This is a genomic window from Streptomyces arenae (assembly GCF_022343545.1).
GTDB classification, from domain to species: domain Bacteria; phylum Actinomycetota; class Actinomycetes; order Streptomycetales; family Streptomycetaceae; genus Streptomyces; species Streptomyces humi.
On record NZ_JAKQYH010000059.1, the window covers coordinates 57,272 to 113,124 of the forward strand.

69 protein-coding genes (2 of these 69 running past the window's edge) are annotated in these 55,853 nt (G+C 70.3%); 27 read left to right on the plus strand and 42 right to left on the minus strand.

All coding sequences use genetic code 11. From position 1 onward, the window contains the following. A protein-coding gene (locus tag MB828_RS26270; RefSeq protein WP_301650357.1) for a DUF5655 domain-containing protein crosses the window boundary here: on the plus strand, positions 1-695 show its 3' portion. It extends 202 nt beyond the left edge of the window; the window shows 695 of its 897 coding nt (coding positions 203-897); its start codon lies beyond the left edge, outside the window; the stop codon is at positions 693-695. 37 nt (positions 696-732) lie between these two features. Here the strand turns inward: MB828_RS26270 and MB828_RS26275 are convergent, their stop codons facing one another. The 41 genes from MB828_RS26275 to MB828_RS26475 all read right to left on the minus strand — a co-directional run bounded on the left by MB828_RS26275 (position 733) and on the right by MB828_RS26475 (position 34,862). Then, the gene (locus MB828_RS26275; RefSeq protein ID WP_343236207.1) at positions 733-1,326 is read right to left on the minus strand and encodes a DUF317 domain-containing protein; all 594 of its coding nucleotides are present in this window, start codon (positions 1,324-1,326) and stop codon (positions 733-735) included. Positions 1,327-1,497: 171 nt separating this feature from the next. Beyond that, entirely contained in the window at positions 1,498-1,899 is a 402-nt protein-coding gene (locus MB828_RS26280) for a hypothetical protein (RefSeq protein WP_301650358.1), read from the minus strand. A gap of 53 nt (positions 1,900-1,952) precedes the next feature. Then, a complete protein-coding gene (locus MB828_RS26285; RefSeq protein ID WP_301650359.1) occupies positions 1,953-3,068 on the minus strand; it encodes a DnaB-like helicase N-terminal domain-containing protein in 1,116 nt (371 codons plus the stop codon). Continuing rightward, complete coding sequence (locus MB828_RS26290) at positions 3,069-4,331, minus strand: DNA cytosine methyltransferase (RefSeq protein ID WP_430381433.1); 1,263 nt, start codon at positions 4,329-4,331, stop codon at positions 3,069-3,071. After that, positions 4,331-5,200, minus strand: coding sequence for a hypothetical protein (locus tag MB828_RS26295; RefSeq protein WP_301650361.1), 870 nt, complete (start codon positions 5,198-5,200; stop codon positions 4,331-4,333). Before MB828_RS26295 ends, MB828_RS26290 begins: the two co-directional genes overlap by 1 nt. Positions 5,201-5,527: 327 nt before the next feature. Beyond that, on the minus strand, positions 5,528-6,331 hold the full coding sequence (locus MB828_RS26300) for a hypothetical protein (protein ID WP_301650362.1): 804 nt from the start codon (positions 6,329-6,331) through the stop codon (positions 5,528-5,530). A 71-nt stretch (positions 6,332-6,402) separates the two neighbouring features. Then, the gene (locus MB828_RS26305; RefSeq protein WP_301650363.1) at positions 6,403-7,167 is read right to left on the minus strand and encodes a hypothetical protein; all 765 of its coding nucleotides are present in this window, start codon (positions 7,165-7,167) and stop codon (positions 6,403-6,405) included. Positions 7,168-7,248: 81 nt separating this feature from the next. After that, positions 7,249-9,039, minus strand: a complete 1,791-nt coding sequence (locus MB828_RS26310; protein WP_301650364.1) for a TraM recognition domain-containing protein — start codon at positions 9,037-9,039, stop codon at positions 7,249-7,251. A 254-nt stretch (positions 9,040-9,293) separates the two neighbouring features. Continuing rightward, on the minus strand, positions 9,294-9,641 hold the full coding sequence (locus MB828_RS26315; RefSeq protein ID WP_301650365.1) for a DUF317 domain-containing protein: 348 nt from the start codon (positions 9,639-9,641) through the stop codon (positions 9,294-9,296). After that, positions 9,638-10,444, minus strand: coding sequence for a DUF317 domain-containing protein (locus tag MB828_RS26320; RefSeq protein WP_301650366.1), 807 nt, complete (start codon positions 10,442-10,444; stop codon positions 9,638-9,640). Before MB828_RS26320 ends, MB828_RS26315 begins: the two co-directional genes overlap by 4 nt. Continuing rightward, positions 10,441-10,830: a hypothetical protein gene (locus MB828_RS26325; RefSeq protein WP_301650367.1), complete on the minus strand. Its 390-nt coding sequence runs from the start codon at positions 10,828-10,830 to the stop codon at positions 10,441-10,443. Before MB828_RS26325 ends, MB828_RS26320 begins: the two co-directional genes overlap by 4 nt. A gap of 29 nt (positions 10,831-10,859) precedes the next feature. Continuing rightward, positions 10,860-10,988 carry a hypothetical protein gene (locus MB828_RS26330; RefSeq protein ID WP_301650368.1) on the minus strand — a complete coding sequence of 43 codons (129 nt, stop codon included), beginning with the start codon at positions 10,986-10,988 and terminating at the stop codon, positions 10,860-10,862. A 155-nt stretch (positions 10,989-11,143) separates the two neighbouring features. Beyond that, complete coding sequence (locus MB828_RS26335; protein ID WP_301650369.1) at positions 11,144-11,506, minus strand: hypothetical protein; 363 nt, start codon at positions 11,504-11,506, stop codon at positions 11,144-11,146. Then, complete coding sequence (locus MB828_RS26340) at positions 11,503-11,898, minus strand: hypothetical protein (RefSeq protein ID WP_301650370.1); 396 nt, start codon at positions 11,896-11,898, stop codon at positions 11,503-11,505. The genes MB828_RS26335 and MB828_RS26340 overlap by 4 nt, the downstream gene beginning before the upstream one ends. A gap of 27 nt (positions 11,899-11,925) precedes the next feature. Continuing rightward, positions 11,926-12,681 (minus strand): hypothetical protein, encoded by a 756-nt coding sequence (locus MB828_RS26345; protein WP_301650371.1) that lies wholly within the window; start codon positions 12,679-12,681, stop codon positions 11,926-11,928. A 26-nt stretch (positions 12,682-12,707) separates the two neighbouring features. Then, entirely contained in the window at positions 12,708-13,412 is a 705-nt protein-coding gene (locus MB828_RS26350; RefSeq protein ID WP_301650372.1) for a hypothetical protein, read from the minus strand. 21 nt (positions 13,413-13,433) lie between these two features. Then, positions 13,434-14,342 (minus strand): hypothetical protein, encoded by a 909-nt coding sequence (locus MB828_RS26355; RefSeq protein ID WP_301650373.1) that lies wholly within the window; start codon positions 14,340-14,342, stop codon positions 13,434-13,436. Continuing rightward, on the minus strand, positions 14,339-15,112 hold the full coding sequence (locus MB828_RS26360; RefSeq protein WP_301650374.1) for a tetratricopeptide repeat protein: 774 nt from the start codon (positions 15,110-15,112) through the stop codon (positions 14,339-14,341). The genes MB828_RS26355 and MB828_RS26360 overlap by 4 nt, the downstream gene beginning before the upstream one ends. After that, positions 15,109-15,525 (minus strand): hypothetical protein, encoded by a 417-nt coding sequence (locus MB828_RS26365; protein ID WP_301650375.1) that lies wholly within the window; start codon positions 15,523-15,525, stop codon positions 15,109-15,111. Before MB828_RS26365 ends, MB828_RS26360 begins: the two co-directional genes overlap by 4 nt. Before the next feature lie 107 nt (positions 15,526-15,632). After that, a complete protein-coding gene (locus tag MB828_RS26370) occupies positions 15,633-16,082 on the minus strand; it encodes a hypothetical protein (protein ID WP_343236208.1) in 450 nt (149 codons plus the stop codon). 82 nt (positions 16,083-16,164) lie between these two features. Then, a complete protein-coding gene (locus tag MB828_RS26375; RefSeq protein ID WP_301650377.1) occupies positions 16,165-17,964 on the minus strand; it encodes a hypothetical protein in 1,800 nt (599 codons plus the stop codon). Beyond that, complete coding sequence (locus MB828_RS26380; RefSeq protein ID WP_301650378.1) at positions 17,961-19,166, minus strand: AAA family ATPase; 1,206 nt, start codon at positions 19,164-19,166, stop codon at positions 17,961-17,963. Before MB828_RS26380 ends, MB828_RS26375 begins: the two co-directional genes overlap by 4 nt. 183 nt (positions 19,167-19,349) lie before the next feature. Next, on the minus strand, positions 19,350-19,571 hold the full coding sequence (locus MB828_RS26385; RefSeq protein WP_107447392.1) for a hypothetical protein: 222 nt from the start codon (positions 19,569-19,571) through the stop codon (positions 19,350-19,352). A 92-nt stretch (positions 19,572-19,663) separates the two neighbouring features. After that, positions 19,664-20,017 (minus strand): hypothetical protein, encoded by a 354-nt coding sequence (locus tag MB828_RS26390; RefSeq protein WP_301650379.1) that lies wholly within the window; start codon positions 20,015-20,017, stop codon positions 19,664-19,666. Next, positions 20,014-20,415: a hypothetical protein gene (locus tag MB828_RS26395; RefSeq protein ID WP_301650380.1), complete on the minus strand. Its 402-nt coding sequence runs from the start codon at positions 20,413-20,415 to the stop codon at positions 20,014-20,016. The genes MB828_RS26390 and MB828_RS26395 overlap by 4 nt, the downstream gene beginning before the upstream one ends. A 524-nt stretch (positions 20,416-20,939) precedes the next feature. Then, complete coding sequence (locus tag MB828_RS26400; protein WP_301650381.1) at positions 20,940-21,746, minus strand: DUF317 domain-containing protein; 807 nt, start codon at positions 21,744-21,746, stop codon at positions 20,940-20,942. 47 nt (positions 21,747-21,793) lie between these two features. Then, complete coding sequence (locus MB828_RS26405) at positions 21,794-22,531, minus strand: glycosyltransferase family 2 protein (RefSeq protein WP_301650382.1); 738 nt, start codon at positions 22,529-22,531, stop codon at positions 21,794-21,796. Between the two features lie 81 nt (positions 22,532-22,612). After that, positions 22,613-23,134 carry a hypothetical protein gene (locus MB828_RS26410; RefSeq protein WP_301650383.1) on the minus strand — a complete coding sequence of 174 codons (522 nt, stop codon included), beginning with the start codon at positions 23,132-23,134 and terminating at the stop codon, positions 22,613-22,615. Between the two features lie 17 nt (positions 23,135-23,151). Then, positions 23,152-24,075, minus strand: a complete 924-nt coding sequence (locus tag MB828_RS26415; protein ID WP_301650384.1) for a hypothetical protein — start codon at positions 24,073-24,075, stop codon at positions 23,152-23,154. Between the two features lie 165 nt (positions 24,076-24,240). After that, positions 24,241-24,933: a hypothetical protein gene (locus tag MB828_RS26420; protein ID WP_301650385.1), complete on the minus strand. Its 693-nt coding sequence runs from the start codon at positions 24,931-24,933 to the stop codon at positions 24,241-24,243. After that, on the minus strand, positions 24,836-25,609 hold the full coding sequence (locus MB828_RS26425; protein ID WP_301650386.1) for a hypothetical protein: 774 nt from the start codon (positions 25,607-25,609) through the stop codon (positions 24,836-24,838). Before MB828_RS26425 ends, MB828_RS26420 begins: the two co-directional genes overlap by 98 nt. A gap of 92 nt (positions 25,610-25,701) precedes the next feature. Continuing rightward, on the minus strand, positions 25,702-26,469 hold the full coding sequence (locus MB828_RS26430; RefSeq protein ID WP_301650387.1) for a hypothetical protein: 768 nt from the start codon (positions 26,467-26,469) through the stop codon (positions 25,702-25,704). Positions 26,470-26,497: 28 nt separating this feature from the next. Beyond that, entirely contained in the window at positions 26,498-26,983 is a 486-nt protein-coding gene (locus tag MB828_RS26435) for a hypothetical protein (RefSeq protein WP_301650388.1), read from the minus strand. 12 nt (positions 26,984-26,995) lie between these two features. Continuing rightward, complete coding sequence (locus MB828_RS26440; RefSeq protein ID WP_301650389.1) at positions 26,996-28,510, minus strand: ATP-binding protein; 1,515 nt, start codon at positions 28,508-28,510, stop codon at positions 26,996-26,998. A 45-nt stretch (positions 28,511-28,555) separates the two neighbouring features. Continuing rightward, the gene (locus tag MB828_RS26445) at positions 28,556-29,095 is read right to left on the minus strand and encodes a hypothetical protein (protein ID WP_301650390.1); all 540 of its coding nucleotides are present in this window, start codon (positions 29,093-29,095) and stop codon (positions 28,556-28,558) included. Positions 29,096-29,118: 23 nt separating this feature from the next. Next, on the minus strand, positions 29,119-29,583 hold the full coding sequence (locus MB828_RS26450) for a DUF6238 family protein (RefSeq protein WP_301650391.1): 465 nt from the start codon (positions 29,581-29,583) through the stop codon (positions 29,119-29,121). A 61-nt stretch (positions 29,584-29,644) separates the two neighbouring features. Continuing rightward, complete coding sequence (locus MB828_RS26455; RefSeq protein ID WP_301650392.1) at positions 29,645-31,117, minus strand: SCO6880 family protein; 1,473 nt, start codon at positions 31,115-31,117, stop codon at positions 29,645-29,647. A gap of 89 nt (positions 31,118-31,206) precedes the next feature. Next, a complete protein-coding gene (locus tag MB828_RS26460) occupies positions 31,207-32,559 on the minus strand; it encodes an SCO6881 family protein (protein WP_301650393.1) in 1,353 nt (450 codons plus the stop codon). A gap of 35 nt (positions 32,560-32,594) precedes the next feature. Continuing rightward, positions 32,595-33,275 carry a hypothetical protein gene (locus tag MB828_RS26465; RefSeq protein WP_301650394.1) on the minus strand — a complete coding sequence of 227 codons (681 nt, stop codon included), beginning with the start codon at positions 33,273-33,275 and terminating at the stop codon, positions 32,595-32,597. Next, positions 33,275-33,592 (minus strand): DUF6112 family protein, encoded by a 318-nt coding sequence (locus MB828_RS26470; protein WP_301650395.1) that lies wholly within the window; start codon positions 33,590-33,592, stop codon positions 33,275-33,277. Before MB828_RS26470 ends, MB828_RS26465 begins: the two co-directional genes overlap by 1 nt. Positions 33,593-33,731: 139 nt before the next feature. Beyond that, positions 33,732-34,862 carry a C40 family peptidase gene (locus MB828_RS26475; protein WP_301650396.1) on the minus strand — a complete coding sequence of 377 codons (1,131 nt, stop codon included), beginning with the start codon at positions 34,860-34,862 and terminating at the stop codon, positions 33,732-33,734. A 523-nt stretch (positions 34,863-35,385) separates the two neighbouring features. Here MB828_RS26475 and MB828_RS26480 point away from each other — a divergent pair. From MB828_RS26480 to MB828_RS26585, 23 genes are all read left to right on the plus strand, one after another. Continuing rightward, positions 35,386-36,141, plus strand: a complete 756-nt coding sequence (locus tag MB828_RS26480) for a DNA-methyltransferase (protein ID WP_301650397.1) — start codon at positions 35,386-35,388, stop codon at positions 36,139-36,141. Positions 36,142-36,309: 168 nt separating this feature from the next. Then, a complete protein-coding gene (locus tag MB828_RS26485) occupies positions 36,310-37,020 on the plus strand; it encodes a DUF4913 domain-containing protein (RefSeq protein ID WP_301650398.1) in 711 nt (236 codons plus the stop codon). Further along, positions 37,017-37,505, plus strand: coding sequence for a hypothetical protein (locus MB828_RS26490; protein ID WP_301650399.1), 489 nt, complete (start codon positions 37,017-37,019; stop codon positions 37,503-37,505). The genes MB828_RS26485 and MB828_RS26490 overlap by 4 nt, the downstream gene beginning before the upstream one ends. Then, positions 37,502-38,221, plus strand: a complete 720-nt coding sequence (locus tag MB828_RS26495; protein ID WP_301650400.1) for a DUF3631 domain-containing protein — start codon at positions 37,502-37,504, stop codon at positions 38,219-38,221. The genes MB828_RS26490 and MB828_RS26495 overlap by 4 nt, the downstream gene beginning before the upstream one ends. A 29-nt stretch (positions 38,222-38,250) precedes the next feature. Further along, positions 38,251-38,712 carry a GNAT family N-acetyltransferase gene (locus tag MB828_RS26500; RefSeq protein ID WP_301650401.1) on the plus strand — a complete coding sequence of 154 codons (462 nt, stop codon included), beginning with the start codon at positions 38,251-38,253 and terminating at the stop codon, positions 38,710-38,712. Next, complete coding sequence (locus tag MB828_RS26505) at positions 38,709-39,389, plus strand: hypothetical protein (protein ID WP_301650402.1); 681 nt, start codon at positions 38,709-38,711, stop codon at positions 39,387-39,389. Before MB828_RS26500 ends, MB828_RS26505 begins: the two co-directional genes overlap by 4 nt. Before the next feature lie 54 nt (positions 39,390-39,443). After that, a complete protein-coding gene (locus MB828_RS26510) occupies positions 39,444-40,160 on the plus strand; it encodes a hypothetical protein (protein ID WP_301650403.1) in 717 nt (238 codons plus the stop codon). 201 nt (positions 40,161-40,361) lie between these two features. After that, positions 40,362-40,706, plus strand: a complete 345-nt coding sequence (locus MB828_RS26515; protein ID WP_301650404.1) for an SH3 domain-containing protein — start codon at positions 40,362-40,364, stop codon at positions 40,704-40,706. Between the two features lie 61 nt (positions 40,707-40,767). Continuing rightward, complete coding sequence (locus MB828_RS26520; RefSeq protein WP_301650405.1) at positions 40,768-41,226, plus strand: hypothetical protein; 459 nt, start codon at positions 40,768-40,770, stop codon at positions 41,224-41,226. Continuing rightward, positions 41,223-41,663: a hypothetical protein gene (locus MB828_RS26525; RefSeq protein WP_301650406.1), complete on the plus strand. Its 441-nt coding sequence runs from the start codon at positions 41,223-41,225 to the stop codon at positions 41,661-41,663. Before MB828_RS26520 ends, MB828_RS26525 begins: the two co-directional genes overlap by 4 nt. Before the next feature lie 11 nt (positions 41,664-41,674). Then, entirely contained in the window at positions 41,675-42,097 is a 423-nt protein-coding gene (locus tag MB828_RS26530; RefSeq protein ID WP_301650407.1) for a hypothetical protein, read from the plus strand. A gap of 30 nt (positions 42,098-42,127) precedes the next feature. Continuing rightward, positions 42,128-43,018 (plus strand): winged helix-turn-helix transcriptional regulator, encoded by an 891-nt coding sequence (locus MB828_RS26535; RefSeq protein ID WP_301650408.1) that lies wholly within the window; start codon positions 42,128-42,130, stop codon positions 43,016-43,018. After that, positions 43,015-43,530, plus strand: coding sequence for a hypothetical protein (locus tag MB828_RS26540; RefSeq protein ID WP_301650409.1), 516 nt, complete (start codon positions 43,015-43,017; stop codon positions 43,528-43,530). The genes MB828_RS26535 and MB828_RS26540 overlap by 4 nt, the downstream gene beginning before the upstream one ends. Then, complete coding sequence (locus MB828_RS26545; protein ID WP_301650410.1) at positions 43,527-44,768, plus strand: MFS transporter; 1,242 nt, start codon at positions 43,527-43,529, stop codon at positions 44,766-44,768. The genes MB828_RS26540 and MB828_RS26545 overlap by 4 nt, the downstream gene beginning before the upstream one ends. Positions 44,769-44,837: 69 nt before the next feature. Continuing rightward, complete coding sequence (locus MB828_RS26550; protein ID WP_301650411.1) at positions 44,838-45,119, plus strand: hypothetical protein; 282 nt, start codon at positions 44,838-44,840, stop codon at positions 45,117-45,119. Between the two features lie 94 nt (positions 45,120-45,213). Next, positions 45,214-46,434: an ATP-grasp domain-containing protein gene (locus MB828_RS26555; RefSeq protein ID WP_301650412.1), complete on the plus strand. Its 1,221-nt coding sequence runs from the start codon at positions 45,214-45,216 to the stop codon at positions 46,432-46,434. Continuing rightward, complete coding sequence (locus MB828_RS26560) at positions 46,431-47,594, plus strand: MFS transporter (protein ID WP_301650413.1); 1,164 nt, start codon at positions 46,431-46,433, stop codon at positions 47,592-47,594. Before MB828_RS26555 ends, MB828_RS26560 begins: the two co-directional genes overlap by 4 nt. Continuing rightward, positions 47,591-48,244 (plus strand): HAD family hydrolase, encoded by a 654-nt coding sequence (locus MB828_RS26565; RefSeq protein WP_301650414.1) that lies wholly within the window; start codon positions 47,591-47,593, stop codon positions 48,242-48,244. The genes MB828_RS26560 and MB828_RS26565 overlap by 4 nt, the downstream gene beginning before the upstream one ends. Positions 48,245-48,293: 49 nt before the next feature. Then, positions 48,294-48,620 carry a DUF317 domain-containing protein gene (locus MB828_RS46695; RefSeq protein ID WP_343236197.1) on the plus strand — a complete coding sequence of 109 codons (327 nt, stop codon included), beginning with the start codon at positions 48,294-48,296 and terminating at the stop codon, positions 48,618-48,620. A 144-nt stretch (positions 48,621-48,764) separates the two neighbouring features. Further along, on the plus strand, positions 48,765-49,166 hold the full coding sequence (locus MB828_RS46700; protein WP_343236198.1) for a DUF317 domain-containing protein: 402 nt from the start codon (positions 48,765-48,767) through the stop codon (positions 49,164-49,166). Positions 49,167-49,199: 33 nt separating this feature from the next. Continuing rightward, complete coding sequence (locus tag MB828_RS26575) at positions 49,200-49,673, plus strand: hypothetical protein (RefSeq protein WP_301650415.1); 474 nt, start codon at positions 49,200-49,202, stop codon at positions 49,671-49,673. A 257-nt stretch (positions 49,674-49,930) separates the two neighbouring features. After that, positions 49,931-50,194 carry a hypothetical protein gene (locus MB828_RS26580; RefSeq protein WP_301650416.1) on the plus strand — a complete coding sequence of 88 codons (264 nt, stop codon included), beginning with the start codon at positions 49,931-49,933 and terminating at the stop codon, positions 50,192-50,194. Between the two features lie 60 nt (positions 50,195-50,254). Continuing rightward, positions 50,255-51,277 (plus strand): SpaA isopeptide-forming pilin-related protein, encoded by a 1,023-nt coding sequence (locus MB828_RS26585; protein WP_301650417.1) that lies wholly within the window; start codon positions 50,255-50,257, stop codon positions 51,275-51,277. Positions 51,278-52,125: 848 nt separating this feature from the next. Here the strand turns inward: MB828_RS26585 and MB828_RS26590 are convergent. Next, positions 52,126-52,728, minus strand: a complete 603-nt coding sequence (locus MB828_RS26590) for a toll/interleukin-1 receptor domain-containing protein (RefSeq protein ID WP_301650418.1) — start codon at positions 52,726-52,728, stop codon at positions 52,126-52,128. A 253-nt stretch (positions 52,729-52,981) separates the two neighbouring features. Here MB828_RS26590 and MB828_RS26595 point away from each other — a divergent pair, with 253 nt between their 5' ends. The 3 genes from MB828_RS26595 to MB828_RS26605 all read left to right on the plus strand — a co-directional run. Continuing rightward, a complete protein-coding gene (locus MB828_RS26595) occupies positions 52,982-55,090 on the plus strand; it encodes a hypothetical protein (protein WP_301650419.1) in 2,109 nt (702 codons plus the stop codon). Between the two features lie 175 nt (positions 55,091-55,265). After that, a complete protein-coding gene (locus MB828_RS26600; protein WP_301650420.1) occupies positions 55,266-55,637 on the plus strand; it encodes a DUF317 domain-containing protein in 372 nt (123 codons plus the stop codon). A 107-nt stretch (positions 55,638-55,744) separates the two neighbouring features. Continuing rightward, positions 55,745-55,853, plus strand: the 5' end (the start) of a protein-coding gene (locus tag MB828_RS26605) for a hypothetical protein (RefSeq protein ID WP_301650421.1). 173 nt of this gene lie beyond the right edge of the window; the window shows 109 of its 282 coding nt (coding positions 1-109); it begins with the start codon at positions 55,745-55,747; the stop codon falls past the right edge of the window.

Consider the following 55,853-nt stretch of genomic DNA (forward strand, 5'->3'; position numbering starts at 1 on the left):
AGAACGGGTCGCCCGTCATCGTCGAGTACAAGCGTGGTGTCGACGCCGGTGTCATCAACCAAGGCCTGTTTTACCTGGCGTGGCTCATGGACCATCGTGCCGAGTTCGAGCAGCTGGTCCGCGACCGGCTCGGCGCGACGGCCGCCTCTCAGGTGATGTGGAGCGGACCACGCCTGATTTGTATCGCTGGCGATTTCACGCGCTACGACGTGCATGCTGTGCGGGAGCACCGGCGGTCGATCGACCTGGTTCGCTACCGACTCTTCGGCAGCGACCTGTTTGCGCTTGAGACCGTGGCGTCCGTGAGCGGCGGCATGCAGGCAGTTCGCCGGGTGCGCCGCCAGGCGGTTGCGCGGGCGACGGCCGACGTACAGGTCGCGTCGATGGCGAAGTTGGCGAGCGCGGCAGATGAGGCACTGCTCGGGCTCGGGGACGGTGTGAACCGTGTCGAGCGCAAGACCTATCGGGCCTATCAGCGGCTGCGGAATTTTGCGTGCCTCTGCCCGCCACAGCGCAGCAAGTTGCTGGTGTACCTCAAGGTGGACCCGCAGGATATCGACCTCGTTCCGGGATTCACCCGTGACGTGTCCGGGCTGGGTCACCATGGGACGGGTGATCTGGAGGTGCAGCTGCGTACGCCGAAGGACTTGAAGCGTGCGCTGGACCTGTTCCGGGCCAGCTATGCGGCGGCGTGATCGCGTGCGGGCTCTGGCTGGTCAGTGGTTGTGGTGTTCAGCGTGCACGGCTGGAGACGGAGTTGGCCGCGATCGGGCGAGGGGCTGGCGGGCTGGTGGTGAAGCTTGAGTCGCGTTCCGGGCCCGCGGGCTGTCGGCGGCGAACGCCGGTTTCGTAGGCGAGTGTCTCGGTGAGGTCGAAGAGCAGCGAGCTCGGAGTGTTCGGGGACGCGGTCACGGCCCAGGTGGGTTGGTCAATTTTGAGGCCCGCCCAGACGGTCCAGGTGGACAGGTTGTGGCTCGAGTGCTGTGCGGTGACGGCGTCAAACTGGACACCTGCCTCTCCATCGGGGGACGCCCAACGGATCCAACGCCCGTCCGTGGTGTGCTTCCATCCGACGTCGGAGAGGGGCCGCGCGGCTGCGGTGACCATCTTCTCGTCCACGGGCTTGCCGACGGCTGTGTCCCAGCCGTCGCCGTCGGCGAGGTGACGCAGAAGCTTTTCCAAGACCGGTGCGGGAGTTGCGCCGGTCGCGGTGAGGACCCACATGCGCTCGGAGACAGGTGTCTCGTACGCGGCCACTGTCCACGCTGTCTCGTGAGCGGGGGTTTCGTGAACGCGTTCGATGCGCAGTGTCTGGGACTCGTGGATGGCGTGGGTGGTGTCGTCCGACCAGGTCCGTTCCCTGTCAAATTACGCGTGTTGAGTTGAGGGAGGGGGAGGCCGACCACCGGTTCGTTCGCCTCACGCCCACGCCACGCCTACGGTTCGGCTGATGGAGCTCTGACGACAAGGTTCCACGTTGGGTCTCCTGGGGGCAGTTCAGGGACGTTGGCCCACCGTGACATGCTCGGGCGCGGGAGTAGCTCTCCAGGTGCCAGAGGCCGCTCCCTCCATCCAGCGGGCCAGAGACGGTTGCCCCCAGCTTGTATTGAAATCCGCGCGAGCGAGGGCTTCCTCAGACGAGGCTCCTTCACTGAATACGGCATCATCGGTGATGCCCTCGGCGCGCAAGGCGCGTGCGGCCTGTTCGGCGTAGTGTGCCTCCTCGCGGTCGATGCGTGCCATGACCATTGTCTTGTCGTCGAGGGGCTCGAAGCCGTGGAGGGCGAGCAGGGCTAGCACGATGTGGGTGGGGGTGCCCGTGATGGTGGCGGTGACGGCGCTGGGGCGGCCGTGGAGCAGGTCGAGGCGAAGGTGCAGGTCTGCTTCGGGGCGCGGCAAGTTGGTCTCGTTTCACGGCTCCGGCCGGCGTGGGACCGGCCGGAGCGGGTGGGTCATCGGAGTGCTCGTCCGCTGGCTGAGGTAGCTCGCGGGGGCGGACCGGCCCGAGAGACGGCAGGGCTGCGCGGTTGGCGAGGTGGCGGTGGCGTAGGGCTGGTGCTGCGCTGCCAGCGGGTTCGCAGGGTGGTGAGGTCGGCCAGGGCGCGGCGACTGCCGGTGATCAGCTGGTGCGGGGTGTTGGCCGGGTCCTCGGCGTACGAGGTGATGCGCGTGCCGACGTCGAATGCGCGGGCCAGCAGCGCGCGTTGAAGGACTCGCTCACCCCAGTACTCGGGTGAGCCGACGGGCGTGGAGACCAGGGCGATGAGGTCGCGGGGGTCGAGGCCGTCGGCGAGGAGTCCGCGGTGCTGGGCTTCCCAGAGCACGGTGACCGGGTCCACGGGCTCTCCGTTGTGGGCCAGGGTGGTCAGGCACTGCCACACCGTGGCGTGCAGGGGAAGCGTGAAGTCGTCGGGCTGCAGCCAGCGCATGTTCTTCAGCTCTGCCGGGTGCGCGGTGGCCGTGGCGAGGAGGAGCCGTTCCTCGTCGAGGGCTTCCTCGCAGCTGTTCCCCGCCGGGGCGCTCGGCACGGAGGTGCGCGGAAGGGAGCCGGGGTGCGGGGCGAACTGTCCGGCGAGCGTGTCCAGGAACTGTCCGAGCGCGTCGGCCTGGGCCAGGGTGGTGGCGGCCGGGTTGGGCAGGGTGGTGTCAGTGGCGATCTGGGCGAGGCGTTCGGCGTGCATGAGCAGCGTTCGCCGGGCGTGATCGGCTCGGATCATCCGTGCGTACGTCGGCGCGTGCCGGGGCCAAGGGCAGACCTGGATGAGGGTGTGGAGATACGAGGCGGACAGCCCGGGGGCATGGGGGCACGCCGCGTCGAGCACGGTGTTTAGCCATGCGGGATCGGAGCGGTGTAAATCCGGGGCGGGCGGGGGCACCGTGCGCATGGCCTGGAAGAGGGCGCCGTGAGCGTGGTTGCCGAACTGGCCCGCGTTCAGGTCGCCGATGTCGGCGAGCCGGTGCGGGTCCAGGAGGAGCGCGCCGAGCAGGGACTGCTCGGCGTAGTGCACCGGCCGGGCAAGGGGCAGGTCGTCCAGGTCGTCCTCGTACGGGTCGGTGGGCTGGGGCATCTAGGCGGCCAGGGTGAAGTCGTCGGGGCTCAGGGTCTTGCCGAGGTGCGGGGCCAGCAGGTGGGCGGCGAGGCGGGGCGGCACGGCGTTGCCGATCTGGGAGAACTGCTGCCCCTTGTTCCCGGCCCAGCGGTAGTCGGCGGGGAAGGTCTGCAGCAGGCCGGCCTCTTGGGCGGTGATCCTGATGGACTCCGATGCCGGGCGCTCCTCGTCGGTGTCGCTGGGAACGGGTTCGGCGACCCAGACGCATTCGTTCGCGCGGTGGCCGAAGAACAGCGTCCCGGCCGGCTCGTCGGATCGCCGCACGGTCGCGTTCGCCTGGTTGTTGCTGCGCAGCGACCACGACCAGCGATGTGCTTCGCCGGTGAACGTGGGGGCGGGAGCGTCGGCCGCCCGGTTCTCCCTGGCTCCGTGCCGAGCGCTCCACCCGGCGCCTTCGCGACGGGACTGCAGGACAAGGGTGCTCTGCGGCTTCCAGGTCCCGCGGTCGCGGGCGTCGGTGAGCGTCTTACGGGAGCCGGACGGGAAGGGCTCGGGGCCGCCTCCCGGCCCTCCGCCGGCGCACACGGTCGGCACGGGCCGGTCGGTGGCGCCCCAGCCGAGGGCCTCGGCCATGGACACCCACTTGGCGCGGCCCGGTCCGAACAGCGACTCGGGCTCGGCGACCTTGGCGTGCGTGGGCGGCGGCGGCTCGGCGGTGCGGGCGCGGGAGGCAAGCAGGATCGCCCGCCGCCTCGTCTGAGGCACTCCATAGTCCGCCGCGTTCAGGATCCCGGTCCATACCGAATACCCCCAGCTGCGCAGGATCGCGGCGTACTGGCGCCACAGGGGCAGGACGTCGGGCACCTCTTCCATCGCGACCCACTCGGGCTGCCCCTGCTGATGGAGGGCGTGCAGATAGCGCATGGGCTCGGCGGCCAGCAACGAGCGCTCGTCGCGGCAGGCAGCCAGCAGCTGTTCGCGGGTGTCGCGGCCGATGGCGAGGTCGGCGACGGCCTGGTGGACGAGCGGCTGGTCGAGGAGGCCGAGACGCTTGCCGGCCATCGACCAGGCCTGGCAGGGCGGGCTGGCGATGAGCCCGGTGGTCTTGCCGAGGAACGGCCAGACCGGGTACATCGCCACGTCGGTCCGAATCGTCAACTGTCCCTGCGCTGCACGGGTCTTGCAGGCCCACTCGTCCCATTCCAGGCCGATGTCCCTCATGCCGAGCACGGTCAGCGCATGGCTCCAGCCGCCCGGCCCCGCGAACAGGTCGAGCACAATCACGTGGCCAGCCCGAAGTCGTCCTGCGAGGCTGAGATTTCTCCCCTGCAGGTCCAGGGAGAGCACCCGTCGGCAACGCCCTCTTCCAGTTGCTCGACGTCTTCGTCGGTGCCGAGTTCCTGCTGTAGCGCGGCCCATTCGGCGGCGGTGACATGATCGATCGGGGCTTCGCTCAGCGGGATGCGTGAGCGGTGCAGGAATGCCTCACCCAGCAGGCGGTTGCCAGTGGCGTTCGCGCGGGCGTTTCCCTTTCGGATGGCGGCATCGAATTCCACCACGTCCGCCCACTCGGCTGGCGAGCTGTCCCGGATCTGTCGCCATTGGGCGTTACCGTGAAACGGACAGCCAAGGCAGCTCGATTTCGGGGTGTCCGCCAATCCGAGCGAGGACAGATAGTGGATGCAGTCGCTGCGCGACCAGCCCATGTCGATGAGTGGGTGCCGATTGTGCATGTACTTCACGTCCGCGTCTTTGGCGCGATGGAATTCATCGGTCGAGATACCCACCCACTGCTCCACGAACACGTCGCGCGGAATGCGTGCCGGATAGGGGTAGCCGAGGAGTTCGCGGACCTTCTTCTTGATCGGCTTTATCTTGTATTCGCCTGTGCATTGCCTTCTCGTCATTCCTGCCTTGCCGTCCTGATTCAGAATGTAGAGCGGCATGGAGGCAAATCTGTGGGAAGGGTCGAGCGCATCGCTGCGAATGTTTCCCGACGTGACGCGCAGAATCGGGATGCCCGCCGGTTTCGCTATCTCCCGCTCCAGACGGTTGAGATGGGAATAAACGGCCTTTGGCTCCCATCCTGTGTCGGCAAAGATGGCGTAGTCGACCTTGGGGAGAATCCCTTCGGCTGACAGGGCGAGCATGGCGCTGGATTGAATTCCGGCGCCGAGCGAGATGGATCGAAATACGGGGTTGGCGGAAATGGGGCGTCCTTGCGGTGGGTGGGGCGCGCTGTCCTTGGGTGGTTTGGTCAGCGGCGGGGGTGGGGTGCACGGTGCGCGGTGGGTACCGGCAGGCTCGGGGCTGCGGCGGGGGCGCCGGGGGAGGCGAAGGCGGGGCTTAGCTCGTCGATGCCGGTGGCGAGCTCGCGGGTGGCGTCCGTGGCGTCCGTGGCGTGTCGGCGAGCCGGTCCCCGGCGCCTGCCAGGTACTGACGGGTGACCATCACCTGGTCGTCGGGCGCGTACTCCGTCACCGGTGGACGCCCTGCGCGACCGCGGCCTTGGGCGGCGTGGCGACTGCGGTACTCAGTGCGGCGTGTGGGCGCGGCCGGGCCAGAGCCTGTTGCCCCTGCTCGGTGACGGTGATCTTCTGCCCGGTGGCCAGGGAGGTGCTGGTGTCGCGTGTGACGAGGCCGCGCTTGTCCAGGGCCTGGAAGGTGGCGATGGAGACGCGCGTTCCGTCGTCAGTGGCGACCCGGGTCACGCCCAGCCCGCGGGTTGCGCTCTCATACAGATGGCCTCCGCCGTTCAGGGCGGTGAGGGCGCCGTACTGGGCGGGAGTCAGCGCGGGGCCCGGGGTCTGCTGTGCGGGCGTCGGCTTGTGGTCCTGCGCGGTGGCCAGGTCCTCGGTGATGCCGTGGGCGAGGTAGTTGCAGCCGATGGCGCACAGGTCGAGCTGGTGGACGGCATCGTCGAGGTGGCCGTTCGTCTGCGGGATGGCCTCGGCATGCCGGACGGTGCGCACGGACTCGTCGTCGGCTGGGTAGCAGGCGAACTGCGCGCCCTCGTAGGGGTTGGTGAGCACGACGTGGGTCAGGTCGGTGCCGGCGAGTGACGACGAGGACACGACCGAGGCCAGCAGTTCCAGGCCGGCCCGGCTGCCGGCGATGTTCGTATACGTGCTGTTGTCGAGCGCGGTCAGGCGTCCCAGCGCGGTTGCTGTGAGGTCCTGTGCCTGGAGCAGCAGGGGGCTGATGTGGTGCAGCGCGTTCGTGCCGGGCGTGTAGGAGATGTCGTGTACGCGTGCCTTGATGGCTTCGAAGTCGTATGCCAACTGCCGCAGTTGGCGGACCTGGTCGTTCAGGTCGGATGGGGGCGTAGGGATGGGATGGCTCCTGTGCTGGTTCAGCGGCTTCGGGCAGTGGCCTGCGCGGTGGCAGGCAGGGGGCGGGGCGTGGTTCCGGGCGCGGTGCTCGGCCCGGCCGGAGGCACGTCGATGACCGAGGCGAGGGCGGTGATGCCGGCCGAGGTGAGGCGCACGCGGCCCAGGGGTGGGCCGCCGACGTACGCAGCGGGCGCCGAGCCTGCGGTTCTCTCGGCTAGGCCCCTCGTCTCCAGGGCGCGCAGGGTGCTCATCAGTACCTTGGGCTCGCGGGAGCGGGTGAACTCGCGACCCAGAGAGCTGCTGGCCACGACGTGTCCGCAGGCGATCTCGGCCAGGGCCGTGCGGTGCACGGCGGTCAGCCGGTCGTCGGGGGCCGGCGCGGTGGCCCAGCGGCGCCGCCGGGTCTCGCTGACCAGCGTCACGGCGCAGCCGACAGCGGCTTCTGGGGCCAGCGCGGTCAGCTCGCGAGCGGCCCCGGCGCTGAGGTCCGCCGAGGCGCTGGTGAGGAAGGCGAGCTGCCTCAGGCGCATGACCGTCTCGGTCAACTCGACGCTCTCATAGAGCCGTTCGTCCTGGATCGCCTTGATGGCGGACTGGGTGTCGGTGGCCAGACGCTGCGCGGAGCCGACGTGGGCATCCGGCGCGGGAGGATTGGTAGCGCCAAGGAAGAGGTCGAGCGCGTCGTTGTGCTGGGTGTACTGGTCGGCCAGGTGGAGCAGCCGTTCGACGGGCGTGGGCGGTGGCGCCACGTCGAAGAGCAGGGATTCGGCGGGCGGCTCGGTCATGAGCGCCGCCGCGCGGTCGGGCAGGGGTGAATGGGACTTGCCTCCCGTCGGGTTGGGTAAGGCCGCCGACCTTGGGGGTGCTTAGGCGGCAGGGCCGAAGTCGCTCTGCTTCGGGGCGGCCTTGGCGATGGCGCGGGCGGTGATGCCCTTGGAGGCGCGGGCGGAGGCGGCGGAGAGCTCGTCGGCGCCGGGCTCGAGATACCAGGGGCGCAGGTCGAGCATGGCCGCGCGCATGCCGGTGGCGAACGCGAGCGCGGTGCCCTTGGGCAGCGCGCGGATGGCGTCGGCGGCCAGGATGCGTTCCTGTCGCATGGACACGGAGGTGGACTTGGCGGACTCCGAGGTCGAGGTGGAGGTCGTCTCGACGTCGTGGTCGCCGATCAGCCGGGACAGCTTGTCGGCGAAGTCCGGGTCATCGATACCCGAGCCGATGACCTTGATGGTGGAGGCGGACCACATGGCGTCCATGCCCGCGTCCCCCCACACTTTCTGGCCCTGCCGGTACGACTGCAGGATGGTGATCGGGATGATGCCGCGCGAGCCCAAGTGGGAGTACAGGTCGGGCAGGTCGCTGATTTTGCAGACGTTCGCGGCCTCGTCGAGGATCGCGAGCATCGGCGGGTCGAGGCGCCCGCCGGCACGTTCGGCCTGGGCGGTCGCGGCCCGCATCACGGAGTCCGCGCACGCCGCGATCAGCGCCGAGGCGCCGCCACCGCCGTCCTTCGACAGCAGATAGAGCGTGTCCTTCGAGGTGACGAACGTCCTCGGCGTGAACTCCGGCACGTCCTTCTGCGGGGTCACCCAGGCGGCGATCTCGCTGTTGAGCAGGGCGGCGGCGTATTGGCGAGCCGTTTCGTAGATCCCGTCCCTTGTTTCGGGCGGGCCCTCGACGGTGCCCTTGAGCTGGGCGGCGACCGCGGCGAACTTGTGGTCGCGCAGTATGTCGAGCGGGGTGCGGTCGGCGGGGAAGGCGAGCCAGGCCATCACGTCGGTGATCGGCCGTTCGTCGAGCGCGGCGGCCAGGTAGAGCTGGGACAGGATGTTGCTGCCGGCCTTGGACCAGAAGTCGCCCTGCTGGGACGCGTCCACGCTCGCGGCCAGGAAGTGACCGGCTAGCCTGCCTGCCCCGTCGAGGGTCTTGGCGTCGGCCAGCGGGTTCCACCACATGGCCCGTTCGGCGTGGGCGATCTGCTGAGGGTCCATCGACCAGGTCCGGCCGACGGCCGCTCGCGCGTCGAGGGTCGCGGTGTAGGCATCGCCCGCAGCCTTGTTTGAGGTGAGCAGGACCGGGCCGGGCGCGTTGAGGATGGAGGGGATCGCCAGCGAGGTGGTCTTGCCGGACCGGGGTGCCATGATCGCGACGGCGACGTCCTCGTACCCCATGCGCACCTCATGCTTCGTGCCCTGGAGATTGCCGAGGAGGATGCCTGTGTCGGCCGCGGCTATGTGCTTGGTGTCCTTCAAACTCGGGCGTAGTGAACGCGCTTTGTCGGTGATGGCCTTGGACAGCAGGGGCTCGATGTCCCGCTGCTTGGCCATGCCGGCGACACGCTTGTTGCGTCCGCTGCCGCCGTCTCGGTACCGCTTGTAGAGCACCGCGGCGGTGATGCCGAGCGCGACGAGTACGACGCCGGGCAGGATGCGCGTGCCGATCAAGAGGGACGTTTCGCTCAGGTCCGGCCACAGCTGGTCGGGATGCAGGAGAGCTTGAACCGGCTGGTAGGGGGCGGTGCCGGAGGTGGTGGCCCAAGCGGTGAGATTGCCGCCGAGCCAGACGAGGTTGGACAGAGGCACGGCGACGGCGATGGCGCCGAGGAGGATCTTGAAGGCTATGTCGTAGCCGTCGGTGGACTGGGAGGAGGAGATCGGCAAGAGGGCGGTTCCTGGGGGTGAGGGTGGTGCACGCGCTCAGCAGCAGGGGCAGGCGGCGGCCGTTCGGGTGTCAAGGCGTGCGGCAGGGCGGCGGACCGGACGGAAACTGCGCGGGCGGTGTCGTCGTGCGCTGCGGATGGCGGCTGGTCAGATGCTTGACACGGTCTTCCAGTGCGAAGGCGATCGTCTCCACGGGCACGTGCTGCCTGACGTCGTGCCGGTGACGCACGCCAAGTCCGGGCAGGCGGTACGGATCACGGATCAGCGTCGGTGAAGCCTGCGATGATCTCCACCGGGGTGTGAATGCCGAACTGGGCCGACCAGGTGTGGCCCTGGGCCGGGTGGATGCGCCAGGAGGACATGAACTCGTCCTCTTCGGGCTCCAGCGTGAGGCGCCGCACGTGATCGGGCTCTCCAGCAGGACATGCGGATAGCCCGGCACCGAATGGTTGCTCCAGCCCGACACGAGCAGACTCGGTTACGTGCCGGGGATCGCCTCCGCCAGCCAGGTGCCGCGGCGACACCTCGTCCAGCCGTTGGACGGCGTTGACGCGGTGCAGGGTGGGGCCGTTGACGCGGGAGTAGAAGCGTTCGTGGCTCACCGTATCCGCCCGGCCTTGGCGTACGGCCGAGCCCCGGGGCCTTGAGGGCGCGCCTTGTTGGTGGCGAAGGTGTTGCTGGCCCACGTTGCTGCGCGCGCCGCGGTGATCCGGGCCTGCTGCCACGCGCTTAGCTGCGAGGGCAGCACGGACACCGAGGTGGTGCGGATTCTCTGGGAGGGCGGGACGTGCCCAAGGGGGCGCATCACCGCCTGCGAATCGGCGAGCGCGGTGCTGAACGCCTGCACCAGGTGCATCGGCGTGGTCGGTGTGAACATCGCCTCCCATACCCGCCCGTGTTCATTGCGGGCACCGGCCCACCAGTGCGCCTGTCCGGGGGCGGACTGGTGGAAGCGGACGACGGCGTCGCCGTCCGGGCTGCGGGCGGTGAAGTGCTGTCCGCGCTCGGTTTCCCAGCCCTGTGCCTCAAGCGGCGCCCACACGTTGGGGGCGTGCGCGGAGCACGGTCGGGTCAGCGCGTCGGTGACTCCGGCCACGATCTCGACGGGGACCTGCCGGCCGAGCGTGGCGTGCCACGCCTCCTGCGTCTTGGTCTGCTTCCCGCTGATCGTCCAGCCGCCGGGCTGGGTGTACGGGTCGTAGCCGATGCGTACGGACTTGTCGGGGCTGTCGAACACGACGGGGCCGCCGGTCTTGGACTTGTCCTTCCAGCCCGAGGCCCGCAGGTACTCGGTAACGTGGCGCAGGTCCCCGCCGCCTGCGAGGTGGCGGGGTTCGACGAGGTAGTGCTGCTGGGCCTGCTGACCGTTGGGGCCCCAGCCGGACCACTGCTTGTTCTTCTTCACCGGTGCCGCCTGACGACCATCGCCGATGCGACCGGCGCGGCGGTGGGCCCGCTGGAGCTGAGGGCGGGCGCGGCGACCTTCTTGATGGCGCCGGTGTGCTCGGTGAGGTCGACGCCCACGCTGTCGAGTTCGTTGGCGGCGCGGCCCAGCGCTAGCCAGACCTCGGGCGGCAGGATGCCGCGCTCGGAGTTGACCTTCGCGAAACGCGAGCCGATGGAGACGAGTTCGGTGACCTCACCGAGGAGACCGGTGTCGTAGTCCAGGACGTTGGCGAGGATCTGGGCTGCCTCGCCCGGCGGCGCCAGGGCGAGGTGACGGCGGAGCTGGCCGATCTGGGCGGTGATGGCGTTGGCCAGCTGTATGGAGGGGAGATTCAAGTCGGGCATGGGCCTCCTGAACAGGCTGTTCGGGGCTGCTAGTTGTGGTGACGGATGCGGTAGCTCTCCACGAGGAGGTCGGCGTCGCGGCGGCGGGCCTCGTCGAGGGCCGCCTCGGGGCGTCCGCCCGCCAACGGGATGGTGCGTTCCCAGCTGCCGACGCTCACGGCGCGCAGGTAGCGGCGGAACAGGGCGGTGACCAGGCGGGGCTTGCGGTCGGCGGTGATGGGCGGGGGTGTGCGGTCGGGCTTGTGAGTGACGGCGGACTCCTGGCGAGGGTGGGGGTGGCCCCGGTAGACCGGGGCCGGCGAGGGGCGGTCGGTCAGCGCGCACGGCGTGCTTGCGCGGCGGGTGGTGTGGGTGGCGGTGCTGGTCGGTGTGCTGCCTGTTCGGCGAGTGCTGCGCGATAGGCAGTGCCGCCGAAGAGGCCCGCGTCGATGTCGACCCGGTATCCGGCACGGGCCAGCAGCGGCGCGGCCTGGTCGGCCAGGGCCTTCATGGCGATCTCGTCCATCTCGTCCGGGATCTGATGCCAGACGTCACCCTCGGCCCGGTACCGGTCGAGGCCGAGGGCGTCGAGCAGCGCCAGGAGGGGCTCACCGGCTTCGGCGCGGGTGTCGGCGTAGATCGTTCCGTCGCGGTGGTAGAGGGTGACGTCGACGTCGTAGTCATCGGCGAGGCTCACCGGCGGCGTGTCCCTGGTGGACGACCCGTGGCGGGCACGGCGTGTGGCGGGGCCGGGGCGCTGTGGTTGCGCATGGCCGTTGCGGCGTCGGCGTAGGCGGCGGCGTCCCAGACGTCATCGTCGATGCGGACCACATATCCGGCCTTGTGCAGCCAGGGCACCGCATGGGTGGCGAGCTGCTTCTTCGAGTCCTCGTCGAGGTGGGCGGGTGCTTCGTGCCAGACGTAGACGGGCCGGGGGGTGGGCAGGGTCCGGCGCTCGAAGCCGAGCTGGTCGAGGAGGGCGAGCAGCTGCTCGGGCGCGCCGGTCGGGGTGTCGGCGTGCACGGTGTCGGTGAGGGGCTTGAGGTAGATCGTGACATCGGTGCCTTCAACGTCGGCACGGGATCCCACGTGCGGCTTCTCCTGTGCGGGTTGGGGCTATCGCCGTCGAGCGGACGGCGCGGACGAGGTGGCGGGCGGCGCGACGGGGGTGGTGTCCAGGGCGGGCCGCGTCTGGGGATGGCGCAGCACGGTGTCGATGCCCAGCGCGGACAGCCGTTCTCCGGTGGCTCGTACGGAGGCAGCCTGGCGGGCGGTGTCGTCGCCCGGCAGGACAAGGACGGCTCGCGCTGTGTCGAGGACGAAGCCGTGGTCAGTCAGTACCCGGGTGATGTCGGCGCGGTCGGGCTTGTCGACCACAAGTGCACCGTCCGACCAGGTCATGACCAGGCGTTCTTCAGCGGACGATTCCTGCGTGAGGTGCTCGGCGTTCTTGAACACCTGGTGGGCCGCGACGTAGTAGCGGGGAAGGAGGTCGAAGGTGATGTTCTCGGCCGCGTTGAACGGGTCGGCGTCGACCGCGATTCCGTCGGGCTCGCGTACGCCACGGAATGCCTCAGCAGGTACGTCGTCGGGGGCCAGTGCGGCGATGAGGTATCCCTCGGCGTTTCCGGGCTGTTCCGTGACGAACAGGCGTGTTCCGTCGTGCCGTTGCAGCACGACGCAGTGGTCCACGGGGTGCTTGGCCAGTGCTTCGGCGACCTCGTTCATGTCCCAGACGGCGTCGGTGAGGACGTGGTGGGTGTTGAGGCCGCCACGGTCCCGGTGGTACGCGCTGGTCCAGGTGCCCGGCAGTTCGCCGGCGAGGACGGCAGCGAACGAGCCGAGGCTGGTGTCGGGGGTGGGGTCGTGCATGGGCTCCTCGGGAGGGAAGGGTGCGATCAGTGCCGCGGGTGTGCCGGTGCGGCAGGAGCGTCGACGGGAGTGGTGGTCAGGCGCGGCGGAGGCGGCGGGCAGGCGCAGACGGCGGAGGCTTCGCGCTCGTCCGGTCCGACCTCGGCGGTGCACGCGCGGCGCTGGGGATGGTCCTGGTGTCGGTCGGCGAGGTCGTTGCGCATGTGCGCGAGGTCGGACCACAGGACGGCGAGCCGGTGCTCGGCGAGGTACTGCAGCCGCTTCGCGGTGTGCGGATCCGGCGGTTGGCCGAGGTCCTGATAGAAGGCGGCGGTGGCCGCGAGCACCTCGCCGAGGGCGATGAGCACGCCGTCGTGGGAGGCCGTGAGTTCGGTCAGGACGTCGGCGACCTCGTCGCTGCTGGTGGCGTCGCGGATCCGCTCGGCCAGGTGCGCGACGGAGGAGCCGAGCGGAAGGTAGTGCGGCTCGCGCCTGTCGGTGTCGAAGGCGTCGCCGGTGTCGACGCCGTATTTCACGGCACGCAGACGGGCGACGGCGCGGGTGGCGAGACGTTTCTCCTCGGCTTCGTCGAGGCCGACGGGCAGGCGGTGATAGGTCTCGTGGAGGCGGACGACGGGGATGAAGCCGCTGCGCTCAAGGATGCTGTGGGCTTCGGGGTCCCCGCCGCGGGCGAGGACTTCCCCGGAGTGCACATCACGCCTCACGGTCAGGAAGCGATCGGCAAAAGGCAAGAAGGTGATCTTGCAGAGGGTTCAGCGGGCAAGCCGGGTGCCGGTCGGGCCGGTCGAGATGGTCGGCGTGGGCGGCCGGGTTGGCCATCCAGGGCCCGGCTGTGAGGGGGCCGGCAGGGCGGCGGCCATGGACTCGAGACTCTGTTGGATGCCGTACAGGCGGCGAGCGACCATCTCCAGCTGGTGTGCACTGTCCGGGCCATAGGCATCCGGCAGGACCTCAAGGCGGTGGGCCGCGTGTTCGAGGAGGCCGCGGACGGTGGCCAGCGGCCCGGTGCGCTCGTCGGCGAGCTGCCGCAGCAGGGCGGCGAGTTGAGACACAGTCTCGGCGGAGCCGGCCTGCCGGGTGCGCCCCGCGAGCCGGGCCTGCTGGACGGCTTGCTGCGGATCGGGGCCGATCCGGGGCGAGACGAGATCCAGCTCGGCCTCGATGCGCCGGCTCTCGGCGGCCAGATGTGCGGGCAGCCGGTGCGGTTGTGGCGTCCAGGTGTCGTCGGCCCGGATGAGGTTGGCGATCAGATCGAGGCGGCCGGGCTGCGCCTGCACGGCGATCCAGCGGCAGCCGTGGTCGTCACCGGGGCGTTGGATGCCGGCGGTGCGTGCGATCCGGTGGGCGATCTCAGTCCACTCGGGGCGGGACAGTTCACGATCGTCCGGGTGCAGCCGCACGTCCGCGTGCCAGATGGCGCGGCGGTCGCCGCGCGGACTGACCGGGACGGGGTGGCGCCAGTTGGGGTCGTCCAAGTGCTCGGCGAACTCAGCGGTCGTCCAGGTCTGCGCCTCGTCGAGAGGGGTGTACAGGTCCAGGTTCTGCCAGTGGGCGACCACCGTGTGGTCGGTCAGGCCCTCTTGGTCGCTGACCGGGCGACCGAGGGCTTTGGTAAGCGGTTCGACGGCGCTGAGATCGCGCGGTCCAATACGGATGATCACGGGGTGGGATCCGGGCGTTTGGGGATGAGGAGGGCCAGGTCGTGTGCCATGGTGATCAGGGCGCGTTCACGTACCAGGTTGGCGTGGACTGCCAGTTCGCCGGGTGGCAGCAGCTCCAGGGCGTGGTCGATGGCGGTGAGGGCCTCGGGATACTGGCCCAGACTGCGCCGGGCCGAGGCCATGCGGAACAGAGCGATCGGATCGTTCAGGCCGCCCTCGGGGAGCAGCCCCACCAGGGCCAGCAGCATGGGCGCCCGGCCGGGAAGGAAGGTGCCCAGCCACACACCGTGCAGCAGGACGTGCAGGGTCTTGGGGTGGCCGGGGGCGGCCACGAGGACCCGGTGCATGACGGCGAGGCCGTCCGAGCGGGACTGCCCCAACCGTGCAAAGCCGTACAGGGCTTCGCTGTACGCGTCCTCGTTCAGCACGCTCACCGGCACCTTGTTCATGAGTGACTCGATGACGCGGCAGCGGAAGTCGTAGCGCAGGGTGCTGAGGTAGAGGTGCCGGTACGTCCGCCAGATCACCGGGTGCGGGCCGGCGTCGGTGACGTGCTCGGGGGTGAGCACGACCAGCGCGCTGTTGCCGGCGGCGCGAGCCTGCCAGGCGACGTCGGCGCATACTTCGGCCGACTCCTGCCACGTCGCCTCGATCTCGCGCAGAGCCTCGGCGAGCAGCGTCGGCCACTTGCTCCCGGTGATCGCCTCGATGGCCGCTGAAGCCGCACCCGTCAGGGCTGCGGCGCGCTCCGAGTCGTGTGCGTGGGTCACTGGCCGCCCCGTGCGTCGGCGACGTGCACCACCTGGTTGAGGTGGGTGACGGAGTACCAGCCGCAGTCGGCGTCCCCGTCGGCGCCGGCCAGGCGCGGGATGAGGTAAGTGCGCAGCGCCTGCTGGTAGATGAGGCAGTCCGGGCAGCGGCTGGAGAGGTGGACGAGGTAGCGCGGGTGCGCGGTGATGTATGTGCGCGCCCCGCCGTCCGGGTCGTACAGGCGCCAGCCGTCCTCGTCGGTCGGGGTGTGCCACGAGGGGGTGACGACCTTGTAGGCGTCGCCCCACAGTTCGCTGCCGGAGGTGCCCTTGAGGATGACGACCTGGTCACCGGGCCGGAAGTGGGCGTGGGTGATGTCCCGGTCGGGGGTGACGATGTCACCGGGGGCATGCGGATGGCGGGATGCGGGCACAGCGGGGTTCCTTCCACGAGGTGCGCGGGGAGGCGGTGGGAGGAACAAGGATCCGGACGATCCCCGGTTTCGGTAACCGGGGATCGCCGGGTATACAACCCCGCGTCCTACCGGAACGGGTTCTCCGTCCCGATGTCGCCGGACGCCGCGGCGTCCAGGAGTTCGGGCAGGTCAGAGCCCTCAGCGTCCCTCTGATCGATCCACCATCCAGCGCGGGCGACGGTGCGGATCCTGTCTTCCAGGACGGCCCAGTCCGCCTCGTCCCAGGCGCCCTCGCTCACCAGCGCGCTGTAGGCGGCGGTGACGAGCTGGTGGCGGGAGCGCTCGCCCCAGGCGAGAGCCTTCTCGGGTCCTTCGAGCGCCGGCATGTCGAACTGCTCGGCCCACTCGCGGGCAGCCTGCTGCTCCTCAACGCGCTTGGCGGCGAGCCACGCCTCCTTGGACTCCGTGTCGGAGTCGCGGGCGGCCTTCCAGCACTCCGAGCAGTCGCGGCCTTCGAGCCAGCGGGCGAATCCGGCGCGCCGGTCAGCGGGACGGTCGGACAGGTCATGCGTCACTTCGTGTCCACAGCTGTGGACGATCTTCCAGGTCGTACGGACTGCCACGTGGTTGTTCCTGCTTTCTGTCTTCTGCGTCGTCTCAGCGTGTCCTGCGGATGGCGTCTGTGGCCGCCGTGGCGATGGCGACGGGAGCGCTGGAGGGCTGGGGCAGGTGCAGCAAGGTGGTCCCCGGCAAGTGGTGGGACTTTGGGGTGAGGGTGAGTTGGAGTACGGCGCAGCCGGCGGTCGTGAGCTGCTTGACGCGGGTGACGGCTTGAGCGGTTTCGTCGCTGCCGTACCGGGCGTCGGTGACGATCACGAGGAGGCGGCCGGCGCCGGGGCGGCTGAGTTCGAGGCCGTGGTCGAGTGCGTCGATGGCGTTGCCGAGGTTGTGGTGGCCGCCGTTGGCAGCGAACGTCGTCACGCGCTCTGGTGCTCGGTGGGTGGGTCGGGTCAGTGCGGTCAGGTGCTGGTCGTAGGCGATGGTGGCGGTTAGGGAGTCGGGGTCGGTCAGGGCTGCTGCGCGTGCCACGATCCAGGCGGCGGAGGCGACGGGTGCGCAGGCGGCACGCATGGAGCCGGAGACGTCGACGGCGATACCCACACGCAGCGGTGGGGTGGGGGTGTTCCGGCGGCGGGTGTGGGTGAACGGTTGTGCGGTGGGGATGGACCCGGCCGCGCGCTGGGCGTCGCGGGCGAGGGCGGCGCGCATGTTGAGGCGGCCGGGCGGGGTGGGGCTGGTGGTCCGCTCCTCGGTCCGCTCGCGGTAGGCGGCGGCACGCAGGGCGCGGCTCAGGCGCGCGGCGGCACTCTGCTCGGCTGCGGTGGGCCTGCGGGTGCCGGTGACCGGGTTGCCGTAGGGCGCCGGAGTGCCGTCGGGGTTGACGGTGGTGCCACGGGCGTTGAAGACCGACTTGGCGGTGGCGGCGGCTTTGCGCCGCTGGCCGGCCCGCTGGGCGCGGTCCTGAGCCTGCGCCTTGGACTGCGCGGCCATGGCGTTGGTCGCTGCGGCCTGTGCCGCGAGGTCGGCGGCGTCGGTGGCTGCCGTGATGTCCATGACGGCCCCCACGGCGCCGGACAGCAGATCGGTGAGGTTCTCCGGCACGGGTCGGGCGGGGGCCGCGGTGTCCAGAGCGTCGCACCATTCTTGACCGTGCGCGAGCATGGTCGTGGCGTCGTGGTCGGCGCATTGGTGGGCTGCGGTCCAGATACGGGTGAGTGTGGCCAGCAGGTCTGCGCCCAGCACCTTTTCGCACAGATCGGCGACGGCCCGGGTCTCGCCGGCGTCCAGGATGCCGACGTCACGGCGGCCGAGGATCAAGGCCGCCACGGCGGCGGCGTGCTCGATGCCCTGGAGGGTGGGGTGGGCGATGTCGGGCATGACCAGGGTTCGGGCACTGGTGCGCAGGTACGTGCGGTCTGTGGGCCGCGTGATCAGGTGTGCGCCTTCGACACGGCTCTCCTCCAGCAGGAGCGCGGCCTCGACGACACGGGGGTTCGCTCCGGCAGGCGCCGTCCAGTCGGAGTGGGCCGCGTGCGCGGCCTCGTGGACGAACACTCCCCAGGCGGCGGGATACCGCTCCTCGTCGCCCACGATCCGCGGATGGATCTCGTGGGGCTTCAGCGGGGCGAACAGGCTGGCGTCGAACTCGACCTCGCCCAGAGTGGGGAAGAACGCGGCCGGTGCGCCGCTGCGCGTGCCGGGGCGGCAGGTGACGAGGAGGTCCTGGCGGCCGGAGAGGTCGACCAGCCGGTCGCCGAGTTCGGCTCCCACGCGCAGCCAGGCGGCCGGGGAGGAGCGGGGTTGTGCGGGCGGGGCGCCGTCGTCGTCCCAGCGCGCGAGGTCGGCGTCGTCGTCCGGCGTGGTGGTGGGGGGCTGGACGTGGTGGTGGGCGCTCATCGCGGGCGGCCCCGGTGTGCGGAGGCGGTGCTGCCCGGGGGCTGCCGGGCGGCTGAGGCGGGGAGCTGCTTGCCGAGGGTGAGGGGGGCGATCTTCTTGACGCCGGCAGCCTTGATGACGGCGTTGGCGACGATGTCGCGATCCTCCGCAGGAGCGATGCCGACCAGGTTCGCGAGCGCGGCTTTGGTGCCGAGGACGGCCTCGGTCTTCTGGTAGCTGAGCAGTTCCCGCAGTTGGGGGGCCCAGCCCAGCTCGCCGAGTTCGACCTGGTGGGCGAGGTGTCGGGCGACCCGGACCACCCGGGCATCGATCCGCAGCGCCAGGGCGAGGTCATAGTCCGTGCCGATCTGGATCTGCACGCTGAACCGGCTCGCGAGCGCCTCCGTCAAAACCGCCCCGTGGACGCCGGGATTGTGGCCCGCCACCACGTAGAAGCCCGGCTCGGCCTTGATGGTCTCGCCCTTGTGGGCCTTGACCTGGATCTGCCTGCGCCCGTCCATCGCGGGATACAGGGCCGCCAGGACCTTCGGTGAGATCAAGGTGGCATCGTCGATCAGCAGGGCGCGGCCCTCGGTCATCGCGGTGACCAGCGGACCGTACTGGAAGACGTAGGCTCCCGCGTCGTCCTGTGTGTACTCGCCGATCAAGTCGCCGACCGTGGTGTCGCCGTCACCGGCGACGGTGAGCAGGTCCGGGAACGCCGCCTCGACCAGACTCGTCTTGCCGGTGCCCGGAGGGCCGTAGAGCAGCACCGGCACGTCGGCGTCACGCAAGCGATTCAACGCCTCGACGTCGGGCAGATCGGCCAGCTCCCGGGGGTGGTAGAGCTGGCCCCCCGCGCGGCGGATCGGGCCGGTCTGCCTGGAGGTGGCGGCTGCGGGAATGGTCGTGCGGGCCGTGGCCGCCTGGGCGCGGGGAGAGTGGGTGCCCGGTGGGCTGATCACAGCCGTCTGCGCGGCTGCGGCGGTTTTCGCGTTCGCGCGGAACTCCGGTTGTCCCATTCCGCCTTGGTCGGCCTCACCGCGTCGCACCAGGGTGAGGGCGGCGTTGCGGACGGCGCCGTGGGAGTGGCCCAGCTGCCTGGCCATGTCCCCGATGGTGAGCGTGTCCGACGGCCGGTCGGCCAGCAGTCGGGCGACCTTGGCCCGTAGTTCGCCGCCCTTGGTGCGCGCTGGACGGGTAGGCGTTCCGGGTGTGGTCAAACGAGGATCCTTCAACAGGTGCAGGTGCAGGTGCGGGTGCGGGTGCGGGTGCGGGTGCGGGTGCGGCGCGGGCGCAGGTGCGGGCGGGGTTGGCGATGCGCTGGAGAGGCCGGCCGCTCTCGGAGCGGATCACGGACTGTGCCGACAACGACGACCGGGCCAACCGGGGCGTACCGTCGGCGCTCACCGGCCGACCGAGGGTTCGGTCCAGGTGCACGGGATGGTCGGTGACGAGCAGCTCGCTGGCTGCCGAGCAGGCCCGTGCGTCCGCTCCGTATCGGGTTCCGTCGCCCGGCAGGCGCAGCCTGGCGTCTCTTCGAAGCCGGCCTGGAGCAGGATCCGCCGGGCGGCGGCGTTGTAGCCGGTGGTGGTGATCTCGCCGGTGATGGTGTGCCGGATCGTCATGAACGGCTCTGTTGGTGCTTCGGGCAAGGCGGATCTCCTATCGGTGGCGGCGGAGGAAGTCAGGGCGGAGGGCCTTCGTGTCGAATCGGCGGTCAGCGCCGCTGCCGCCGCGGGGTGCCGGCGGGTGCGGACTGTGCGGTCATGGCGGTCTTCGTGCGGCGTGGCGCCGATGGCGCGGACGACGCGGCGGGCGGGACGGCGCGCAGATCCGGGTCGAGGTCGACGCTGTAGCGGGCGGCGGCGAGCATCTCCGCGGCCCAGGTGGCGTGTTCGTTTTCCCAGGTGCGGCCCAGGTCGAACGGCAGCCGGATCCAGACGCCGCGCAAGGTGGGGTAGGTGTCGAATCCGGCGCGCTTGAGGGCGCTCGCGGCGAAGCCGTCGACCGGGCCCTCGACGTCGACTTCGCCGCCCTGGCCGCGGGTGATGCGGATAGGCTCGTCGCTCATCGGCTCCGTCCCTTCCCGGCTGCCTGGGCACGCCCGCCCACCGGTACGGCGCCGGGCTGGGGCAGAAACTCGGGGAGTGCGGTGGTCGGGGCGCCGCGTTGCTGCGGGGAGCGGGTGGCGGCTGCCTGCGCGATGCGGTTGCGGCGCTGCATCAGCCCGTTGCGCACGGTCGGCCGGGGCGGGGAGGCGCTGCGGCCGGGGTCGAGGCTGTAGTCGGCGTGGACTTCGTAGCCGTGGCGTCGAAGGTCGTGAACGGCCTGGCGCGTGCGGCGGATCCCGTCCTGTTCGGGGTTGGTGAGCCGGTACAGGCCCGGGGTGTCGGGCACGGGCTCGAACTGCTCGCGTACGAGGAACCAGTTGGCGAGGTGTGCGGGGATGTTGGCGGTTGCGGCCGCCACGAATCCGTGGTCGGGGTGGGTGCCGAACCGGAAGTGGTCGGACAGAGAGGATTCCTTTCTGGAGCGGTCAGCGGTGCGCTGTCGGCGGCGCGGGGCGCAGGCGGCGGAACGGAGCGGGTGGTGAGCAGTCGTGGGCTGGGCGCGGACAGAGCCGCCGGTCCGCCCGGTACGGCTGCGCGGGCCTGGCGCTCGAACGCTTCGCTCTCGGCGAGCCAGGTCTCGATGGCCGACAGGACGGCGAGGCCCCGAGGGTGGCGCCGCGTTCCTGGGCGCGGTGCACCAGGGCGCTCGCGGTGTGCCGGGCGGCCTGCGCGTCGGCGAGCGAGGCGGTGTACGCGCCGTTGGACAGGCGGCTGAATCCGGCAGCTTCGAGAGCCTAGTTGGCCTGTTCGTAGTTTTCACCGGAGGTGATGGCGACGAGGGCGAGCGTCCGGCTGGTGCTGAGGGTGATCTTGGTGGAGGGGGTGGGCATCAAGGTCCTGGTGGGTCGAGCCCGCGGGCGACGTCGTCCAGGCGGACGGGGCTCAGCGGGTCTTCGGGGCGCGCTTGGGCTCGGGGCTGCGCACTGGGCCGGAGGGTGATGGCCGCGCCGCGGGAGGCCGAGGCGATGGGACGTGCGTGATGGTCACCAGGGGCACGACGGCCTTGGGGAACGGGAACGACGTGGAGCGCAGGATGGGCCGGGGATCAAGGGTCTTGGCGACGACGGCATGCATGAGGAAGTCGGGCGCCTTCTGCGTGAACGAGATGTCCCACAGGTGACCGAGGTCGTCCGGGGAGGCGGCCACGTGCCAGGCGATGGATGCGTCGCCGTGGATGGGCGCCGCCGTCGAGTCCGGCGGCCGACCGATCACGGCTGCCTGCCCGTCGCGGGAGATGAACCCGGAGAGTCCGGAAGCCTCGAAATGGTTCCAGGCGTCGATGTCGACCCGCAGCTCGAACTGGCCGGGCTCGGCGCCGATTCCGTAGACGACGTGATCCGGATCGGCTTCCAGTTCGGCGGCCAGGGTGCCGAGGAGCGTGGAGACGAACTCGACCGGCACGGCGCCGCTGACGCTCGTGCGCCATCGCTCGGACGCGTCCTCGTCGCTACGGGCCGAGACCACCAGGTGGGGGCCTCGGCCCACGGCCGTCTGGTCGTGGCGGATGGTGACGCGCCGGCAGGGACTGGTCACGGTCAGGGCCGAGTTGTCCGTCTGCGCACTCCACCCTGTCTCCTCGGCGAAGATGTCCAGGAACTCGTGGTGGGTGGTGGGCAGGCTGGCGGCCAGGTAGCGGGGAGAGATGAGGACCTTCTGCGGGGCGTGGTCCTGAGCGGGGGTGTCGGGCATGGGTGCCTTTGGTGGGTAGGAGTGGGGCGGGACGAGGGCCGTCTCAACTACGCGGCGACGGAAGCGGCTTCGCGTAGTGGCGAGGACGCGGCGCGCAGGCTGACACCAAAGCGGTGGGCAAAGGCCCGCGCCCTCGCCTCCAGTTGGTCGTAGGAGTCCTGCGCAGTCATCTGCCCTGCGTGCTTGCGGTACCTGTAGACCGGGACGGGCAGCACGATGCCCGGGGCGAGGCAGGTGACCGCGAGGGTGCAGTAGTCCTCGCCCTGGACGAGCCCGCCCATGGGGGCCGCGCGCACCAGTTCGGTGCGGGCCAGGAGGGTGGTCGGGCCGAGTGGGATGGTGTCGGCGGGGTCCTTCCAGTACCGCCACACGTCCCCGGCCTCGTGCCGGCCCGGCGGCGTCGGGGGCCGCCACAGGGTCGTGGTCCCGTCGGGGTGGAGGTCCTGGCTATATCCGGCGCACCAGCCCACCCCAGTCGCCTCCATGGTGCGCAGCCGCAGCGCCATGGCCCAGTCAGTGAACTCGTCATCGTCATCGTCCCAGTTGACGTACTCAGTGCGAACTTCGGTGAGCGCGAAGTTCCGGGCGCAGGCCGCGCCGACCGGGCGCGGCAGGGCGAGGATGTGCACGCGCGGGTCGGCGGCGAGGGTGCCGGGCAGCCGGGCGGGGTCGGCTCCGTCGAGGGCGACGACGGCCTCCCACGGCACGCTCTGGCGGCACAGGCTGGCGTGCATGGCCGCAAGGAATGCGAGGCGATCCGGGCGGAGCTGGGTGGTGATGACCACGGTGATCTTCGGGCGCGAGTGCGGGGGCAGCGGGTTCTCCGGGTGCGGTGCGGCGGTTGGGGACGGTGCGGGGAGCCCGTGCTAGCGGCGGGCGGGTCGGCGCGGGGGCGCAGTCGGTACGACAGGTGCCGCTGGTGCGGCCCGTGGGGGTTGCGCGGATGCCGACCGGCTGGTGCGCCGGTAGATGCTGGCCAGGTGGTCCTCGCTCAAGTAGCCGAGTCGGTCACCGAGTGCTGACAGCTCCTCGGCGTGCTGGCGGTAGCGCGCGGCGATGCCTGGTTCCTGGTTGTGCTCGCACCATTCGGCCGCGGTCTCCAGGAACGTGTGCAGCTCGCCGAGGCCACTGCGTCCGTCGCCGAGGACGGCCTGCGTAACGGTGTTCAACTCGGCTGCTGTGCGTACCCGGTAGAGCTGACGGGTCCAGTCGATGATGCTCTGACCAGCCTCTTCGTTGGGGAGCGAGGTGCTGAACTCCCGTGCGTCGTGGGCGGCCCAGCGATGCAGGTCCTCGGCGGTCGGCCGGTCGACCCGATGGGCCGTGATCTGCTCGGTGGCGCGGCCGACGTTGTCGTACAGCTCGAAGTCGGGGTGTGGCAGGGACAAGGGACGCCTCCGGTCGGCTACGCGCGGTCCGTCGGCGCGGAGCCGACGGGCGGGCCGGAGGCGTCGGTGCGGGCGCACGTATAGCCGATCAGGCGGGACGTTGCGGTCTTCGCGGGCACGGTGGCGGCGTCGGCGCAGACGAACGTGTACGTCACCGACGTGCGCGGGATGCCGTGGAGCCAGGCGTTGTCGTCCTTGTCGGGGTTGATCTGCAGCCCGGAGTGCGCGACGGCGTCGGTCTGTGTGTGGGTGTGGGCGAACAGCACCAGTGCGCCGCCGTCGTTGGTCTTCAGCGCGTAGGCGTCCTTGAACCGGTTGGTGCCGCCGGCGAAGACGGTGGTGCCCAGGTTCCCGAACTTGCGGGTGGTTTCGTCGTGGACCTTGATCTGCTGCTTGCTGGCCTTGGTCGGGGCGAAGACCTTGGTGCCGGTGTTCGTCCCGCCGGTTGCGAAGTTGTCGATCACCGCGGTGCGCAGTATGTCGGCGTCGGCCGCGAGCTGCTTGTTGCCGGTGGCGGCGACCGCGGTGGCGTAGCCGTCCTTGTTGAGGGCGACGTCTGGCAGCGTCGTGCTGTCGAGGTCGACGACGGAGACCAGTTCCCACCGCTTGTCCTTCGGCTGCTCGGCGAAGACGGCGATGCGGCTCGGCCGCTTGCCCTTTTCGCCCGAGAGCGCGGCGGCGAACCAGCGGTCCTGGTCGGCGGCGAAGCGCGGGATGTACAGCTTGGCGGTGGAGGTGTCGTACGACCAGGGCTTGTACGGCGTGCGGTCGGCCTTGGGCAGGCCCTCGGTCTCGGTGTAGTCGGAGACGGACATCGCGTAGAGCGGGCCGTCCTCGACGGTGTCGAGCAGGGTCCGGTCGCGCTGTGCGTTGGCCTCGTTGTTGATCTTCGAGTAGTTGGTGATGACGGCGCGGGCCTGCGCGTCACTGAGCGCGGGCACCGGCTTTGGCGCGGCGAGTGTGGTGGCGTTCTTCTTCGTGGACGGGGCGTCGTCGCTGCTGCAGGCGGTGGCGGCGACGGTGAGCAGCGCGGCAGAGACGAGCAGGGGAAGGGCGCGGCGGGCGGTGCGGATGGGTGTGCTCCAGGGTGTTGGTTGGGGTAGGGATCAGCGGCTGCGGGAGGTAGCGGGGCTGGCCGGGGTGGCAGGGATGGCGATGGTCGTGCTGGGGCTGCGGTTTGGTGTCGGCGCAGCGGCGAGCCGGTCGGCCTGCTGATGGAGTCGGCCGCCGGCTTTGTTCAGCCGATCGCGGGTGCTGTCGATCCGCGCGTGCAGCAGGGCTCGGGTGGACTCGATCTTTGTAGTGCGCTGCGTCGAGCGGGGCGCGGCGGCGAGCTGGTGGAGGGCGCCGGCGTGGGCGACGGCGTCGCCGAGGTCGGCTAGGGCGTGCCCCAGGGCGCCGACTGTGAGCGTGAGTTGGGTGACCGTGCGGCGAGAGATGTCGGCTTCGGGGGCGCGTCCGCGTCGTACGGTGCGCGCGGCGAAGGCTGCTGCGGTGGTGACGTGGGTGATCAGCCCGGTGACTTCGCGGACGCGGTCGTCGAGGTCATCGAGGTTGTCGACGCCGGAGTGCACCGAGTCGGTGAGCGGCAGTTCGTCGGCCGCGTTGTGGATGCGCTCGGCCAGCGAGTGCAGCTGACTGACCTGGTCGTAGAGGAAGGGCAGGTGGGCTCCTGGAAGTGTGCGGCGGGTGACGGCGCGGTCAGCGGGTTCGGGTGCCTGGACGTCCGGCCGGCGGCACGGCAGGAGCAGGTGTCCCTGCGGGCGGAGACATCTGTGCTCTCGCGGTAGACGCCCCACGCGGTGGTGCGCGGCGGTTGGGGGCTTCGCGCGGGGGTGGGGTTCTCGGCGCTGCGTCGGGAGCGCCGATAGTGTGCGTGCCGCCGAGGAGGGAGGGGGTGCCGTCGAGTTCGTCGAGCCACTTGAGGAGCTTGGGCAGGTTCTTGTCGGGCCCGTACGCGAGGTAGGTGCCGTCGGCGCTGTCGCAGCCGAACCACTCGGCGATCTTCAGACGGGACCGGGAGTTGACGCGGCCCATGTGCACGCCCTTGCCGCGGACCTTCGCCTCGCGGGCCAGCCGTTCGGCTACGGGGCCGAGTTTCCATTCGGTCGATCCGGCCAGGAACAGGACGTCGAAGCTGTCCCAGGGCAGCAGCCCGGGTTGATCACAGCCGTCCTGCGCCGCGAAGGCCGCGGGGACGCCCAGCTCGCGAATGCGGGCCAGCCACGGCAGCGACTCGGTGAGGGTGCCGGCGGCGTCGAACGGCTGGTCCGGGGCGAGAGCCCACAGACAGCGATCCGGCCCGTACCTCTCGACGGTCCGGGACAGCCAGGCGAACCACGCCTCGGCGCCGGGCCAGTAGCGGCCTTTGCCGTCACTGCCGAACTTGGAATTGTCGCAGGCGTACAGGGCGCCCTCGGGGATGCGGCTGCCTTGCGCCGGGGTGGTCATACAGCCGATGCGTCCCGCGCTCATGGCCGCCCGTATGTCAGGCCCCGAGGGAGTGCCGAGGTAGCGCACGGTGCACCTCCCCGGCGCCGCCGCAGACCGTCCGGGCGACGGCGCGGTCAGCGGTGATGGCTGCGGACTGCCGTGGGCAGCGCGGGCGGCAGCACGGCGGGCGTGGCCGGTGCGGCGTGGCGCAGGTTCACGCCGATTCCCCGCTGTGCGGGATGGCGGGCCACCGCCTGGACCCGCAGGGCACGGCCGTCCTCGCCGTATGCGGTGGGCAGCAGGAAGGCTGCCTGGTGCGGGTGGTACTGGAAGCCGTGGGCGTACAGTGCCATCCGCGCCTCTTCCGGCACGCTCGCGTACGGCGCCCCCAGTACCCCGTTGTCATACCAGGTCAGCGTGACCACCTGTGCGACCTGCGGCGGAGCCTCCCGGTGTGGGGGCTCCGGCTGCTCGGCGGCGTTGCGGCGTACCGCCTGGAGAGCCTGCTCGTAGCGAGGTAGGACGCTGCGGACGATGAGGGCTGCGGCGCGCGCGGGATCATCGGGGATGACGATGCCGTGCGGCTCGTCGACGCCGTCGAAGTGATGCGCCTGGACGGCGTCGTCGTCTGGCTCGAGCGGGGCGACGACGAACTGGTGCGAGGAGCGCGGCCGGTCGGAGAGGTAGAGGTGCTGCTGATACGGACCGTGCAGGACGGCCTCGTGCCCGAGTACGAATTCGGTGGCGACGTAGCCGACGTGGCCGGCGTCCCAGAGCTGTTCGGACACGGTGAACTGGTCGGAGTAGGCGAGGTGACGGTGGTATTCGCTGGTCCAGACGCCGGGCAGGCGGTCGGCCAGGGCGGTGGCGAAGGTGTCCAGGTCGGTGCGTGCTGAGGGCATGGGCTCCCTACGGAGTGGTGAGGTGGTCCTATCGGCCGCGCGCCGCGCGGGCGGGCGGCGCGCTCGTGGGCGCCGGAGCGGGCACGGCTCGTGTCCGGGGGGCCCGCAGGGAAGGGGCCAGGGAGGCTGCCACTTCCCGGTACGCGCGGATGACTTCTCTGAGGTGGTCGACGGCATCGGCCCGGCGTGCGGCGAGAATGTCGATCTGTGTGCCGCTGTTCTGCAGGACGCCGAGGGAATTGATCGACGTATTCCCGGAGGCGGCGCGTGTCAGAGTGGAAGCCGCGCTCTGAGCGGCGCCGGCGAACTGCTCGTGCACGTGGTCCAGATGGCGCGCGGCCGTGTGGACCAGGTCGGCGAGGACCAGTTCGGGACCGTCATCGTGAAGGCGGCCGAGGTCTTGAGGCGAGGCGCCGAGGGTTTCGTGCACCATCCGGGTGCCGGGACCGGCGGAAGGTGGAAGGCTGGCTGGATTCTCGATGGGGACGTCCACGGGTTCGGGGGCGGTCGGCACGTCTCGACCGGATCAATGCATACGGGCATCCGTGTCGAACAGTGCCAACTCGTGTGCGTGCAGGAGATGTTGAACGATGAATGACCTTCCGGCGACCTTCCACAGGCCCCGTCCGCGGTTGAGGTGGGAGATGGCGTCCGTTTCCACGGACGTGAGTCCCAGCAATGCTGCTGCGGCGTGGAGTTGGTCGGTTTCCTGCCGGTAGATGATGCGGGTGGAGCAGTCGGCGAGCAGGCCCTCGGCCAAGGCGCGTCCGCGGGATCCGGCGTCGCCGGCGGTGAGCAGATCGCTGAGCCGGTGGATGACCATGAGGTTGGCAATGCCCAGGCCGCGGCTGAGCTTCCACTGGGACTGCATTCTCGCGAGCAGGCCGGGGTGGCGCATCAGGCGCCATGCCTCGTCGTAGACGATCCAGCGCCGGCCGCCGTTCGGGTCGGTCAGCGCGGATTCCATCCACGCGGAGGCGCAGGTCATGGCGAGAACGAGGGCGGTGTCGTCGCCGGATCCGCCCAGGCGGGACAGGTCGATGGTCAGCATGGGCGAGTTGGGGTCGAAGGCCACGGTGCTGGGGGCGTCGAACATGCCGGCGAGGTCGCCGTGGACCAGGCGGCGCATGGCGTGGGCCAGGTCGCGGGAAGCGTCGCCGAGGCGGCCGGACATGACGCCGCCGACCCGGTCGAGTTCGTCGGGGTTGTTGAGGGTGGCGGCGATGTCGCCGAGGAGCGGGGTGCGTCCGTTCGCGGCGGCGCGGGTGACGACGGCGTCCAGGGCGACGTCGAGTCCGGTGTGTTCCATCGGCAGCAGGTCCCGCCCGAGGACGGTGCGGGCCAGGGAGCCGAGCAGTAGCAGACGGCGCTTGCGGATCTCGCCTGCCCAGTCGGTCTCGGAGACGCTGTTGGGGCGCGGCGCTGCGTCCAGCGGGTTGAGTTTGCCGGGCAGGCCCGGTCCCAGCGCGATGGAGGCGCCACTCAACGCCTGTGCCACGGGGGTCCATTCGCCTTTCGGGTCACACGGGACGTAGACCCGGTAGCCGAAGGCGATGGACCGCAGCGCGAAGCTCTTGGCGAGCGCCGACTTGCCCTGCCCGATGACCCCGGCCAGCAGGACGTTGGGGTTGGTGAAGCCTTCGATGCGGCCGTACAGTGCGAACGGGTCGAAGCAGAAAGACGCCTCAGCGTGGACGTCGCGGCCGATGTAGATGCCCTCGGCGCCCAGGCCGCCCTCGGCGAGGAACGGGTACGCCCCACTCGCGGTGGCTGTGGTCATGCGGTGGGCAGGCAGCTTGATCTTGTTGTTGCGCGAGGACGCGGGACCGGGGCGTCCGGCCGGTGGGAAGAGCGGTGTCGGCATCTCGTGCTCAGCTGCGCCGGAGCTGCTGGTGTGGGCGGCTGCTTCGGTGCGGGCCTTCGCGGCGGCCTCGGCGAGCTGTCGGCGGGCCGCCTTGCGCGAGGCGCGGTCGGTGCCGTGTGGGGTGAACAGGGGGCTGGCGCTGGCTCTGCGGGCGCGGCGCGCGGGCCGGTGACTCATGGCGGGGCGGCTTTCACGGGGTGGCGGTCTGGACGCGGTGCGGGTTCAGACGACCGGTGAGGCGGTGAACAGAATCGGAGCCCGGTAGCTCTTGCCGTCGCCGGACCAGTCCAGCTGGATGTAGCCGTCGGCGATGTAGTGGCCGGAGCCGGCCGTGTGCTTGAGGGTTCCGGTCGAGTAGGAGCCGTTGCCGTTGCTGCTGCTGTGTTCGAGCGCGTGTTCCAGTCCGGTGTAGGCGGCGGACTTCACGACCGGGTCGGTGCCGCTGACGCTCTTCTTGGTCTGGAGCTGGAACTTGGCCTTGTTGAAGGTCAGGGTGCTGCGGTTCTTGGCCGTGTACGGGCCGTCCCAGTAGACGGTGGCGGTGGTGTAGATGGCACCGCCGGATCGCATGGCGCACAGCGTGACGTCGAAGTCCCAGTTGTCGGAGTCGGGGCCGTTGTACGACGGGTCGTCAACGGTGTAGCTGCTGGTCGTGCAGTGATAGCTGGCGGCGGAGGCCGGTGCGGCGGTGGCCAGGGCGGCGGTGCCGGCGAGCGTGGCGACGATGACGGCGGCGGAGGTGGAGCGCTTGAGCTTGCGCATGCAGGGCCTTTCGGTGGTGGGGGTCACTGGGCGCAGGTAGTGATGCGACTGGGCGCCGGGGTATTGAGGTCGGTCGGGGTGGTCTTGCGCCGTACGACGTGGCCGGCGGCGAGATGGCGCTGGCAGATGGTCAGGACGGGCGGCCCCTCGGGGAGGCGCTCGGGGTGGCATTCGGAGCCGGACTCGTCGGCAACGGGGAGAAGGTGGAAGGCGTCGTGGACGGCGGCGGTGGCCTGCCACAGGCGGGTGTGGGCGGTGGCGAGCTGTCGGCCGGCGGCGGGATGCGGGGGCCGGGTGGTCTCGGCGAGCTGGTCGAGCAACTGGTGCAGGGCGGTGAGGTGGGCGTGCAGTACGTCGAGATGTGCACGGTCCGCGGGAGCGGCGGGCTTCTCGGCGCGGGGGGCGAGGGTGCGCGCGTGGTGGCGGATGCCGGCGCTGGCGGCCCGTAGGTACGGATACGCGTCTCCGACGGGGATGGCAGAGGTCAAAGGGGAAGGGTTCCTTCCTGCCGCGGCGGCACGGCGTCGTCGGTCGGCCGGGTGCGGGGGGCTACAGGGCGGTGCGGGCGAGCGGGAGGGCGCCGAGCGTGAAGGCGTCGGGCTGCTGGAAATTCAGGCGCCGCAGGTCGACCTGGGCGGTGACGGCGGCGGTCTCGATCTGCGCGCAGGCGGCGTCGAGGAGGGCGTCCGTCTCGGCGGATACGGTGAGCAGTCCGGTCAGGGCGACGTCGGCGTGCCCGGCGATCAGCTGCCGCTCGCGGGTCTTGACGTCCGCGTACTCGACGCTGTCGGCCTCGGAGTCGACCTGCCCGCGCCGCGAGCGCTCGTTGGCGTCAGCGATGATCGCGGCCTTCTTACGCTGAACGTCGCGCATCGCGGACTCGAGCCCCTGGGGCACGTATATAAGGGAGAGGGTGCGGCGGACCCCGGCGGTGAACATGAGCCCGTGCAGGAAGCCGGCGCTCGTTTCGGTGCGGGGCCAGTCCTCGACCCAGTAGGTGGCGTGCCGGGCGGAGTCGGTGGCGAGCCGGTCGTACTCCTCGACCTGGACCACCGGGCCGGCGGCGGCCGGGTCGGCCTCGGCGCGCCCGGACTGCGACCACTGCTGGAGTGCGGAGAGGGCCTTGGGGTCGTAGGCGGTGCGGATGACGGCGGCGATCTCGCGCGCCGAGAGCCAGCCGGTCACCATCAGTCCGGCGCTGCGCGCGGCCTGCGCGATGGAGGACGTGGTCTGCTCCATGACGGTGAAGGCGCCAGGCAGCCCGCCACCGGCCTGGCTGATCAGGCGCTTGGCGGCCTTCAGGTCGAGGCTGATGGCCAGGTATGCCTCGTGCGGTGCGGCGGCCGGTCCGGCGGAGGCGACCAGTTCGCTGTAGACCTGCCCGGCCACCGGTGTCTCGGGGTGGCCCTGCTGACTCCAGTGCCGGGCGAGGGTGTCGCCGCTGTCGGGGACGGTGCGCTCCAGTACCTGCACGGTGGCCACGTGTCCGGTCCGGGCGATGCCGGCCAGGGCCCGGCCCCACCCGGCGACGTTGTGGTTCTGGGTCGCGGGATCCAGCAGGGCGAAGGCTCGGCTGGACACGCGGGCAATGGCGGTCAGGGTCTGCTGGTGCGGGTCGTGGATGGCGGCGGCGCCGTTGGCGGAGTCGCCGGGGGTGACCACCCGCAGCGAGGCGGCGGTGCCGGGCAGGTGCAGGACGCCGTCCCGGCGGGGCCGGGTGACGGGCCGGGCGAGCCACAGGGTCTGTCCGGTGCGGCGCCGTCGCGCGAAGCGCAGGACGATCGGCGCCCAGTCGATCAGGGAGCGGCCGTGCCGGCGGACGGCGACCAGTGCGGCGACCACGGCCCACAGCGGCGTCAGGGCGATGGCGCCGAGCAGCCCGGTGGACACCACCGTGCCCAATAGGAGCGCCAACGCGCAGGACACCAAGACGAGTTGCGGCAGAGACAGGCCGAGCAGGATGCCGCGCCGGGAGCGGTGGGGGAATTTGACGGTGAGCGGTTGGACGGTGAGATCAGACAAGGGCCGTTCCGGGTGTGCGCGGGGCGGTGGCCGGGGCGGCACGCGGCGAAGGAGTGCGCGGCGCGTGCCGCCCCGGAGTCGGGCAGGAGCTACAGGCCGGTGGGCGGGGGCGGCGGTGCACCGGTCCCACTGGTGTCAGCCGAGTTCGGTGCCGACGGGGCGCCCTGCGGCGGCGGTGTGGAGGCACCGGCGCCGGGCTGCGACATGAAGCCGCTGCCGCCGCTGGGTGCGGATGCGGCACTGCCGCCGCCTCCGGGCGCGCCGCCTACCTTTCCGCTGGTGTCGTCACTGGGGCTGGTCGGGGGCGGCTGAACCGCCTTTTCCAGGCCGTTCTTGATGCCGTCGCCGCCAGAACTCGGAGAGCCTTGGCTCTCTTGGCCGCTGCCTCCGGTGGGGTTCGCAGCTATGTCGCCAGGGAACCCGCCGCCGACGGCCGCGGGCCCCTGCGCGGCGCCCGCTCCGGCTGCCGCGCCGCCGGTTCCTGCGGTGGCGACAGCGGCGGCGGCCTTCCGGCCGGCCCTCTCGGCGTGCTGTCGGGCGAGTTGGGCGCCGGCACCACCGGCGCGGTGAATCGATTCTCCGTCCGTACCCTCGGCCGCCCAGTGGACGAACTTGAAGGTGGCGTACGGGCAGAGCAGCACCAACACCATGATCACGATGCCTGACATGACGTCGGCGAGCGCGCCCAGGCCGTCCTTGGCCTCGGTCTTGCCCATGGCGGCGATACCGAGCACGAAGATGATCGTCATCAGCAGTTTGCTGACCACCAACGTGGCGGTGGCCTCGATCCAGCCGCGCCGCCAGCGGCGGGCGACCTCCCAGCCTCCGCCGGCCCCGGCGAAGACCGCCAAGGTCACCATGACGAGGATGCCGACCTTGCGGACCATCATCACGCACCAGTAGAGGAACGCGCCGACGGCGGCGCCGAGCCCGGCGAACACCGCGACCAGCCAGCCCAGGCCCGCCAGGGAGGGGATCTGGGAGACCTTCACGATGCGGCGGACGGCCGTCTCGATGGACAGGTGTGACGCCTTGAACAGGCCGGCGGACAGGGCGTCGACCACTTCGATGGCGACGGTGGTCAGGGCGATGGCGGCGAACGCGAAGATCACGCCCGAGGCGGTGCCGGTGAACGCCTGGGTGAGGGCCTGCCCGTCGCGCTTGACGGCGGCCCGGATGAGCTGCGCACAGAACGTCCCGACCAGGATCACCAGGCCGATCGGCAGCAGCATCTCGTAGTTGTCGCGGAACCAGCCGGCGTTCAGGTCGACCTGGGTGGTGGCGTCGACCGCCTCGGCGGCCAGGTCGGCTGCGGCGGCGGCGAGTTCACCGGCGCTCTTGGCCATCCAGTCGCCGATCGCCTTGCCGGGATCGGAGGCGAAGTCGACGGCCTCACCGACGGCGCAGAGTTTGTCCGCTACGGGGAAGTCGCAGAAACCCACGGGAAGTTGGCCTCCTTATCTGTTGGTGAGGTGGGTCACTGCGTGACGCTGGGGGCGATGGCGGCGAGGGTGCAGTCGTGGGCGGGCCGGCACTGCACGGCGAGGGTCACGGCGCGGTCCTCGGCTCCGCCGCCGCCCTTCTTCCACTCGATCTGCTGCTTGCCATTGACGGTGACGACGTAGATGTACGCCTCGGTGATCGCGGACGGGTCCTCGGCCAGGGCCTGCTTGAACGCGCCGGGGTAGTGGCCTTCGGTGACCGTGGCGCTGGCGTGCTGGTCCTGGTCGGCCATGCGCGACCACAGCAGCGGGTCGGGGACCTGACCGGACACCGAGGCCCAGTCGGTGTACTTGGTCTCCTTGGTCATCCACGCGCGCATGCCCGCGAGTTGCTGGTCGCGGCTGGTGTCGCGGGTGTCGTACGACCAGAGCATCTGAGCTGCGGCCTTGGCGAAGGCGACCGGCTCGGCGATCTGCGGGAGCTTGGGCACCGACCCCGACCCGGCCGAAGGCTTCGGCGCGGCCTCGGAGGGCGAGGAACTGCTGTTTTGCGAAGTCGTGTTGGCGCTCTGGTGGTGCTCGCCGCGGCCGGTGAACCAGGCGGCGGTCGCGGCGAGGGCGAGCAGCGCGGCGATGACCAGTGCGACGATGGCGACGCGCTTGTTGGCGGACCAGGTCACGCCGTACCCGGACAGGGAGGGGAGTCGATTCGGCATCAATGAACCTGCGACCCCAGGCCGGAGAAGAACGCCACGATTCCGTTCGCGGCGCCGAGGCCGAGCGCTGCGCCGGCCGCGACGACCGCGCCCTTCTTGCCGTTGGCCTCGGCCTGGTGGCCACCGGTGTGGTGGCCCCAGGCCCAGACACCGAGGGACACGGCCAGGGCGCCGACGGCGGCGATGATCCCGAACAGGTTGATCGAGTTGACGACGTTCTTCAGCACGGACAGGCCGGGCAGCCCGCCGCCCTTGGGTGAGATGCCTGGGTCGTAGGCGAGGAGGACAGCGGCGCGGTCTGCGAGAGGTATGGGCATGGATGTGGCGGGGCTCCTTGCGTGCGCGGGCCGTGCAGGGGCCGGCGGAAGGGAAGAAAGAGGGAGGAGAGGTGCGCTCGCGGCGCGAGAAGGGGGCCCGGCGGGCGTGGCCCGGGAGGTGTCCGGGCGGCGCTCGGCGTCAGAGGACGCGACGGACGGCCAAAATTTCCCAGTCCTTGATCGGCGTGATCCGGACCGGCTTTGAGGTGCGCGGCGCCTCGATGACGAGGCCCTCGCCCATGTACATGCCGACGTGTTCGGGCCGGGCCGCGGTGCCGCGGCTGAAGATCAGGTCACCCGGCTTGAGGTTCTTCGCCGAGACGGCCTTGCCCTCGTTGACCTGCGTGTACGTGGTGCGGGTGAGCTTGATGCCGGCGTGTGCGTACGCCTGCTGCATCAGCGAGCTGCAGTCGCAGCGGCCCATCGGGTCAGGGCCGTGGGAGTTGGTGCAGGAGCCGCCCCACTGGTAAAGCGTGCCGAGCTGGTGCATGGCCCACTCGATGGCCTTGCGGGCCTTCGGATCAGCATCCTTGGGGATCTTGTACCCCTTCGGGACGCTCCCCTCAGGGATCTGCCCGAAGGACGTGCCGTCCTTGTCCGGCACACATCCGCCGGAGGCGGACTCGGCGTCCTTGTCCTTGGCCGAGTCCTTGGCGGACTCGTCCTTTCCGGCGTTCGGGAACGTGGCGGCAATGGCCTTCTGCAGCGCGGTCGCAAGGTCCTCCCACTGCGCGTACGCCTCCGGGTAGCCGGACTTCTGCACGGCCTGGGCGGCCTGGGTGACCTTCATCTGCTGCCAGCCGTCGATCTTCAGAAGTGCCTTGTAGAAGCGCTCGGAGGCGTGGACCGGGTCACGGATCTGCTGCGCGGTTCCCCACCCCTGGCTGGGCCGTTGCTGGAACAAGCCGAGGCTGTCCCGGTCACCGGAGTTGAGGTTGCGCAGCCGCGATTCCTGCATCGCGGTGGCAATCGCGATGATCTGCCCCTTCTTGGGCACGTCAAGGCTGATGCCAGTGGCCACGATGGTCTGCGCGTTGGGGATCTGCTCGGCCGGAAGGTCCAGGCCCTGGATGTGGACGTCCTTGGCGGACGCGCCGTCGAGGAGCTTGGTGACTTCCTTGGTCACCTCGGCGGTGTCGATGCCGGTCAGGCATCCGCTGAAGGAGGAGGTGGTCGAGGCTTCGCTGGAGGACGCCATCATCATGGCGGTGCCGGCGAGCAGGAGCGGGGAGAGCACGACGACGCCGATGCCGGCGGCTATGCCCTTCAATCCGGTCCGCCTCCCGGACAGCGGTCACGGGCCGGTGGACGGATCGCGGGCAGGGGAGGGTAGAGCGATGTCACAGCGAGGTCCTTGGTGAAGTCCCGGCGGCGCGTGCGTCGTTGAGGAAAGGGCGCGACGTCCGGGTGGTGGGTAATTCGGGTCGCCCGGGTGCCATTGCGAGTTGCCGCTCGCACCGGCACAGGGCGTCGGGTCAGGTGTGCCAGGACATGGGAATACCTCTAGGAAGGCAGGGGCGGGGATGTGCCATCGGCGGTGTCCGCCGGGCAGTTCCAAAACAGTAAGGGCGGATCCCCGGTTGCCGAAATCGTGTCTGATCAAGGCTCTATTTCGGGGTTTTCGGCGGCGATAGCGCTCAACCGGGGATCGTGCCCTACAGTTTTGGCTCCTCCCCTCGCCCCCTCACGTCGCAGACCACGGAGCCGTCCGCCCGCATTCGGTCCTGTGGGGTCATCCAGGCGAGCTGGAGCATCTCTCCCTCATCTCGCACGACCCGAATTGGGGTATCTCTTTGCCTTTTTCTCTGCACCAGGGCGACGCGCTCAGCGTCCTCGCCGAGCTGCCGGACAACTGCGTCGACTCCGTCATCACCGACCCGCCGTACAACAGCGGCGGGCGGACGGCGAAGGAGCGCACCTCCCGGTCCGCGAAGCAGAAGTACACCTCCGCCGAGGCCGCGCACGAGCTGCCGGACTTCACCGGCGAGAACATGGATCAGCGCAGTTACGGCTTCTGGCTGACCCAGATCATGACCGAGGCGCACCGGCTGACCAAGGTCGGTGGCACCGCGCTGCTGTTCACCGACTGGCGCCAGCTGCCGATCACCACGGACGCTATCCAGGCCGCCGGCTGGCTGTGGCGGGGCGTGCTCGCCTGGCATAAGCCGCAGGCCAGGCCGCAAAAGGGCCGGTTCACGCAGAACTGTGAATTCATCGTCTGGGCGTCCAACGGCCCGATCGACGCCGCCCGCAACCCGGTCTACCTGCCGGGCCTCTACAGCGCTTCGCAGCCCAGCGGCAAGGCGCGCCAGCACATCACGCAGAAGCCGGTCTCCGTCATGCGCGAGCTCGTGCAGATCGCTCCGCCCGGCGGCACGGTGCTCGACTTCACCTGCGGCTCCGGCTCGACCGGGGTTGCCGCGCTGCTGGAGGGCCGCGATTTCATCGGCGTCGAGAAGACGAAGCACTACGCCGAGATCGCTGCCGACCGCCTCACCGAGACGCTGCAACAGACCCTTTCCCAGGATGACCTGACGCTGACTGCCTGAGGCTGAAACTCGCGCGCGGCGCGGCGAGCGGCGCCCTTCGTGCGTGGTCCCGCCGCGTCGTGCGCAGCGTTATAGCAGCGAATCCCCGGTTACCGAAACCGGTGATTCTCTGGATGGTTGGAGCCGCAATCAACGCCCTATGCGTGCGGTCCAAGGAGGCCCCTTTTCGTGCCTGAATCCATAAACCCCCCGGAGGACACGGAGAGGGATCCGGTCCAGATATCCGACTCTCCTCTGCCCTCGGAGGAGGGAGAGCTGGAGCCGGTTCGGCTGCCGGAGGCTGGTCTTGCGAGGGTCGAGGCGAACGTCGCCATGCTGCTGGATCGATCCGCGCGGCACGAGCGTCAGATCGACGACCTCTCGGCGGCACCGCCGCTACCGGACTCGCCGTTCGCCGCCTACGGTCTGCAGGGGTTCGCGGGCCTGCCGCCCGTCCCCGCGCCGCCCGAGCCGCGTCCGATCCTCGAGTTGGAGGACGAGGAGTACGAGGACGAACTCGACGCCCTGTCCGACTGGGTCGACGACTTCCTCGTCCGGGTCTACGGGGCGGAGGTCACCACCGCCGCCCCGTGGTGCGAGCAGTGGCAGGAGCACCCCGATGTCGTCGCCTGGCTTCATGCTCTGTGGCTGGCCTACCAACAGCACAAGGATCCCGAGGCCGGATTGAGTGGCCTGTTCGTGTGGCACCGGGACTTACTCACCCACGCCATGGCCACCGTCCGGGCCGCTGGCGGTCCGCTGTCCGCGTGCATGACCGATCCGGACCGGCCCGCGCATCGCCTGCTGCCAGGCCCCCGCCCCTCGAACCGGAACACATCCGCCACCGAGGAGAACGAGGACCACGAGGAGTCCGGCGAGCTGGGCCAGGCCGGCGGATGACCGGCCACGAGGACCGGCCGGCATTCGGCCTGTCCTTCGACCCTCGCGCCCTGACCGACCTCCTGCAGGCCCCCGGCGACATCCGCGACCTGGCACTGGCCCAGCTCCAGGACGTCGTCAACGCCCGTCTGTTCGGCGCCAAACTCACCCGCGACCTCGCCGGCTGCCGCAAGGTCTATGTCGATCACCGCAATGCCTGGCGCATCGTCTACGCCCAGCGGCCGGCGCCCGCGAACTCCACGCACACCACCGAAATCCACGTCGTGGCCGTACGCCCGCGCGAAGCGCACGACGTGTACGACACCGCCCGCGCCCGCCTCGGCATCCGCCGGCGCCCACTGGGCGAGCGCACCCACGCGGCCCGCACCCGCTCGCCGCAGCTGGGCACACGCCAGCCCGCCCCCAAGCCGGGACCACCCCCCTATGCGATGCCCGGCCTTCCCCGACCCGTACTGCCCCCGACCCTGAAGGGCCCCGTTCGTTGACGCAGTTCCCCACCCTGATCGACCAGGTCGCCACCGCCGTACTCGCGCCGGCCCAGGTCACCGAGAACCCGCACCACCGCGCCATCCTCGACGTGTTCGTCGAGATCCAGGAACTCGACCAGCAGCTCGCCGAGTTCGCCGGCACTGAGCTTCCCGGCGTCAGCCCCACCGAGCAGCTCAGCACCCTGACCGACCTGCTGGTCGAACGGATGGCAGCCGGGGCGGAACTGAGCGCAATCCTGGCCACCTCCTGCTGCTGCGCAGCCGCGTACGAAGCTGCTCCCCCGTCCGAGTACGAACCGCTGGACGACGAGGAGCCCAGCTTCGACCCGGACTTCGACGACTTCGAGGGGTTCGGCGACTTCGAAGAGCCGGACGGCCTGGACGACTTCGACGACATCCACGAGGACGCGTGGGAGGAGTTCCTGTCCTGCCCCAGCAGCCCGCAGACGATCGTGCACGCCTGCCTCGCCGTCTTCGACGACGAGGGCGCCCCGGACTACGTGAGCACCGCGGAGCTGGTCCAGCGCCTGCGCGGTCTGCCCGGTCAGGCTGAGGGGCGCTGGAGCTACGCCGACCTCACCCCGCTGCGGCTGGGTCTGCTCCTGCGCGGCTACGGAGTACAGCCCTGCAAGCCGCGCGCGGCCGACGGCAGCCGCTATCGGGCCTATCGGCGCGCCGACCTGCTGGCCGCCCGCCCGACCTGCTCCTGCTGAGGCACCCCGCCCTCGCGCGGAGTCGGCGGGTGACGGAGGCGGACTGGGACCTGGTCGCCGCCTTCCATGCGCAGTGCTCCGAGCAGAACCTGCTGCGCCGCTGGGGCCGTACGCGACTTACGCCTTGCGACCTGTCCCGGCTGCTTGCCCACGCGCAGTGCTGGATCGGGCTCGGCGCCGACGAGCGCCCTGTGGCCCTTGTCTGCGTCGGGCCGGTCAGCCGGGAGCCGGGGGTCTTCGATCTCGGGCTGCAGGTCGTCGACCACCGTCAGCGTCAGGGCATCGGCTCGGCCCTGGCCCGCCAAGCCGCCCGTCTCGCCCGCGCGCGCGGAGCCCACACCCTGTCCGCGTTCACGCAGGTGGCGAATGCGCCCATGCTCCGGCTCCTTGACCGGCTCGGCCCGACGTCGCATACCCGCGACGGCCCGTACGTCGAGGTCCGACTCGCCCTGGACGCGCTCGCCCCGGACCCAGAAACCGCTCCGCCATGACCGCACCACAGCCCGACGGGCTGATGCCCACCGCCCTCGGTCAGCGGATCGAAGCGGCCGTGGGCTACGGCGTCGAGGAGCTGCGCCGGCACCGCGACAGCGGACTCCTCGACGCACCGCACGCCGCCCTGGCCGACGCGTACCGCGAGCTGGTGGTGGCTGAGCGGGACGTCACCTTCTACCGTGACCGTCTCGCTCGCCTCGCCTCCAGTGAACTGCCCGTGGACCAGGCGCTGTTCGCTCGAATCGAGCGCACCCTCGATCATCTGGCGACGGCCGCCGCCGTACGCGATGCGAAGCGATCCGTGGCAGCCGCAGCGCTGGCGCCGATCGAGGCCGCCGCTCCTCGGCAGGCGCCACCGCAGATCGCGACGAAGGATGTGGCGGCTCTGCTCGCTATCGCCCAGGGCGCCAAGTTGCATGAACACCTCGTCACCCATCGCCTCGCCGTGGCGACGCCCACCCGCACCCGCATCTCCTACGCCCAGCTGCAGCACCTGGAGGAGATGGGCCTGGTGGCGCGCGACACCGCGCATCCGGTGCACGCCGGGCAGCCCGTCACTCTCACTGATGCCGGCCGCGCCGTACTGACCGCACCCCGCCGCGCGGGCCCGCCCGGGACCACGCCCGCGCCCCTGCCGCCGGCCCTCCCTGCCGTCTCCCGTACCCGCCGCTGAACCGCGCTGCGTGCTACGCGCACGGCGCCGCCGGGGTCACGACCGAAAGTACCGATGCCCACCTACGAACCCGATTTCCGCCTCGACGGATACGAAGCCGTCAACGACCACGTCGCCGATCAGTTCTGGGGGCACATCGGCATCGAGCAGGACTCGATGACTGTCCTCGCCGAGCACCACAGCGACGATGCCGCGCACAGCTTCTACGTGATGCACAACCGCGCCGTCACCTGGGGCATCCCCGGAGAACCGCAGCTAGTCGCCCTGCACCTCAAACGCGACCCCGCCGCGTGCACCTACCAGTTTAACCACGCAGAGCTGCCACTGCCCTCCATGGCACAGTCCTGGCTGATCGCCCGCGGCTGCCCCGAGGAGAAGATCCTCCTGCCCGACGGCATGGGCACCACGGCCGCGACCGACGCCACCCGCGTGCTGGAGCAGCGTCTGCGCACCGACGGCGACCACTTCGCCCTGCTCACCAGCTACACACGCGACGACGACCCGATCCAGACGACCGTGATGCTGCGCGCCGTCGACGAGAAGGCGGCACTGCCCTTCCGCGTCCTGCTCGAAGAGGTCGACACCACCACGTGGACACACACTCTGCGCGAGGGCGGCTTCCACACCTTCGAGGCCGCCGCTCAGTGGTGGGAAGCGCACTGGAACGGCGACGAGCCCCCGCTGCCGACGGCCTCGCCGGCAACCCGGCCCGTCACCGTCGTCCCTGCCCTGCCGGCACGCCCCACCCCGCCGCGCGGGCCGGGCCGCTGAACTCCCGCTAACCCGACGGCATTTTGCCTTCCTGCCCCGGCGAATGGCCATCAGCCGTGTGCGAGGCGGCGCGGAACATAGCACGCAATCCCCGGTTACCGAAACCGGGGATTCTCCGGACTCTTGTTCTCAGCCCGCACGGCACCCGCCCGCAGCTGCTTCTCCCATATACCCTTTCCTCGAATTGGAGCTCAATCCCCCATGCGCTCAACCCGCATAGCCGTCTCCGCTGCCCTGCTCGGTGCCCTCGCGCTGCCGCTGGTCTCCACCGCCACCGCGAGCGCCGCACCCGCGCAGGCGCCAACCTCCATGACCGACCCGACCTGCAGCAAGCCCGGACCGTGGACGCTCAGCACCAAGGCCGTCACCATCCGCGCCAAGGCGTCCGCCAACTCCAAGGCACTCGGGGTTCTGTATCGGGGCCACAAGTTCACCGTGCACAAGACCAGCGGAAAGTGGCGCTACATCACCGACAGGACGACCGGCGTCAACGGCTGGGTCTCCGCCAAGTATGTCTACCGCCCGGCCGGCATGTGCCTGGACTAGCCCACCGTCACCCCATTTCCCATTCTCACACCGGAATTTCCGAAACGAAGGGAAGCTCTTAGTGCTCGACGCCAGCGATGACGTGATGGGCGTCATTACCGAGCGAATCGAGGATCGATTCCAGATGCCGCTCGCCGACCTGCGCCGGGCTGTTGAGGCGGCACCGCAGGCCGATCCCGAGGCCACCACCGTCGTGCACTGGTACGGCCTGCTCGCCGAAACACAGCAGGCCCTCGACACCGCCGAGGATGCGCTCGTCGAGGCGCTGGGCACCCAGCCGCCGGACGTACTCGACGATCCCGTCATGGAGTTGGCCCACCAGGTCAACGCCGCGGTAGCGTCCCGCGACGGACGCGCCATGGTCGTGAAGTACCTCCTCGACCCCAACGCTCCCGGCAAGCGCGGGCCCGGGGTGTGGCCAGGCGCGTCTCCCGCCGTCCGTCGCGCTCCGGCCCTGCCAACCTCTCCGCCCACGCTGCCCAGTGCGCGGAACGCCACGGCGCGCGGGGCCACGCGGTGAGCGTCATAGACAAGCCCAGCAGCCGTGATGCGGCTCTGCAGGAAGCGTTCGGCGCCGAGGTAGCCGAGCTGTATGCGCAGGCCGCCCGAGGCGAGGCCAATGCCCCACTTCAGCGGGCGCTGGAACTGCGCAGCTTCCTCGCCATTGCCGAGGAGCAGGTGGCCCGCGTCCGTGACCGCGTCCATTCCGCGACGGAACCCGACGGGGACATGGACGACCTGTCTGCTGAGGGCCTGCGGTGGGACGCGGACTGGCTGGACGCAGCTCTGGCCGGCCGCGACGGCTGCACCGCCGCACTCGACGAGGTGCTGCGCACCATGCCGGCGCCGAACCAAGTAGCAGCATCACGCGCCGGGTTGAGTCCCAAGATCGTCGCCACCGCTCCGCCCGCCCCGGCAGCATCCCGCGCCGGGGCGGTGCGGATACGACGTCCCTGAAAGTCCATCGATTGCCCCAGCCCGACATCCCGTCCCATGCCGTTTCCCAGCTCGTCGCCCGGCGCATCGAGGCGCTGTACGGACAGCCGCTCGCCGAACTCGAAGCCATCGCCGACGCCACCCCCGAGACCACGCTGCTCGCCGCTTTGACCGGCACCCACAGGGACCTGGCCCTCGCCGAACGCAACATCGCCTTCCAGCTGCAGCGACTGCGCGAACTCACCGACCCTGACCAGGACATCGGCCGTTTCGCCGCCGGCCACATCCTCGACTGCGCCCGTCGCATCGCCGAGTCCGTCGCCACCCGCGACGCCTACGCAAAGAGCATCAGCGCGGTCCTGGGCGGCCTGCGCCGCGTGTCCGCCCCGGACACCCACCCGCCGGCTGTACCGGGCCCCGCCACACCGACGGCGACCACCTCCCGCACCCGCTGACCCACCCGTACCGCTTGAGGAGCCCCCTTCTTGGCCACCACCGCGCCGCCCGCCACACCGAACGATCTCGTGGGCGTCACCAAGACCCTGGACTTGCTCGCCCCGCGCTGGAGCGTGTGGGTGCTGATGACCGTCTCCTCCCAGCCGCTGCGCTACGCCGAGGTCAAGCCGAGGCTTCCGTGGCTGGCGGACGGGCAGCTCCACCCCCGGCTGCGTCACCTCACCAACGCCGGCGTCATCGAGCGTACGGAGTACGCCCCGCGCCACGTCACCTACGGTCTCACCGGCCGCGGGGCCACGCTGCTGCCCGTCCTCTCGGTGATCGCGTCCTGGGGCGACACGTATCTGGAGAAGGACCTGGTCGCCAACAAGCACACCGGCGTGGCCGAGCCCGAGCGGATCGCGCCGGCCCAGAACATTGACGACGCGGTCGCGCTGCTCGTGCCGCGGCACGCCACTCCGATCCTGTTCTCCCTGCAGGCCCGGGGCATCGCGACGGCCAAGACGCTGGCGACCGAAGCCATGCCCGGCTACGGGCTGACCGCCGTCTACAAGCCCCTGGAACGCCTGGTCGACGACGGACTCGTCACGGCCATCGGAACCGGCGGCTACCAGCTGACCACGAGCGGCCGGGCACTCGCCCCCATTTTCCAGGCGATCTCCGCCTGGGCCACCGCCCCGACACCCGAGTCCGACGCCCGTCGGACTCGGGTGCCGGGCGCCGCCCCGTCGCAGAACCGTTCAGGCCCGTGGGCGACCACTCCGACCCGCCTCCCCGCACCGGCGGTTCCGGCAGCGCCAGCAGTTCGTTCCGCGCTGACCACGACGCCCCCGGGCGGCCCGGCGTGGCGGCCCGGCGACCTCTTCTCCCACCAGATACCCGCCCGCCCGATCTCCCCGGCAGGAGGCCCGCGCCGATGACCCGCTCCCTGCCCGAGACCCTCCTGCACGAACGCCGGGCGATCCGGACCCTGACCCTGCCGGGCCTGATCCGCCTGGTCACTGAGATCGACGACAACGGCCCCATCAGCCACCGGCGCGGCAGCCTTCAGGGCGCCTTCGGCGACCTCACCCCCGGGCAACTGCGCCATGCCATCGACGTCGCCCGCGACCTCGGCCTGGTCCACGCCGACGAACAGGCCCCCGACCGCTACCGGCTCACCGTGAGTGGCGAGGCTCTGGCCGAGGTGTACGACACCGCGGCCCGCTGGGCGCGCGCCCGTCAGTTCCCCGACACCAGCACCGACTTCGTCACCCGCGTCCAGCACACCCTCCAGCTGCACAGCCGCAGCACGCACGCGTTCGGCTCGAGTCTGGAGCCGTCGACGCCGCATCAGGTCCTCACCGATTTTCTGCAGGCGAACCCCCGCGTCCTCAACCACACCGACGCCCGCTCCGCGCAGCAAGCGGCGGAAGCGGGGCGCGCTGCGTGAGATCCCGTGTCGGACCGCGGCATGCCCGCCGACCGGTCCCCACAGTGCTGCGCGGCATCTACCTGCCGCGCAGCACGGACGCCGCCGCGTACGCCATGGCCACCTACGGCATCCCGCTGCTGGTCCTGGCCACCACCAACTCCGCAGCCCTGACCGGCCTCGCCTTCGCGTTGGAATGGATCCCGCGACTGGGCGCGTTCGCCTTCGCCGGGGCCCTGGTCGACCGCCATGGCACTACCACCGTGCTCCGCTACGCCTCCGTTGCCCGCGCCCTGGTCGTCCTGGCCGCCGCGTACTTCCTGCCGCAGCAGGAAGCGGGGCTTGGGGCAACGGTCACCGTCATGGTCCTCGCCGCGTCCACCGGCATCCTCACCGAGTGCTCGTACATCGCGGTTGAGACCGCGGGCGGGGTCGCCAGCCGTGAGGCCGGCGCCCGCGCCCACCGCGTGCAGTCGGTGCTCCTCGGCATCGACCAGGTTGCCACCCTCTCCGGACCCGCCCTGGCCGGCCTCCTGCTCCAGTGGACCGGCGACACCGGCATGCTGCTGGTGATCGCCGTCTTCTCCCTGCTCACCAGCATCCTCGCTCCGAGCCAACACCTGGGCCCCGAGCCCGCCGCAACGCAGCCCGTCGGCAAGGGACTGCGGACCGGATGGGCGACCCTGCGCGCCCTGCCGGCACTCGGCTGGCTGGTGGCCGGACTGACCGTGTCCAACCTGGCCGTGGGCCTGCTGCAGGCCGCCGCCCCGGTGATCATCGTCAAGCAGCTCGGCCACTCCACGGTTGACGTCGGATTCATCTGGTCGGTTGCCGCGGTCGCCTCGCTCGGCGCGGTCCTCCTGTGCCGCAAGGCGATCGACCGCTTTGGCCTGTGGCCGGTCGGCGTCGTATCCGCAACGATCGCCGCCACCGCGTGCCTGGCCGTCTCCTTCGCTGGCACTTACCACGCCTATCTCGCCCTGATCGCCGTCCTCATGGCCGGCGAGGGCGGCATGACCGTCGTGCTGCGCACCCTGCGCTCCCGCCTCATCCCCGCGGACGTGTTCGGCGCCACCCTCTCCCTGACGATCTTGGTGCTGTTGCTGCCCTTCCCGCTGGCCGGCGTCCTCGTCGCCGTCGTACCGCCCGCCCAGCTCGGCCATGTCATCACCGGCTGCGCCGTGCTCCAGGCCGCGGGCCTGTTCACCACCTTCGCCCGGCTGCGCGCCACCGCCACCCTGCGCACGTCCTTTGCCTGACCGTCCTGGTCGACTGCCCTCGTCCCACGCCTCGTCCGACCAGGTGGTCCCGCCGTATCCCGCCCGTCGTTGAGAGCAGGATCGCGGCCCACGCTGACCGACCGGTTCCTGGCCTTCGACGCCGAGCACCCGTACGTCTACCGCGCGTTGGAGCGTTTGACCGCTGACCGGCTCGCCACCGGGGCCAGCCGGGTCGGGCTGAAGGCGCTGTTCGAGGACCTGCGCTGGCAGCTGCCCGCGGGCGTGCGCGGGCTGAACAACTCCTTTGCCGCCTTGTACGCCCGAAAGCTGATCGAGGACCACCCGCACTGGGCGAGTGCCTTCGAGCTGCGGCGACGTTGCACCCTCTGACCCCGGCCGTCTGCCGTCAACCTCCTTTGTTCTGCCACTGTTTGGAGCCTTGTTGTCCTCTCGCCCCGTCGTTCTGGTAGTTGCAGCCGCCGACATGGAGGCGCACGCTTATCGCGGCTACTGCCTTTCGAATGTCCGCGCCCATTACGACGTCGTCCTGATTTCCGGCGCCGAGCCGACCTGGGAGAAGGAGTTCCTCCTCGACTACGCCGTCGCCGACCCCACCGACCAGGCGGCACTGGCCGCGGCCGGGCGAGCGCTCGCTGAGAGGTACGAGCTGGCCGGCGTGGTGACGTGGACCGAGTGGTACCTCGTCCCGGTCGCCCGTCTTGCCCGCCAGCTCGGCCTGCCCACCACGGCTGCGGAAGCCCTCCAAGGCTGCCGCAACAAGCACACGAGCCGCAGCCTGTTCGCCCGCCACGGGGTGCCCTCCGCCGTATCCGTGAGCGTGCGCATCGAGCGGGAGGCGGCCGATGCCGCCTCGTTGATCGGCTATCCCGTCGTCGTCAAGCCCGCCGCGCACGCCGCGAGTATGGGCGTCATCCGCGTCGATTCCGCCGACGACTTCCCGGCCGCGTACGCCTTCGCCGCGCGCACCGCCGACGACGGTGTGGAGAGTACCCAGGTCCTGGTCGAGGAGTACCTCGACGGCCCGGAGGTGAGCGTCGAATGTGTCACCCATCAGGGGCAGACCACCGTGGTCGCCGTCACCCGCAAGACCGTCGGGATGCCGCCCTTCTTCGAGGAGCTGGCGCACGTGGTCGATGCGAACGACCCGCTGCTCGCCACCGTAGCGCCGGTCGCCGTCGCGGCCCTCGACGCCGTCGGCATCACCGACGGTGTCAGCCACGTCGAGATCCGCATCGTCGACGGCCGCCCCCGCCTGATCGAGGTCAACGCGCGCATCGCCGGCGACATGATCGGTCACCTAGTCCACCTGGCCACCGGCGTCGATCTCGCCCGGGCCGCCGCCGACATCGCGTGCGGACGTACCCCTGACCTGACGCCTACCCGCCGCCAGGCTGCGGCGATCCGCTTCATCTACCCGGCCTATTCCGGCACCCTGACCGCCCGCGGTGTCGTGAAGCCCACCGGGGGAGTGGAGCGCGTGCTTTTCCAGCGGCAGCCTGGCGACCAGCTCGTGCTCCCCGAGGACGGCGGCCATCTGTTCACCGCCCGCATCGGCTTCGTCATCACCACCGGGCCGACCGCCACGGCCGCCCAGGACCGAGCCCAGGAGGCGTACCGCAACCTCGACGTCCAGGTGGCCGCTGGCACGCAGACGGCTCCGGCCACCGGGGAGCACGCCGCGTGAGGAAAACCGCAGCGATCGAGCTGGTGCGCAGCCGCCGCCTGCTGATCGGGTACTTCGCCGGCCTGGGGGTGGTCATGGCCGTCTTCAGCGCCCGCATGCCCGCAGTTCAGTCCGCCGCCGAGGTGAGCACCGGAGGGCTTGCCCTGGTCCTGCTGGCCGCCGCCCTCGGCATGGTCGCCGGACTCCAGGCGGGTGGGCGCCTCGCCCGCCCGGCTCGCCTGCCTGCCCTGCTGACCGGCGGCGCCATGGCCCTCGCCGCCTGTCTCGCCATCCTCGGGGTCTGCTCCAGTCTGGAGAGCCTGTTCGCGGCGGCGTTCGCCTTCGGCGTCGCACACGGCGTCCTTGACGTCGCGGCCAATGCCTCGGCGGTCCGCTGCCAGGACGCTCACGGCCGCCCCATCATGGCCGGGCTGCACGCGAGTTACAGCCTCGGCGCACTTCTCGGCGCCGCGCTGGCCGCGGCCACCACCCACACCTCACACACCGTTCTGTTCACGGGTGTCGCCGTCTGCGCCGCAGCGGCGGCAGGAGCCACAGCGGCGCTGACCCGGACTCTCGCCAGCCCTGCACTCAAGCCCGTTCACCATCCTGCCGCACAGGGCTCGGGCGAACGCGGGGGCCAGTCGCGGCCCCGGGTGTGGCTGCTGGGCGTCCTGGCAGCGGCAACATTGCTGGGCGAAGGCGCTGCTGCCGACTGGGCTGCCGTCCACCTGCACGGCCTCGGCGCGACGGCCGCGACCAGCGCTGCGGCATTCGGCCTCTACAGCGCCGCCATGGCCGCAGGCCGACTCGTCGGTGACCGACTCACCGCCCGCTTCGGCGCGTCAGCCGTCGTACGCGCCGGCGCCGCTTTGGCCGCGCTCGGCCTCGCCACCGGACTGGCCGGCTCCACCATCGCCTTCGCCCTGTTCGGCTGGGCGGCCTTCGGCCTGGGCCTGTCCGTCACCATCCCCAGCCTGATCACCGCCGCTGGCACTGGCGGACCACGCGCGGTCGCCACCGTCGCGGTCACCGGCTACGTCGGCCTGCTCGCCGGTCCCGCCGTCATCGGTGCCCTCGCCACTGTCACCGCACTGCCGCACGCGCTGCTGTTGCCCGCCCTCCTCGCCCTGACCGTCGCCACCCTCGCACCCAAAGCCCTGGAGAGAACGACCCCTTGACCCGCACCCACGACTCCCGGACCGGCATAGAAGCCCTGATCCTCGACTACAACGGGGTTCTTGGTTTGCAGCCCAGTACCGCTATGTGGACCCGGCTCGCCGACCTTGCCGAGTGGCCCGACCGGCATCTCCCCTCGTTTCAGGAAGCCTTCTGGGCTCACCGCAGCGCCTACGACGCAGGACAACTGAGCGATCTCGCCTACTGGGCGAAAGTGCTCGGTCACCAACCCGGCCCGCGATGGCTGCGCACCCTGCGCGATGCCGACACCTCCCTGTGGAGCCGCACCGACCCGCGCGTCCTCCACATCCTGTACCGCGCCCGCACGTCGGGGCTGACGATGGTTTTGCTCTCCAACGCCCCGGCCCACCTCAGCGACGTCCTGGACGCCACCGACTGGCGGCACGAACTGATGGACGACGCCTTTTACTCCGCCCGCTTGGGTCTGTGCAAGCCCGATTCGGCCGCGTACGACCACGCCCTGGCCGCCACCGGCGTCGATGACCCTGGGCGCGTGCTGTTCGTCGACGATCGCGAGGACAACTGCCGGGCCGCCGCTGAGCTGGGCCTGCGCACCCTGCACTACACCGGCCAACCCGCAGAACTTGCCGCGCAGTTGCTGCCCGTCATCGCGGAGCGCACCGGCTTCTGATCCCACAACGCGCCGCTCACTCCTCAGCCCCGACACCCTCTGGACTTTCGTGCCCGACACCGAAGAGATCGACGGCGACGTCTACGTCTCTCCCCGATACCTCGCCGGCAGCACCGCCGTGGGGGACCCAGCGCTGGAGCCGCTGCTCGCGCTCGGCTTCGACCTGCGCCACGACGACCTCGGCAACGCCTACGTCACCGCGCCCGACCACCGCGTCCGACTCGGATTCCTGCCCGAGGGAGCCGACGACGGACTCTGGCGGATCAACGCCTACCGCGACCGCTTCGGCCCGCCCGCCTGGGGCGTCTCCTTCAATGACCAGTGCCCCACCGAATTCGTCACCGCGTTCACCACGGCCCTGGCGGCGGCGTATTAGGCCGGACCCGAGCACTACCTCGCTCAGCCCGACCCCGCCGACCCCGAACTCGACGCCTTCCACGCCGTCGTCCCGCTCATCAACCGCGGCTGGAAGATCCAGCACCCACGGTGGGGCGTCCTGGAGCTGCAGACCCCAGACGGCATGGCCGGGCTCGAATACGCCCAGGGTCGACTGGATGCGGAGAAGGAACTCACCACGCTGCAGGCCCGCTGGTACATGTGGGGCGGCCCGAGGATCAGCTCCGGCTGGTACGCCACCGCCTCCACGAACACCCCGATTCCACTGGTGAGGGCCATCACCGAGAGCGTGTCCGACCCCGCGCCCCTGCCGCGCTGGAAGGACCAGCTGCTGCGAGCCCAGCGAGAGAACGCCCAGCTCGTTCCCGTCACCCCTCCACCGCCTCCGGTTCCCACGCCCCTCGATGCCCGGCGTACCGCTCCCCGCCGGGCGCCCGCGCTGACCACGCGCAGCATCCCGCGCTGGAGCACCACGACAACTCCGTCGGCAGTCCTGCCCGCTCGGTGCTCCAGTCCCCGTCGCTGACCGACCAGGTCCCCTTCGTCCGAGAGAGGCTCTTTGGCCCTGCACGCCCAGCAGTTCTTCGACGACGTCCTCGAACTGCCTCTCCAGTACGCCATCGTCGGCGACACCCTTTACGGATCCCCGCGGCCGAACTCGCCGCTGCGGCTACGGATCGACTTCGCCCCCACCATCCGCCACGGCGAGTACGACGGACTTCGCCTGCGTGTCGTCCACCCCGAGCAGGGCGTCCTCGACACTGCGATCCTCCGCTTCCCAGATCACGGCACCTTCGCCAGCCGCGACACGGCCCGCGACCTCGTGCCCGGGCGAGACGGCTACGCCGTCTTTCGCGACTGGCACGCCCACAGCAGCCAGCCGCCATGGCACGGCGCGGACGGCACGGGGCTACGTACCGCGATCGAGCAGTACGCCCACTTCTGGTTCCCGCCACCTGCCGCGTCCCGACAGGCAGCCCGGCCCGTCGCCCAGCCCACACCCACCTCCGCGGCTTCGCCCCGTACCCGCTGAACCACCCACCTCACCATGGAGTTCTGGATGTCTCCGCCCCACTGGTTCCCCTCGCACCGACGGCCACCGCCGCTGAACGACACGGTCCCGGGCCCGCCTCTGCCGTCGGGCCCGAACGGTTTCCGGCTCACCGACCCGGACTTCCGCGCCCGGCTGCACAGCGCGACGCTGACTCTCCTCGACTTCGTCGAGGACTGCCTCCACGATGATCTCCCGCTCACCGACATCCTCGACGGCGCCCGCACCACGCCGAGCACATGCTTGGCGTCCCCAGCACCTACGGCATCCTCGTCGAAGCCGAGGCTGCCGCGCAGATCGTCCAGGCAGCCGGCCTGGACGCCGGATCCCCCTTCGGCCTGAGCATCGCCCAGGGCCTGGCCGGCATCGCACGACTGCCCGTCGAGCAGCAACAGCGACTCGTCCGCGCCGCCGCCCGCCGCTACGCGATCACCGCACCCTCCCGTTCAGCAAACGGACCGCCTACTTCACCCCCGCGTCCGGCGCCCGGCCGCTCCCGCTGAACCACTGATCCGCATGCCCGCCTTGCCTGTTCCCGCCTGCATCCCTTGGAGAGTTCCTTCTTGCGCATCCGCTCCGCTCGCACCCTCCCGGTCGCTGTTGCCGTCGCCGCCACGGTGACCGGCAGCCTGTCCTGGGCGCCGACCGCATCGGCCCAGAGCACCGATCCCAGCCCGTCCGCATCCACGTCCTCGACTCCGCGCAACGCCACCGTGCCGGAGACCGGCGGCGTGGCCATCCTGAAGAAGGACCCCGCCGACGACTTGCTCGCCGGCGCGTCCTTCACCCTCTTCGACTCTGCGGGCAAGGAGGCCGCCAACGGCAAGACCGACGCCCAGGGCAAGCTGGCCTTCACGGACCTCGCACCGGGCGTCTACCGCCTCAAGGAGATCTCCAGCGGCAGCACCCTGCACGACACGGTCGACGACCAGGACGTCGTCGTCACGCCCGGCACGGACACCCCGCTCACGATCGTCGACCCCTTCAAGGCCGCCTCGGTCCTGCTGAAGGCCAAGGACGACAAGACCGGCAAGCTGTTGGCCGGATCCACGGTCAACATCGGCAGCGGCGACAAGACTATCCTCACTCTGACCACCGGCGCCGACGGCACGGCCAGCGGCAAGCTCCCCATCAACTCCCGTACAGGCAGTGACTTCTGGGTCAAGCAGGTGAAGGCACCCGCTGGCTACGACCTCTATAAGCCTTCGAAGGCGTTCAAGGCCAAGCCGGGCGATCCCGTGACCGTGACCGTCACCAACGCCAAGACCGCCACCAGCCCGCCGCCCACGGAAAAGCCGACTGACAAGCCCACCGAGAAGCCGAGCGACAAGCCCTCCCCGGACAAGCCCGGCAAGGACGAGGCCGCCCCGGCGCCGTCCGCCTCGGGTACTCCGACCTCTGACGAGACCACATCGAGCACCGCGGCGCCCGCTCCCACCGGCTCGCTCGCGCACACCGGCGCCGACGCCACCCCGTGGCTGATCGGTGGCGCGGGAGTTCTGATCGCCGCCGGCGGAGGCGCCCTCTTCGCGGCCCGTCGGCGACGCACGGACAGTTCCACCGACGACGGCTCCACCGCGAGCTGACCTCACCCGCAGCACCCATGACGAAGCCCCCGGAATCGATTCCGGGGGCTTCGTCATGGGTGCTTATCCGATGTGAGCGGAGGCGAGGCGCCACCCGCTGCCCACGCGTGGCCTGCGCCGTAGTGCGACGTCGAACCGCGAAGGCTCGTACGAATATTCGCCTTCAAGGGTGGACTCGCCATCCCGTTGGGGTCGGCGAGCGTCGAACGCCAGCGCGATATCGCTGTGGTGCGGCACACTGTCGCCGAAATCAGCTCCCCGCACCGAAGGAGCCGTTCCCGTGGCCTAGCGAATCGTCGTCCCCGACCCGTGGACTGGGCGCTGCTAGCGTGGCGACCACACGTACGAGGCGTCCGTATCCCGGGCGATGCCCACCTATGCGTGCATTGTGCGCGCCTGTCCGGTTCTCCGGCGATGTCATGGGTCGGTTTCCGCAGGGACGCCGTGAAGCGGACGGGGTCGGCAGGAGAGCCGATCTACTTCTCCACTTGGCCGACCCTTCACCGAGGATCTTGCCAGCGCTGCCGCACTCCGGCTCATGCCCGGCTGCCGGGCCATCGCCTGCTCACCGGGTATCGCCGACCTCAGCAGTCAGCGTCCGACGGACCGATCCGAGTGGGACCGCGTGAAGGCCAAGATCGCCCAGGGGTAGGAGCGCATCGAGTTCCGCCTGTACCGCGACAACATCTATCTCCTGTCGCTGGCCTCGCAGGACCTGGAGGAGTAGCGCGGCGTACTTTGTGGGCAGCTCGCGGAACTCGGCGCGTCCTGGCGGAGTGCGACGGCCGCACCGTCCCAGGAGTGAGAGACGGACCCACGCCGCGTGAGTACAGGCTCGCGGCTCGGCGTCACCAGATCTCGCCGCCCTCGTTCCAGCCGCACTGTGTGCACCGCACCCCCGCGTACGTGTCATCGCGAGAGTGGTCCACCTCGCTCCACCCCTCCAGTTTTGGGCTTGGAGCCCCGCACTTGAGGCAGCCCACGGCCACGCCGTACCCGTGGAAGTATTGGTAGTCGAGGCCCGATTCCTCGACGGTCTGCTGCATGGTCTTAATGAGGTCGGCCTGGGATTCGATACTGACGAGTTCCCGCGCGGCGCGATCTACATCGTCGTCCGTCATAGAGACCCACATGATCCGCCGCAGAAGAGCCGGCAGGGGGGTCTCGTCGAGGAGTACCGGAATGACCCGGACTGAGTCGTCGTCCAGGCTGCGTGTCAGGGCTGTTTCCCACTCCGTGTTCACCCACCGAGACTTCGAGGCGTTCTCGGACCAGAAGACGATCACGGTGTCGACCACGCTCAGAGCTTGGTTGACCTTGCCGGGGATGGTGTCTCCGGGCCGGATCTCCCAGGAGTCAAGCCATACGTCGACACCAAGCAGCCGCAGCCGGGCGGCGAGCGGCTTTACCGCGGGCTTGTCGCGGTGGTTGTGCGAGATGAACGCGCGCATAAGCTCGAGCCTCCCAGCTTCGGCAGCTAATCGTCAAACCGACGAAAATACTCCGAGTTGGCACGTGTTCGCAGAGACGGTTGCGGCCTTCGTGCCACGGGTACGCCCCGTCGTCCTAGACCTTGGTGGTGGCTAGCTGGCTACTGGCGGTCGTGGAGTCGGACTTGCGGTCGAGCTGGAACACTGTCACGCACCATGTTCGAGCGTGGCGAAGCAGTGTGAGCAAGTTCCTGGTGCTGCGAGGATCGTCCGCATGGACCGTAAGGACTATCTCGGCCAGTCGATGATGCAGGCCGTCGTACTACCGGCGCGCGCCGCCTATCTCATCCGCGTGGGCAGCGAGCCCGGTTTCCGCCAGGCAGTGCAGGAAGCGAGCACCCGGTGGGGCGGGATGACCGAACCCATCCTCGCCGTGCCAGACAACGGCGAGATCCCCGACGAGCTGCGCGAGACCGTAGCTGCGGCGAAGGTCGAAGCCGCGGTCAACGTGGACCTCGACGACGCCCTCGCCCAGCGCGTGGCTGCCGCCCTCGGCCTGCCCTGCGTCCCGATCGCCAAGATCGACCAGGCCGGCCCCGCGAGGTTCACCTGCCACCCGCTGCACGTCAACCCTCCCGTGCAGCCGTCCACCCTGCCGGTCGTCGCCGTGGACGGCGCCCCGCTGTGGCAAGTGGCCGCCGCCGGCCTCCTCAGCGAGGACCAGGCCGAAGAGCTGCGGCCCACCGCACTCGCCGTCCGCCCGGGCCTGCCTGATGAGTACGGCCGGAACCAGATGTACGGAGCCACCCATCTGCAGAGCACGATTGCACAGTTCGGCGAGCATCGCAGCAAAGCCATCGGGTCACTGCCCGCGGCTGTATGGGTCACCGATCCCAACGACATCGAGGACTGCGTCGCCTTCTGGAACGCCCGCGCGCTACGTCCGGTCAGCCACCCCGGGATGCCCATGCTGCTCCTGCCCACCGGAGAGGTTCAGTACTGGCTGGGCCCTGCCCAACAGCTCGCCGGCATGCTCGCCCGCCCCGCAGAGTTCTCCCCCGACGTGATGCTGCTCAGCAGAAATGTCCCCCAGGAGCACCTGCACGAGATCGCCGAGATCCTGGAGCTGCAGCGCACGGACGCGGAGGTGAAGATCAGCGAAAAGTTCCCCACCCCAGCGCTGCGGCAGCCCCCCTTCACCTACAAGACTGGCCTCGATCCGCGCTCGTGGCTCCTGCGGGACCGTGAGTACGGCTTGGCGACTTCGTTCGACGTGCACGTGTTCGCCGGGGACGCGAGCACACTCCGGTTCACCTCGCCCGTCCACTTCCACACCCAAGGCAGTTGGGCCCTGGTCCGGCTGTGGGGCAGCCCGCTCGACGGCCTGCCCCGACGCGACTGCGTCGCCTCGCTCGTCGAGCCGAACGCGCAATGGCGCGGGGACAGCATCCAAATGCACACTCGCGCGGCGAACGACTACAGCTTCGCGCTCACCGTGCCCACACTCGCCCAGGCGACCGAGGCAGTTCTCGAGCAGGCGAGCGCCCGTCACGCCCTGGACAAGGGCAAGCTCGGGGTCGCGTTGCAGGCTCAGGCTGACATCACCGCTCTCCTCGAACCGGGTGTGTACGAAGCCGTGATTGCCCTCACGACTCCCCGGTCCAAGGAACTCCTCAGGGAGCTGCGGAAGATCAGGGCGGAAGGGGCGGACGACGCTGCGCAGCTGGTCGAGCTGGCCTCCATGTGGGGTGGCCGCGCCGAGCGTCGGTACCGCCCCACCGCGAAGTTGGAGCTGTCGCCGCAACGGGCCTCCGAGGCGGCTGAAAGTCTGTGTGCACTTGGCTGGGCCGAACGTGGGGTGGAGACCAACTGCGCCCAGTGCGGGGTTCGCACCTTCCACCCATTCGAACAGACGCAGCGCCGACCGGTGTGCCCGGGCTGCTCCTCGCCATCGCGGTACGAGACCACCGCGGACGGCCTTTCCGTCTTCTACCGGCTCGACAGCTTCGTCGACCGCGCCAGCGACCAGGGCCTTCTTCCTCACCTGCTCGTGATCGCTGCCCTGACGGAGAAGGAGCCGGACTCGTACTTCCTACCTGGCATCGACCTCTGGTTCACCGATCAGCCGCGCGGCGAGGCCGATGTCTTCGGCCTGTTTGGCGGGCGCGTGTTGTCCGGCGAGGTCAAGACGTCCGCGTCCCAGTTCACGACCGACCAGCTCACCCACGACATCGCCTTGAGCACTCGCTTGGGCGTCGACATCCACCTACTTGCGGCGGTCGACACCGTTCCCCAGACGACTCGTGAGCAGGCCGCCAAGCTCTGCTCCGATGCTGGGCTGGATCTCCTCGTCCTCGACAAGAGTGAGCTCCGCCGTTCCTGACGCCGACTCGGCCAAAGCACCAGGCGGCTCAGTGTGCAGTGGGTACCTGGCTTCGCCGCCCAAGGACAGTTCGCCTGTGGCAGACAGGAAAGAGCCCGCAGGGACTGGAGATCGCCGCGACACCATGTCAACCTAAATGACCTTCCCTAAAACCCCAGGTCAGAGAGGTGATGCTATGGCATTGGACGCGACGCAACCCGGGTTCGCCACCACGGTCGGAGCCCTGCGGCTCCACTCCTGGAAGCTCGGTGCCGGCCAGGCGATGGAGGTGATCGACCAGTTCCCACAGGCTGATTTCACCCACATCGTCGACGACCGGGCCGACGTGCACGTCAGCTCGCGCGACGGACGGTTCTACCTCGGCTACTTCCCCAACGGCCGGCCCGGCGGCGCCGACGAGGACTGGGTGACGGGCGAGGGCTGGGTCATCGCAGTCACCGGCACCGCGAACGTCCCCGGCTACCGCATCGCCTTCGGCACCGACACGCCGGCGGAGATTGTCGCCGATGCCGTGGCCCGGATCCTGTCCACCACCTGCCCTCTGTGACGGGCACGTCCGCCCTCCATGTATACGCGCGCCGCGTACCCTGCCCCTGCTCGCGCGGCTTCGCCCGCTACCGCTAGGAGAATGCCTTGGACCCGCACTCGCCCGACATGACTGTCGGCGACGTCCTCGACCTGCTGTCCGCCTGCGACCGTGACACACCCGTCCGCCTTGCCATCAACCCCTTCTTCCCCATGACCCACCGTCTGGGCGGTGTGG

What these genes read in the sequence shown, in the direction of transcription:
- MB828_RS26285 (WP_301650359.1), bottom strand. Translation starts at nt 3,068, where the DNA reads ATGCCCCAGCCCACCGACCCGTACGAGGACGACCTGGACGACCTGCCC.
- MB828_RS26295 (WP_301650361.1), bottom strand. Translation starts at nt 5,200, where the DNA reads ATGCTCGCCCTGTCAGCCGAAGGGATTCTCCCCAAGGTCGACTACGCC.
- MB828_RS26305 (WP_301650363.1), bottom strand. Translation starts at nt 7,167, where the DNA reads ATGACCGAGCCGCCCGCCGAATCCCTGCTCTTCGACGTGGCGCCACCG.
- MB828_RS26325 (WP_301650367.1), bottom strand. Translation starts at nt 10,830, where the DNA reads ATGCCCGACTTGAATCTCCCCTCCATACAGCTGGCCAACGCCATCACC.
- MB828_RS26345 (WP_301650371.1), bottom strand. Translation starts at nt 12,681, where the DNA reads ATGCACGACCCCACCCCCGACACCAGCCTCGGCTCGTTCGCTGCCGTC.
- MB828_RS26375 (WP_301650377.1), bottom strand. Translation starts at nt 17,964, where the DNA reads ATGAGCGCCCACCACCACGTCCAGCCCCCCACCACCACGCCGGACGAC.
- MB828_RS26385 (WP_107447392.1), bottom strand. Translation starts at nt 19,571, where the DNA reads ATGACGATCCGGCACACCATCACCGGCGAGATCACCACCACCGGCTAC.
- MB828_RS26390 (WP_301650379.1), bottom strand. Translation starts at nt 20,017, where the DNA reads ATGAGCGACGAGCCTATCCGCATCACCCGCGGCCAGGGCGGCGAAGTC.
- MB828_RS26400 (WP_301650381.1), bottom strand. Translation starts at nt 21,746, where the DNA reads ATGCCCGACACCCCCGCTCAGGACCACGCCCCGCAGAAGGTCCTCATC.
- MB828_RS26425 (WP_301650386.1), bottom strand. Translation starts at nt 25,609, where the DNA reads ATGAGCGCGGGACGCATCGGCTGTATGACCACCCCGGCGCAAGGCAGC.
- MB828_RS26430 (WP_301650387.1), bottom strand. Translation starts at nt 26,469, where the DNA reads ATGCCCTCAGCACGCACCGACCTGGACACCTTCGCCACCGCCCTGGCC.
- MB828_RS26440 (WP_301650389.1), bottom strand. Translation starts at nt 28,510, where the DNA reads ATGAGTCACCGGCCCGCGCGCCGCGCCCGCAGAGCCAGCGCCAGCCCC.
- MB828_RS26445 (WP_301650390.1), bottom strand. Translation starts at nt 29,095, where the DNA reads ATGCGCAAGCTCAAGCGCTCCACCTCCGCCGCCGTCATCGTCGCCACG.
- MB828_RS26465 (WP_301650394.1), bottom strand. Translation starts at nt 33,275, where the DNA reads ATGCCGAATCGACTCCCCTCCCTGTCCGGGTACGGCGTGACCTGGTCC.
- MB828_RS26470 (WP_301650395.1), bottom strand. Translation starts at nt 33,592, where the DNA reads ATGCCCATACCTCTCGCAGACCGCGCCGCTGTCCTCCTCGCCTACGAC.
- MB828_RS26490 (WP_301650399.1), top strand. Translation starts at nt 37,017, where the DNA reads ATGACCGGCCACGAGGACCGGCCGGCATTCGGCCTGTCCTTCGACCCT.
- MB828_RS26505 (WP_301650402.1), top strand. Translation starts at nt 38,709, where the DNA reads ATGACCGCACCACAGCCCGACGGGCTGATGCCCACCGCCCTCGGTCAG.
- MB828_RS26510 (WP_301650403.1), top strand. Translation starts at nt 39,444, where the DNA reads ATGCCCACCTACGAACCCGATTTCCGCCTCGACGGATACGAAGCCGTC.
- MB828_RS26515 (WP_301650404.1), top strand. Translation starts at nt 40,362, where the DNA reads ATGCGCTCAACCCGCATAGCCGTCTCCGCTGCCCTGCTCGGTGCCCTC.
- MB828_RS26540 (WP_301650409.1), top strand. Translation starts at nt 43,015, where the DNA reads ATGACCCGCTCCCTGCCCGAGACCCTCCTGCACGAACGCCGGGCGATC.
- MB828_RS26555 (WP_301650412.1), top strand. Translation starts at nt 45,214, where the DNA reads ATGGAGGCGCACGCTTATCGCGGCTACTGCCTTTCGAATGTCCGCGCC.
- MB828_RS46700 (WP_343236198.1), top strand. Translation starts at nt 48,765, where the DNA reads ATGGCCGGGCTCGAATACGCCCAGGGTCGACTGGATGCGGAGAAGGAA.
- MB828_RS26580 (WP_301650416.1), top strand. Translation starts at nt 49,931, where the DNA reads ATGCTTGGCGTCCCCAGCACCTACGGCATCCTCGTCGAAGCCGAGGCT.
- MB828_RS26590 (WP_301650418.1), bottom strand. Translation starts at nt 52,728, where the DNA reads ATGCGCGCGTTCATCTCGCACAACCACCGCGACAAGCCCGCGGTAAAG.
- MB828_RS26595 (WP_301650419.1), top strand. Translation starts at nt 52,982, where the DNA reads ATGGACCGTAAGGACTATCTCGGCCAGTCGATGATGCAGGCCGTCGTA.
- MB828_RS26600 (WP_301650420.1), top strand. Translation starts at nt 55,266, where the DNA reads ATGGCATTGGACGCGACGCAACCCGGGTTCGCCACCACGGTCGGAGCC.